The 54673-nt window shown below is 74.4% G+C and carries 65 protein-coding genes (1 of these 65 cut by a window edge); 42 read left to right on the forward strand and 23 right to left on the reverse strand.

Going from position 1 to position 54673, the window contains the following annotated elements; genetic code table 11:
* From ACYVKY_RS21255 to ACYVKY_RS21270, 4 genes are all read right to left on the reverse strand, one after another.
* Positions 1 to 118: CoA-transferase (locus ACYVKY_RS21255; RefSeq protein WP_460437038.1), on the reverse strand; the 118-nt coding region annotated here is incomplete at its 3' end.
* 21 nt (positions 119 to 139) lie between these two features.
* Positions 140 to 664, reverse strand: coding sequence for a ribonuclease E activity regulator RraA (gene rraA / locus ACYVKY_RS21260; protein ID WP_460437039.1), 525 nt, complete (start codon positions 662 to 664; stop codon positions 140 to 142).
* Positions 661 to 1209: a VOC family protein gene (locus ACYVKY_RS21265; RefSeq protein ID WP_460437040.1), complete on the reverse strand. Its 549-nt coding sequence runs from the start codon at positions 1207 to 1209 to the stop codon at positions 661 to 663. Before ACYVKY_RS21265 ends, rraA begins: the two co-directional genes overlap by 4 nt.
* 60 nt (positions 1210 to 1269) lie before the next feature.
* Positions 1270 to 2475, reverse strand: a complete 1206-nt coding sequence (locus tag ACYVKY_RS21270) for an alpha/beta hydrolase family protein (RefSeq protein WP_460436980.1) — start codon at positions 2473 to 2475, stop codon at positions 1270 to 1272.
* Between the two features lie 83 nt (positions 2476 to 2558).
* Here ACYVKY_RS21270 and ACYVKY_RS21275 point away from each other — a divergent pair, with 83 nt between their 5' ends.
* The 4 genes from ACYVKY_RS21275 to ACYVKY_RS21290 all read left to right on the forward strand — a co-directional run bounded on the left by ACYVKY_RS21275 (position 2559) and on the right by ACYVKY_RS21290 (position 6499).
* Complete coding sequence (locus ACYVKY_RS21275) at positions 2559 to 3344, forward strand: aspartate/glutamate racemase family protein (RefSeq protein ID WP_460436981.1); 786 nt, start codon at positions 2559 to 2561, stop codon at positions 3342 to 3344.
* Positions 3345 to 3457: 113 nt separating this feature from the next.
* Entirely contained in the window at positions 3458 to 4159 is a 702-nt protein-coding gene (locus ACYVKY_RS21280) for a GntR family transcriptional regulator (protein WP_460436982.1), read from the forward strand.
* Between the two features lie 88 nt (positions 4160 to 4247).
* Positions 4248 to 5021, forward strand: a complete 774-nt coding sequence (locus ACYVKY_RS21285; protein WP_460436983.1) for an SDR family NAD(P)-dependent oxidoreductase — start codon at positions 4248 to 4250, stop codon at positions 5019 to 5021.
* A complete protein-coding gene (locus tag ACYVKY_RS21290) occupies positions 5018 to 6499 on the forward strand; it encodes an FAD-dependent oxidoreductase (RefSeq protein WP_460436984.1) in 1482 nt (493 codons plus the stop codon). The genes ACYVKY_RS21285 and ACYVKY_RS21290 overlap by 4 nt, the downstream gene beginning before the upstream one ends.
* On the opposite strand, the gene ACYVKY_RS21295 is transcribed toward ACYVKY_RS21290, so the two are convergent.
* Positions 6441 to 7022: an NADPH-dependent FMN reductase gene (locus tag ACYVKY_RS21295; RefSeq protein WP_460436985.1), complete on the reverse strand. Its 582-nt coding sequence runs from the start codon at positions 7020 to 7022 to the stop codon at positions 6441 to 6443. The genes ACYVKY_RS21290 and ACYVKY_RS21295 overlap by 59 nt on opposite strands.
* 80 nt (positions 7023 to 7102) lie before the next feature.
* Here ACYVKY_RS21295 and ACYVKY_RS21300 point away from each other — a divergent pair, with 80 nt between their 5' ends.
* Positions 7103 to 7399 (forward strand): muconolactone Delta-isomerase, encoded by a 297-nt coding sequence (locus ACYVKY_RS21300; protein WP_460436986.1) that lies wholly within the window; start codon positions 7103 to 7105, stop codon positions 7397 to 7399.
* Between the two features lie 44 nt (positions 7400 to 7443).
* Here ACYVKY_RS21300 and ACYVKY_RS21305 read toward each other — a convergent pair whose 3' ends face one another.
* The gene (locus tag ACYVKY_RS21305) at positions 7444 to 8658 is read right to left on the reverse strand and encodes a CaiB/BaiF CoA transferase family protein (protein ID WP_460436987.1); all 1215 of its coding nucleotides are present in this window, start codon (positions 8656 to 8658) and stop codon (positions 7444 to 7446) included.
* Between the two features lie 153 nt (positions 8659 to 8811).
* Between ACYVKY_RS21305 and ACYVKY_RS21310 the strand changes: the two genes are divergently transcribed.
* Positions 8812 to 9828, forward strand: a complete 1017-nt coding sequence (locus ACYVKY_RS21310) for a hydroxymethylglutaryl-CoA lyase (RefSeq protein ID WP_460436988.1) — start codon at positions 8812 to 8814, stop codon at positions 9826 to 9828.
* Here the strand turns inward: ACYVKY_RS21310 and ACYVKY_RS21315 are convergent.
* Together ACYVKY_RS21315 and ACYVKY_RS21320 are read right to left on the reverse strand one after the other, a co-directional pair.
* Positions 9768 to 10247: a DUF3237 domain-containing protein gene (locus ACYVKY_RS21315; RefSeq protein ID WP_460436989.1), complete on the reverse strand. Its 480-nt coding sequence runs from the start codon at positions 10245 to 10247 to the stop codon at positions 9768 to 9770. The two genes, ACYVKY_RS21310 and ACYVKY_RS21315, sit on opposite strands and share 61 nt — an antisense overlap.
* Positions 10244 to 10567, reverse strand: a complete 324-nt coding sequence (locus tag ACYVKY_RS21320) for an NIPSNAP family protein (RefSeq protein WP_460436990.1) — start codon at positions 10565 to 10567, stop codon at positions 10244 to 10246. The genes ACYVKY_RS21315 and ACYVKY_RS21320 overlap by 4 nt, the downstream gene beginning before the upstream one ends.
* A gap of 401 nt (positions 10568 to 10968) precedes the next feature.
* Here ACYVKY_RS21320 and ACYVKY_RS21325 point away from each other — a divergent pair, with 401 nt between their 5' ends.
* The 20 genes from ACYVKY_RS21325 to pcaC are packed head-to-tail and all read left to right on the forward strand — an operon-like array spanning position 10969 to position 26557.
* A complete protein-coding gene (locus ACYVKY_RS21325; RefSeq protein WP_460436991.1) occupies positions 10969 to 12168 on the forward strand; it encodes a type 1 periplasmic-binding domain-containing protein in 1200 nt (399 codons plus the stop codon).
* 32 nt (positions 12169 to 12200) lie between these two features.
* Positions 12201 to 13259, forward strand: a complete 1059-nt coding sequence (locus tag ACYVKY_RS21330; protein ID WP_460436992.1) for a hypothetical protein — start codon at positions 12201 to 12203, stop codon at positions 13257 to 13259.
* The gene (locus ACYVKY_RS21335) at positions 13256 to 13807 is read left to right on the forward strand and encodes a UGSC family (seleno)protein (protein WP_460436993.1); all 552 of its coding nucleotides are present in this window, start codon (positions 13256 to 13258) and stop codon (positions 13805 to 13807) included. Before ACYVKY_RS21330 ends, ACYVKY_RS21335 begins: the two co-directional genes overlap by 4 nt.
* Positions 13804 to 14586 carry an SDR family NAD(P)-dependent oxidoreductase gene (locus ACYVKY_RS21340; protein WP_460436994.1) on the forward strand — a complete coding sequence of 261 codons (783 nt, stop codon included), beginning with the start codon at positions 13804 to 13806 and terminating at the stop codon, positions 14584 to 14586. The genes ACYVKY_RS21335 and ACYVKY_RS21340 overlap by 4 nt, the downstream gene beginning before the upstream one ends.
* 58 nt (positions 14587 to 14644) lie before the next feature.
* On the forward strand, positions 14645 to 15517 hold the full coding sequence (locus tag ACYVKY_RS21345; RefSeq protein WP_460437041.1) for a branched-chain amino acid ABC transporter permease: 873 nt from the start codon (positions 14645 to 14647) through the stop codon (positions 15515 to 15517).
* On the forward strand, positions 15514 to 16386 hold the full coding sequence (locus ACYVKY_RS21350; protein ID WP_460436995.1) for a branched-chain amino acid ABC transporter permease: 873 nt from the start codon (positions 15514 to 15516) through the stop codon (positions 16384 to 16386). Before ACYVKY_RS21345 ends, ACYVKY_RS21350 begins: the two co-directional genes overlap by 4 nt.
* Positions 16379 to 17131, forward strand: coding sequence for an ABC transporter ATP-binding protein (locus ACYVKY_RS21355; protein WP_460436996.1), 753 nt, complete (start codon positions 16379 to 16381; stop codon positions 17129 to 17131). The genes ACYVKY_RS21350 and ACYVKY_RS21355 overlap by 8 nt, the downstream gene beginning before the upstream one ends.
* A gap of 34 nt (positions 17132 to 17165) precedes the next feature.
* Positions 17166 to 17906 carry an ABC transporter ATP-binding protein gene (locus ACYVKY_RS21360; RefSeq protein WP_460436997.1) on the forward strand — a complete coding sequence of 247 codons (741 nt, stop codon included), beginning with the start codon at positions 17166 to 17168 and terminating at the stop codon, positions 17904 to 17906.
* A complete protein-coding gene (locus tag ACYVKY_RS21365) occupies positions 17903 to 18709 on the forward strand; it encodes an SDR family NAD(P)-dependent oxidoreductase (RefSeq protein ID WP_460436998.1) in 807 nt (268 codons plus the stop codon). Before ACYVKY_RS21360 ends, ACYVKY_RS21365 begins: the two co-directional genes overlap by 4 nt.
* The gene (locus ACYVKY_RS21370) at positions 18706 to 19461 is read left to right on the forward strand and encodes a hypothetical protein (RefSeq protein WP_460436999.1); all 756 of its coding nucleotides are present in this window, start codon (positions 18706 to 18708) and stop codon (positions 19459 to 19461) included. The genes ACYVKY_RS21365 and ACYVKY_RS21370 overlap by 4 nt, the downstream gene beginning before the upstream one ends.
* 44 nt (positions 19462 to 19505) lie before the next feature.
* Positions 19506 to 20825, forward strand: coding sequence for a Rieske 2Fe-2S domain-containing protein (locus ACYVKY_RS21375; protein ID WP_460437042.1), 1320 nt, complete (start codon positions 19506 to 19508; stop codon positions 20823 to 20825).
* Positions 20822 to 21397, forward strand: a complete 576-nt coding sequence (locus ACYVKY_RS21380) for a 3-phenylpropionate/cinnamic acid dioxygenase subunit beta (RefSeq protein ID WP_460437000.1) — start codon at positions 20822 to 20824, stop codon at positions 21395 to 21397. The genes ACYVKY_RS21375 and ACYVKY_RS21380 overlap by 4 nt, the downstream gene beginning before the upstream one ends.
* Positions 21394 to 21666 carry a dihydrodiol dehydrogenase gene (locus tag ACYVKY_RS21385; protein WP_460437001.1) on the forward strand — a complete coding sequence of 91 codons (273 nt, stop codon included), beginning with the start codon at positions 21394 to 21396 and terminating at the stop codon, positions 21664 to 21666. The genes ACYVKY_RS21380 and ACYVKY_RS21385 overlap by 4 nt, the downstream gene beginning before the upstream one ends.
* A complete protein-coding gene (locus tag ACYVKY_RS21390; protein ID WP_460437002.1) occupies positions 21663 to 22466 on the forward strand; it encodes an SDR family NAD(P)-dependent oxidoreductase in 804 nt (267 codons plus the stop codon). Before ACYVKY_RS21385 ends, ACYVKY_RS21390 begins: the two co-directional genes overlap by 4 nt.
* Positions 22463 to 23209 carry a class II aldolase/adducin family protein gene (locus ACYVKY_RS21395; RefSeq protein ID WP_460437003.1) on the forward strand — a complete coding sequence of 249 codons (747 nt, stop codon included), beginning with the start codon at positions 22463 to 22465 and terminating at the stop codon, positions 23207 to 23209. The genes ACYVKY_RS21390 and ACYVKY_RS21395 overlap by 4 nt, the downstream gene beginning before the upstream one ends.
* Before the next feature lie 47 nt (positions 23210 to 23256).
* Positions 23257 to 23955: a protocatechuate 3,4-dioxygenase subunit beta gene (gene pcaH / locus ACYVKY_RS21400; protein ID WP_460437043.1), complete on the forward strand. Its 699-nt coding sequence runs from the start codon at positions 23257 to 23259 to the stop codon at positions 23953 to 23955.
* A complete protein-coding gene (pcaG, locus tag ACYVKY_RS21405; RefSeq protein ID WP_460437004.1) occupies positions 23952 to 24491 on the forward strand; it encodes a peptidase associated/transthyretin-like domain-containing protein in 540 nt (179 codons plus the stop codon). Before pcaH ends, pcaG begins: the two co-directional genes overlap by 4 nt.
* A 4-nt stretch (positions 24492 to 24495) precedes the next feature.
* Positions 24496 to 25461, forward strand: coding sequence for a lyase family protein (locus ACYVKY_RS21410; protein WP_460437005.1), 966 nt, complete (start codon positions 24496 to 24498; stop codon positions 25459 to 25461).
* Positions 25458 to 26180 (forward strand): alpha/beta hydrolase, encoded by a 723-nt coding sequence (locus tag ACYVKY_RS21415; protein ID WP_460437006.1) that lies wholly within the window; start codon positions 25458 to 25460, stop codon positions 26178 to 26180. The genes ACYVKY_RS21410 and ACYVKY_RS21415 overlap by 4 nt, the downstream gene beginning before the upstream one ends.
* Entirely contained in the window at positions 26177 to 26557 is a 381-nt protein-coding gene (pcaC, locus tag ACYVKY_RS21420) for a carboxymuconolactone decarboxylase family protein (RefSeq protein WP_460437007.1), read from the forward strand. The genes ACYVKY_RS21415 and pcaC overlap by 4 nt, the downstream gene beginning before the upstream one ends.
* Positions 26558 to 26576: 19 nt before the next feature.
* On the opposite strand, the gene ACYVKY_RS21425 is transcribed toward pcaC, so the two are convergent.
* On the reverse strand, positions 26577 to 27176 hold the full coding sequence (locus tag ACYVKY_RS21425) for a nuclear transport factor 2 family protein (protein ID WP_460437008.1): 600 nt from the start codon (positions 27174 to 27176) through the stop codon (positions 26577 to 26579).
* The gene (locus ACYVKY_RS21430; protein WP_460437009.1) at positions 27173 to 27535 is read right to left on the reverse strand and encodes a hypothetical protein; all 363 of its coding nucleotides are present in this window, start codon (positions 27533 to 27535) and stop codon (positions 27173 to 27175) included. The genes ACYVKY_RS21425 and ACYVKY_RS21430 overlap by 4 nt, the downstream gene beginning before the upstream one ends.
* Before the next feature lie 139 nt (positions 27536 to 27674).
* Between ACYVKY_RS21430 and ACYVKY_RS21435 the strand changes: the two genes are divergently transcribed.
* The 6 genes from ACYVKY_RS21435 (at position 27675) to ACYVKY_RS21460 (ending at position 32320) form a co-directional block, all read left to right on the forward strand.
* A complete protein-coding gene (locus tag ACYVKY_RS21435) occupies positions 27675 to 28235 on the forward strand; it encodes a carboxymuconolactone decarboxylase family protein (protein ID WP_460437010.1) in 561 nt (186 codons plus the stop codon).
* Positions 28236 to 28351: 116 nt separating this feature from the next.
* Entirely contained in the window at positions 28352 to 29329 is a 978-nt protein-coding gene (locus ACYVKY_RS21440) for a GGDEF domain-containing protein (RefSeq protein WP_460437011.1), read from the forward strand.
* A 111-nt stretch (positions 29330 to 29440) separates the two neighbouring features.
* Positions 29441 to 30238 carry a DUF4397 domain-containing protein gene (locus ACYVKY_RS21445; RefSeq protein ID WP_460437012.1) on the forward strand — a complete coding sequence of 266 codons (798 nt, stop codon included), beginning with the start codon at positions 29441 to 29443 and terminating at the stop codon, positions 30236 to 30238.
* A gap of 33 nt (positions 30239 to 30271) precedes the next feature.
* Positions 30272 to 31006, forward strand: coding sequence for a class F sortase (locus ACYVKY_RS21450; RefSeq protein WP_460437013.1), 735 nt, complete (start codon positions 30272 to 30274; stop codon positions 31004 to 31006).
* A complete protein-coding gene (locus ACYVKY_RS21455; protein WP_460437014.1) occupies positions 31003 to 31632 on the forward strand; it encodes an RNA polymerase sigma factor in 630 nt (209 codons plus the stop codon). The genes ACYVKY_RS21450 and ACYVKY_RS21455 overlap by 4 nt, the downstream gene beginning before the upstream one ends.
* Entirely contained in the window at positions 31619 to 32320 is a 702-nt protein-coding gene (locus ACYVKY_RS21460) for an anti-sigma factor domain-containing protein (RefSeq protein ID WP_460437015.1), read from the forward strand. Before ACYVKY_RS21455 ends, ACYVKY_RS21460 begins: the two co-directional genes overlap by 14 nt.
* 16 nt (positions 32321 to 32336) lie before the next feature.
* Here ACYVKY_RS21460 and ACYVKY_RS21465 read toward each other — a convergent pair whose 3' ends face one another.
* Positions 32337 to 33980: an ABC-F family ATP-binding cassette domain-containing protein gene (locus tag ACYVKY_RS21465; RefSeq protein WP_460437016.1), complete on the reverse strand. Its 1644-nt coding sequence runs from the start codon at positions 33978 to 33980 to the stop codon at positions 32337 to 32339.
* A gap of 110 nt (positions 33981 to 34090) precedes the next feature.
* Here ACYVKY_RS21465 and ACYVKY_RS21470 point away from each other — a divergent pair, with 110 nt between their 5' ends.
* The 3 genes from ACYVKY_RS21470 to ACYVKY_RS21480 all read left to right on the forward strand — a co-directional run bounded on the left by ACYVKY_RS21470 (position 34091) and on the right by ACYVKY_RS21480 (position 35980).
* On the forward strand, positions 34091 to 34267 hold the full coding sequence (locus tag ACYVKY_RS21470; RefSeq protein ID WP_460437017.1) for a hypothetical protein: 177 nt from the start codon (positions 34091 to 34093) through the stop codon (positions 34265 to 34267).
* A 97-nt stretch (positions 34268 to 34364) separates the two neighbouring features.
* On the forward strand, positions 34365 to 34682 hold the full coding sequence (locus tag ACYVKY_RS21475; protein WP_460437018.1) for a TraR/DksA family transcriptional regulator: 318 nt from the start codon (positions 34365 to 34367) through the stop codon (positions 34680 to 34682).
* Between the two features lie 26 nt (positions 34683 to 34708).
* The gene (locus ACYVKY_RS21480) at positions 34709 to 35980 is read left to right on the forward strand and encodes an NAD(P)/FAD-dependent oxidoreductase (protein WP_460437019.1); all 1272 of its coding nucleotides are present in this window, start codon (positions 34709 to 34711) and stop codon (positions 35978 to 35980) included.
* A gap of 107 nt (positions 35981 to 36087) precedes the next feature.
* On the opposite strand, the gene ACYVKY_RS21485 is transcribed toward ACYVKY_RS21480, so the two are convergent.
* The 3 genes from ACYVKY_RS21485 to ACYVKY_RS21495 are packed head-to-tail and all read right to left on the reverse strand — an operon-like array spanning position 36088 to position 39450.
* On the reverse strand, positions 36088 to 36420 hold the full coding sequence (locus ACYVKY_RS21485) for a hypothetical protein (RefSeq protein WP_460437020.1): 333 nt from the start codon (positions 36418 to 36420) through the stop codon (positions 36088 to 36090).
* Complete coding sequence (locus ACYVKY_RS21490; protein ID WP_460437021.1) at positions 36417 to 37949, reverse strand: FAD-binding oxidoreductase; 1533 nt, start codon at positions 37947 to 37949, stop codon at positions 36417 to 36419. The genes ACYVKY_RS21485 and ACYVKY_RS21490 overlap by 4 nt, the downstream gene beginning before the upstream one ends.
* Before the next feature lies 1 nt (position 37950).
* Complete coding sequence (locus ACYVKY_RS21495) at positions 37951 to 39450, reverse strand: (Fe-S)-binding protein (protein WP_460437022.1); 1500 nt, start codon at positions 39448 to 39450, stop codon at positions 37951 to 37953.
* A gap of 139 nt (positions 39451 to 39589) precedes the next feature.
* On the opposite strand from ACYVKY_RS21495, the gene ACYVKY_RS21500 reads away from it, so the two are divergent.
* From ACYVKY_RS21500 to ACYVKY_RS21515, 4 genes are all read left to right on the forward strand, one after another.
* On the forward strand, positions 39590 to 40360 hold the full coding sequence (locus tag ACYVKY_RS21500; RefSeq protein WP_460437023.1) for a FadR/GntR family transcriptional regulator: 771 nt from the start codon (positions 39590 to 39592) through the stop codon (positions 40358 to 40360).
* A complete protein-coding gene (locus ACYVKY_RS21505) occupies positions 40357 to 41055 on the forward strand; it encodes a cache domain-containing protein (RefSeq protein ID WP_460437024.1) in 699 nt (232 codons plus the stop codon). Before ACYVKY_RS21500 ends, ACYVKY_RS21505 begins: the two co-directional genes overlap by 4 nt.
* Positions 41056 to 41179: 124 nt before the next feature.
* Positions 41180 to 42709, forward strand: a complete 1530-nt coding sequence (locus ACYVKY_RS21510) for an APC family permease (protein ID WP_460437025.1) — start codon at positions 41180 to 41182, stop codon at positions 42707 to 42709.
* Positions 42706 to 43752, forward strand: a complete 1047-nt coding sequence (locus ACYVKY_RS21515; protein ID WP_460437026.1) for an LLM class oxidoreductase — start codon at positions 42706 to 42708, stop codon at positions 43750 to 43752. Before ACYVKY_RS21510 ends, ACYVKY_RS21515 begins: the two co-directional genes overlap by 4 nt.
* A 7-nt stretch (positions 43753 to 43759) precedes the next feature.
* On the opposite strand, the gene ACYVKY_RS21520 is transcribed toward ACYVKY_RS21515, so the two are convergent.
* Positions 43760 to 44611, reverse strand: coding sequence for a helix-turn-helix transcriptional regulator (locus tag ACYVKY_RS21520; protein ID WP_460437027.1), 852 nt, complete (start codon positions 44609 to 44611; stop codon positions 43760 to 43762).
* A 140-nt stretch (positions 44612 to 44751) separates the two neighbouring features.
* On the opposite strand from ACYVKY_RS21520, the gene ACYVKY_RS21525 reads away from it, so the two are divergent.
* Positions 44752 to 45696: an SDR family oxidoreductase gene (locus tag ACYVKY_RS21525; protein ID WP_460437028.1), complete on the forward strand. Its 945-nt coding sequence runs from the start codon at positions 44752 to 44754 to the stop codon at positions 45694 to 45696.
* Here the strand turns inward: ACYVKY_RS21525 and ACYVKY_RS21530 are convergent.
* The 6 genes from ACYVKY_RS21530 to ACYVKY_RS21555 all read right to left on the reverse strand — a co-directional run bounded on the left by ACYVKY_RS21530 (position 45683) and on the right by ACYVKY_RS21555 (position 52060).
* Positions 45683 to 46075 carry an ester cyclase gene (locus ACYVKY_RS21530; protein WP_460437029.1) on the reverse strand — a complete coding sequence of 131 codons (393 nt, stop codon included), beginning with the start codon at positions 46073 to 46075 and terminating at the stop codon, positions 45683 to 45685. The genes ACYVKY_RS21525 and ACYVKY_RS21530 overlap by 14 nt on opposite strands.
* 7 nt (positions 46076 to 46082) lie before the next feature.
* A complete protein-coding gene (locus ACYVKY_RS21535; RefSeq protein ID WP_460437044.1) occupies positions 46083 to 47558 on the reverse strand; it encodes an MDR family MFS transporter in 1476 nt (491 codons plus the stop codon).
* 124 nt (positions 47559 to 47682) lie between these two features.
* On the reverse strand, positions 47683 to 48162 hold the full coding sequence (locus ACYVKY_RS21540; protein WP_460437030.1) for a pyridoxamine 5'-phosphate oxidase family protein: 480 nt from the start codon (positions 48160 to 48162) through the stop codon (positions 47683 to 47685).
* A gap of 59 nt (positions 48163 to 48221) precedes the next feature.
* On the reverse strand, positions 48222 to 49472 hold the full coding sequence (locus tag ACYVKY_RS21545) for an acetyl-CoA hydrolase/transferase family protein (protein ID WP_460437031.1): 1251 nt from the start codon (positions 49470 to 49472) through the stop codon (positions 48222 to 48224).
* Positions 49469 to 51079: a GAF domain-containing sensor histidine kinase gene (locus tag ACYVKY_RS21550; RefSeq protein WP_460437045.1), complete on the reverse strand. Its 1611-nt coding sequence runs from the start codon at positions 51077 to 51079 to the stop codon at positions 49469 to 49471. Before ACYVKY_RS21550 ends, ACYVKY_RS21545 begins: the two co-directional genes overlap by 4 nt.
* 84 nt (positions 51080 to 51163) lie before the next feature.
* On the reverse strand, positions 51164 to 52060 hold the full coding sequence (locus tag ACYVKY_RS21555) for a universal stress protein (RefSeq protein ID WP_460437032.1): 897 nt from the start codon (positions 52058 to 52060) through the stop codon (positions 51164 to 51166).
* Positions 52061 to 52208: 148 nt separating this feature from the next.
* On the opposite strand from ACYVKY_RS21555, the gene ACYVKY_RS21560 reads away from it, so the two are divergent.
* On the forward strand, positions 52209 to 52859 hold the full coding sequence (locus ACYVKY_RS21560) for a transcriptional regulator (RefSeq protein WP_460437033.1): 651 nt from the start codon (positions 52209 to 52211) through the stop codon (positions 52857 to 52859).
* Between the two features lie 43 nt (positions 52860 to 52902).
* On the opposite strand, the gene ACYVKY_RS21565 is transcribed toward ACYVKY_RS21560, so the two are convergent.
* Positions 52903 to 53733, reverse strand: coding sequence for an alpha/beta fold hydrolase (locus tag ACYVKY_RS21565; protein WP_460437034.1), 831 nt, complete (start codon positions 53731 to 53733; stop codon positions 52903 to 52905).
* 57 nt (positions 53734 to 53790) lie between these two features.
* On the opposite strand from ACYVKY_RS21565, the gene ACYVKY_RS21570 reads away from it, so the two are divergent.
* Positions 53791 to 54279, forward strand: a complete 489-nt coding sequence (locus ACYVKY_RS21570; RefSeq protein WP_460437035.1) for a MarR family winged helix-turn-helix transcriptional regulator — start codon at positions 53791 to 53793, stop codon at positions 54277 to 54279.
* Positions 54280 to 54305: 26 nt separating this feature from the next.
* Here the strand turns inward: ACYVKY_RS21570 and ACYVKY_RS21575 are convergent, their stop codons facing one another.
* Positions 54306 to 54673, reverse strand: partial view of a hypothetical protein gene (locus tag ACYVKY_RS21575; RefSeq protein WP_460437036.1) — the 3' portion only. Its footprint extends 106 nt past the window's final position; only the last 368 of its 474 coding nucleotides appear in the window; its start codon lies beyond the right edge, outside the window — the gene reads right to left on this strand; it ends in the stop codon at positions 54306 to 54308.

Consider the following 54673-nt stretch of genomic DNA (forward strand, 5'->3'; position numbering starts at 1 on the left):
GCAGGGCGCCGATCAGGGTGCTCGGGATGCCGCACAGGCCGAACCCGCCCACCGCCAGCGACGCACCGTCCGGCACGTCCGCGACCGCCTCGGCCGCGCTCGCGATCACCTTGTCCACGTCCACCTCCAGGTCGTGCTGTCAGGACGGGCTGGCCGCCGCGGCCACCGCCGGCAGGACCACCAGCCCGTCGGGGTCGGCCACGACCACGTCGCCCGGTGCGCACCGCAGGCCACCGAACGACACCGGCACGTCGCGCTCGCCCCGACCGGTCCGCGTGCAGCGGCGCGGGCAGGCCCCGAGCGCCAGCACGCCGAGATCGAGGAGCGCCAGCGCGGCCACGTCGCGGACGCAGCCGTGCACCACCACGCCCTCCCACCCGGACGCCACGGCGATCGCGGCCATCCGGTCGCCGAGCACGGCGCACCTGCGGGTGCCGCCGGCGTCGACCACCAGGACCTGGCCGGCGCCCGGCGCCTCGAGCGCCTGCTCGAGCAGCGCGTTGTCCTCGAAGGCCGACACGGTCACCGCAGTCCCCGCGAACCACGAGCGGCCGCCGAAGCCGGTGAGGGCGCTGTGGCAGACCTGCACCACCGGTCCCAACGCGTCGCAGAGGTCGGCGGTGCCGAACCTGCGCTGCGGCGTCCCGGGCCGGGCGTCGCTCAGTCGGACGACTCCTCGGTCCGCGGCGCGTCGTCGCCGTCGCTGTCGACCGTCGTGCCGACCGGCGCCTGCTCGAACTCCTCGATCCACTGCTTCACGAGCGTCTCGCCGTGCTCGCGGTCGTCGTCCTCGAGATCACGCTTCTGCCAGGTGAACTCGAGTCGGATGCCGTTCGGGTCGAAGAAGTAGAGCGACTGCCAGATGCCCTCGTGGTCGACGATGCCGATCGTCTCGATGCCGTTGTCCTCGAGCCGCTTCTTCCAGGCGAGCAGCTCGTCGTAGGACTCGACGTTGAAGGCGAAGTGGCGGATCCAGCTCGGCACGCCGTCCTTGTAGCCGGAGTAGTCCTCGCCGGCGATGTCGAAGAACGCGATGCAGGAGCCGTCCTGCAGCGCGAAGAACGTGTGCAGGAAGGGGGTCTCGTCGCCGGTGGACGGCACCCGCTCCTCGCGGACGGCCGACAGCAGCTGCATGCCGAGCACCTCGGTGTAGAACCGGTAGGTCTCCGCCGTGTTGCTCGTCGGCATCGCGATGTGGTTGAGGGACATGGCTGCTCGGAGCATCGGTCGGGCCTCTCGTGGTGGTGGGTGTGCGCGGTCGGGGGACGTTCAGACCAGGTCGTTGCGGCGGAGCCAGTCGACGAGCCGGTCCTCGGCGTCGGACTGCAGGTCGGGGCGCCCGTTGAAGTAGTGGTCGGCCCCGACCAGCTCGACGAGCTCGCGGTGCTCGGGACGGGCCGCCTCGTGCATGGCCAGCGCGTGCGCGGGGAACGCGGCGCCGTCCGCCGTCCCGTACATGATCAGCACCGGTACCGAGACCCGCGGCAGGTGCACCACGGCGTCGCAGTTCGAGTCCTGCAGGCTCCACTGGCTCAGCCAGGACCGCAGGCTCGTGGCGTGCCCGAGGCTCGCGGGGATCAGGTTCGCCTTCTGCGGGTCTCCCCAGAGCGAGCCCTCCGGCCGGTCGCTCGGCTCGATCGTCAGGTCGAGGAACCGGGGGTCGGCGCAGGTGCCGTGCACCAGGAACGGCATGTCGTCCGGCAGTGCGTCGTCGGCCTCGAGCAGCGCGAGCCGCTCGCGCACCCACGCCGTGATCCGCGCGTTGCGGTCGACCTGCGCCGCGCGGTACCGCTCGAGGAACTCGGGGGAGTACGGCGGCCCGTTGCGCGGGTCGAACATGTCGAGCTCGGGGTCCCGGGTGAACGGGTCGGCCTCGTCGACGATCGCCGGGTCGAGCCACTCGGTGTAGACGCCGGCCCGCCCCGGGTGGGCCATCATCGCGACCAGGCCGTCGACCGGCGGCAGCTCGGCCTGCGTCAGGTCGGGGCCGTCGCCCGCGGGCGTGGCCGTGATCGTGGGGGCCTCGGCCTGGCTCTGGTAGAGGGCCGACAGGCCCCCGCCGCCGGAGTTGCCGCCGAGCACGACCTTCTCGAAACCGAGGCCGCGCAGGTGCTTCACGGTGGCGGCGACGTCGAGCACGCAGTTCTCCATGATGAGCGCGGAGTCGTTGCCCACGTAGCGCGTCGCCAGCCCCGCCGCCGCGACGCCGCGGGCCGCGAGACCGGGCAGCGCGTAGTGGCCGAGGAAGTTCGACGTCGGGTGCACGAACAGCACGACGGTCGTGGTCGGCTCCGCGGGCCGGTGCAGCGTGCACCAGATCTTGCCGCTCTTGCGGGCGACGCCGGAGTAGATGTCCAGCCGGCCCCCCGCGTAGATCGGCACCCCGAGCAGCTCGGGGGCGGGCAGAGCGCCCGCGTCGTCGCCGCGGGAGGTCCGCGCGGACCCGTCCGTGGTCTCCAGGACCGCCTCGCCCATCGTCCCTCGCCTTCGCAGCGTCGGTGCTGAGATCGTGCCGTCGAAGCAAAGCACGGACCGCGGATAGTATGCAATCCTGCGCCATGCGGATCTGGCACCAGTCCATGAACGAGATCGACGGGTACCCCGTCTACCGCGACGCGCTGCAGGCCCACGTCGACCGGGTCGCCGGCCCCGGCGTCGAGGTCGTGCTGCACGGCGTCGCCCCCGGCACCTACGGCTCGGCGGCGCCGGCCCAGGTGCTCGTGCACCCCTCCCTGTTCCACCGGATCGCCTCGCAGCTGCTCGACCTGGTCGAGCAGGCGCAGGAGGAGGGATTCGACGCGGTCGCGATCGGCTCGTTCTCCGAGCCGTTCCTGCGCGCCCTGCGCTCGGCGGTCGACATCCCGGTCGCGTCGATGGCCGAGAGCTGCCTGCTCACCTCGTGCACCGTCGGCCGGCTCAGCGGCCTGGTGACGATCTCGAACGACGTCGCCTGGATGGTGCGCCAGATCGTCCGCGAGAACGAGCTCGGGCCCCGCGTCGCGGGGGTCTGGACGGTGCAGCCGGACGTCACCGAGGCCGACCTCGCGGCGGCGTTCGACGACCCCGACGCCGTGCTGGCCTCGTTCACCGCCTCCGCCCGTGAGGCGCTGGCGGCCGGGGCCGACGTGGTCGTGCCGGCAGAGGGCGTCATCAACGAGCTGCTCGTGGCGCACGGCGTCACCGAGATCGACGGCGCCCCCGTGCTGGACGCCGTGGGCACGGTGGTCCTGCACGCCCGCATGCTGGCCGAGCTGCACCAGCGCACGGGCCTGCACGCCGGTCGCCGGTGGCACCACCGCCGGCCGACCGCCACCCTGCTCGAGCAGCTCGCCACGCCCCGGTGAGCCGTGCGCGCCGCGGACCGCGTGGCGCGCCTACCCTGGACCGCGCTCGCCGGGTCCCGGCGGGCACCCGCGCCGGTCGGGCACCGGCCGCACCGACCCCTCCTGGAGGCACCGTGGGCCTCGCGTCCGACCTCGCCTACGAGGCCCTGGTCAGCGACATCCTGTCCGGCGTCTACCCGATCGGGCACCGCATCCGCGAGGAGGAGGTCGCCGCCCGGGTGGGCACCAGCCGCACGCCCGTGCGCGAGGCGCTGCGCCGACTCAACGCCGAGGGACTGGTCGACCTGCCCCCGCACCGCGGCGCGGTGGTGCAGGCCTCGATGTACCAGATCGAGGAGCTCTACGACCTGCGCGCGCTGCTCGAGGGGTACGGCGCCGAGCGCGCCGCCGCCCACCGCGGCGAGGACGACCTGGCCGAGCTGGTGCGCCTGTGCGAGCAGATGGAGGCCGTGGTCGCGGGCGGCACCGAGTTCGGCGAGCTCACCACGCTCAACCTCGCCTTCCACCGCCAGGTGCAGGTCGCCGCGGGGATCGAGCGGCTGCTCGGCTCGTTGCCGGGCCTGACCGTCGGCCCGCTGGTGAAGGAGACCTTCCGGCACTACAGCGAGGTCGAGCTGTCGCGGTCGATGCGTCAGCACCGCGAGGTCGTCGACGCCCTGGAGTCGCGCGACGCGGCGTGGGCGCGCTCGGTCATGACGGCCCACATCCACGCCGGCCGCGCGGTGCTGCTGCGGCTGCAGCGGGAGGGGATGGCCTCCACCCTCGCGGCCGGTCCGAGCGGCGACGGGGGCGACGCCGAGGCCGCCCAGGCGTAGACACCGCCCTCCACCGGGTTGTATACAAGACCCGGCAGCTCGGGACGTTCCGTGCCGCCTCCTCCACCGTCGTCGGAAGGAGCCGGACGTGTCCGTGCGCGACCCGTTCGCGACCCTGCGGGGCACCACCGGCGTCGTCACCGGGTCCGCTCGAGGCATCGGGCTCGAGATCGCCCGCGCGCTGCGCGAGGCCGGACTGGTGGTGGTGCTCGCCGACCTCGACGCCGCCGAGCTCGAGGTGGCGGCGGCCGACCTCGGCACCGGCGGCGAGCGGGTCGTCCCGGTCGCCTGCGACCTCACCACCGAGGACGGTCACGCGGCCCTCGACGCCGCGCTCGACGGCCTGCCGCCGCTGTCGTCCTGGGTGAACAACGCCGGGGTCGTCAGCCACCAGCTCACCCAGGACGTCGACCAGGACACCTTCGAGCGGGTGCTGCGCACCAACGCCTGGGCCCCCCTGCGCGGCAGCCGCACCGCGTTCGCGCACATGCAGCACGACGGCCCCCGCGCGGTCGTCAACGTCACCTCGCTCGTGCTCGACAAGACCGTGCCCGAGCGCACCACGTACGCGGCGTCCAAGGCGGCCCTCGCGAGCCTGACCCGGTACGCGGCGGCCGACTGGGGGTCGCACGGCATCCGGGTCAACGCCGTCGCGCCGGGGTACATCGACACCCGGCTCACCGCGTGGGCCGAGGACGACCCGAGGTACGCGGCCAAGCAGCGCAGCCTCGCCCAGATCCCGCTCGGCCGGTTCGGGCAGCCGCAGGACGTCGCGCACGCCGTGCTGCTCCTGCTCTCGCCGCTCGCCGCGTACGTCACCGGCGAGACCCTGTTCGTCGACGGCGGCTGGGCGCTGACGTGAGCGGCGGGGCGTCCGAGCCCGACGTCGACGTCCTCGTCGTGGGCGGCGGCGGCGCGGGTCTGGCCGCCGCGGCCACCGCCGCGGAGGCGGGCGCCCGCGTGCTGGTGCTCGAGGCGACCGACCGGGTCGGCGGGTCGATGCTGCAGTCGGCGGGCATGTTCACCGCCGCCGGCACCAGCGTGCAGGCCGCGCTCGGGATCGAGGACTCGCCCGAGCGCTTCTTCCAGCACTACATGGACCTCAACCAGTGGCGGCTCGAACCGGGTCTCGTCCGGGCCTTCTGCCGGGCCACGGCACCGACCTTCGAGTGGCTCCTCGGTCTGGGGCTCGACGTCCCGGCCGCGGTGTCCGGCAACGCCCACCAGCCCGGTCTGTGCCGTGCCGGGGTCGAGGACGTCTGGCGCGGCCACGTACCCCGCGACCAGGGCCAGGGCGTGGTCGACGTGCTCGACCGCGCTCGCCGCCGGCTCGGCGTCGACGTCGCGCTCGGTGCCCGTGTCCGCGAGCTGGTCGTGGAGGACGGGGCCGTCGTCGGCGTGCAGGTCGACGGCGAGCAGGTGCGCGCCGCCCGCACCGTCGTCACGACCGGCGGGCTGGCGCACGACCGCGCGATGGTGGCGCGCTGGTACCCGGCGGCGCTCGCAGCCGGTGACGACCTGTTCGTGGTCGCGGGCGAGGGCTCGCGCGGCGACCACCTGCGGCTCGGTGCGCAGGTCGGTGCCGCGGTGGCGGGCGAGGGCTGGGGCCTGCTCGTCGTCACCGCCTACTTCCAGTCCTGCCACCACTGGGACGCCGGGTTCCCGCCCGCGTCGCGGATCGTCGTCGACGGCACCGGCCGCCGGTTCATGGACGAGGACGCCAGCTACGCCGTCGCCGCGGGCATCGTCGACGACCACGGCGGTCACGGCTGGATGGTGTTCGACGAAGCGGCTCGGCGTGCGCTGCCCACCGGCTACCGCGACTGGACGCCGGACAACGTCCTCGCCGAGGTGGCGGCTGGACGCACGCACCGGGCCGACGACGTCGAGGGGCTGGCCCGGGCGGCCGGGCTGCCCCCGGAAGCACTGTGCCTCACCGTGTCCCGCTGGAACGAGCAGCTGCCGCACGGGGTCGACCCCGACTACCTGCGCCACGAGACGCTGAGGGCCAAGGGGGCCGACCCGCACCTGGCGCCCGTGGCGGAGCCGCCGTTCTACGCGGTGCGGGCTCTGCCGGCCCAGCTCGTCGTCACCCACGCCGGGATGCGCATCGACCCGGGCGGCCGCGTCGTCGACGAGGTCGGCCGGGTCGTGCCCGGGCTGCTCGCCGCGGGCGAGGCCGGGGGAGGGGTGCTCGGTGCCCGCTACGTCGGGGGCGGCAACGCCATCGCGAACGCGCTGACGATGGGCCGGGTGGCGGCCACCACCGCCGTGCGGGGGCTCAGCCCGGCGGCCGACGCAGCGGACGCAGCGCCCCGGCCAGCCGGTGCAGCTCGCTGAGCATCGCGTCGGCGGCCGCCTCGGCGGTCGGCGGCGCGTCGAACGTCCCGTCCGCACGCACGTGCTCGTGGACGAACGGCAGCGCGACCGTGTCGGCCACGCGCACCATGCGGAGCGGCACCACCACGCCGCCGAGCACCTGCACCGCGCGGGCGCCGGCAGCCACGCCGCCGTAGCTGACGAAACCGACCGGGGCGTAACGCCACTCGGGGCCCAGCGCGTCCAGCGCGCCCAGCAGCACCGGGCTCGGCGCGTGGTTGTACTCCGGCGTCACCAGCACCACCGCGTCGGCGGCGGCGACCCGCCCGGCCCACGCCCGGGTGTGCGGCTGCTCGTACCGGCCGAAGCGCGGGAGCTCCGGCTCGTCCAGGTGCGGCAGGTCGACGTCGGCGAGGTCGACCGGGTCGACCTCGACGTCCGGGTGCCGAGCGGCCCTCTCGCAGAACCAGGTCCAGACCGGCAGGCCCGTCCGTCCGGGACGGGTGCTGCCCAGCACCACGAGCAGGCGCGTGGGACCGCTCACGCCGGCCACCCCCCGACCCCGGTGCGTGCCGTGCGGCGCGGACCGGCTGCACCAGCACCCGACGCGACAGGAGGCAGGACGTGGAGTTCCTCGTGCACACCGAGGTGAGGATCCCGGTCGGCATGTTCACCGACGAGGAGGTCGCCGAGATCTACGCCAAGGAGGCCGAGCGGGGACGCGTGCTCGGCGAGGCCGGCGTGATCAAGCGGCTGTGGCGCATCCCCGGCCGGCGCGCCAACTACGGCCTCTGGGAGGCGGCCGACGCCACCGAGCTGCACAAGCACCTCGCGGCGCTGCCCATCTTCCCGTTCATCGACGTCGAGGTGATCCCGGTGGCGGCGCACCCGAGCGACCCCGTGACCCGTCACCTGGCCTGAGCGGTGGTGGCCGCGGCGGACCGCCGCGGCCACCTCGGGGCCGTTCACAGGACCCCGGCCTCGCGCAGCGCGGACAGCTCCCGGTCGTCCATGCCGACGAGCTCGCGCCAGACCTCGGTGCTGTGCTGGCCGAGGGCGGGCCCCAGCGTGCGCACCCGCCCCGGCGTGCTCGAGAGCCGAGGTGCCACACCGTGCATCGGGAGCTCGCCGAAGTCCGGGTGGGCCATCCGCACGATCGCCTGACGCGCCGCGAAGTGCGGATCCTCGAGCATGTCGCGGGCCCGGAAGATCCGGCCGGCCGGCACCCCGGACTCGTGCAGCAGGTCGAGCATCTCGTCGGCCTTGCGGGTGGAGGTCCACTCGGCGATCAGGCCGTCGAGCTCCTCCATCGCGGCGCCGCGCGCGCCGTGCGTCGCGAACCGCTCGTCCTCGGCCAGCTCCGGGCTGCCCATCGCACCGGCCAGCCGGGCGAACACCGAGTCCTGGTTGGCGGCGATGAGCACCAGTTCGCCGTCGGCGGTCGGGTAGACGTTGCTGGGCGACACGTTGGGGAGCGTGGCGCCGGTGCGCTCGCGCTGGTACCCCGCGACGGCCCACTCGGGGACGAGCGACTCCATCATCGCCAGCACGGCCTCGTAGATGGCCGAGTCGACGACCTGGCCGCGGCCCGAGCGCTCGCGCTGGTGCAGGGCGACCAGGGTGCCAAGGCAGGCGAACGTCGCGGCGAGCGCGTCGCCGAGCGAGATGCCCGCGCGCACCGGTGGCGTGCTCGGATCGCCCATGACGTAACGGATCCCGCCCATCGCCTCGCCGATGGACCCGAAACCGGCGCGCGAGGAGTAGGGCCCGGTCTGGCCGTAACCCGAGACCCGCGTCACGATCAGCCGCGGGTTGATCTCCCACAGCTGCTCGGGGCCGAGCCCCCACCGCTCGAGCGTCCCCGGCCGGAAGTTCTCGACCACGACGTCCGCGCGCTCGAGCAGGCGGCGCACCGCCGCCTGACCGCGCGGGTCGCGCAGGTCGGCCGTCACCGAGCGCTTGTTGCGGGCGATCACCGGCCACCACAGCGACTGCCCGTGCGGCTTCTCCCGGCCCCACTGCCGCATCGGGTCGCCCTTGCGGGGGTCCTCCACCTTCACCACATCGGCGCCGAAGTCGCCGAGCAGCTGACCGCAGAACGGTCCCGCGATGAGCTGACCCAGCTCGACGACCAGGAGGTCGCCGAGTGGGAGGTCTGCGGGGTCGAGCGCGTCCGTCATCTCGGCTCTCCTCTGGATGGTTGTATGCAATCTAGACAACGGGTGGCGTCCTGATCAAGCGAGACGCACTGTCTGTCAGTCGGTAGAAGGGCGGTAGTCCACTGATCGGCCCAGGGTTGCGTGCAATCCGTACGCGCGGCCATGCTCTCGGCCATGACCGCGATCCCGCCGACCGGCACTGCCCCGGACACCCCGTCCCTGGTCGAGGTCGTGGAGGTCAGTCCGCGCGACGGGCTGCAGAACGAGGCCACGCCGGTGTCGACCGAGGACAAGCTCGCGCTGCTCGACCGGCTGGTGGCGACCGGTGTCCGGCGGGTGGAGGCGGTGAGCTTCGCCCACCCGCGCGCGGTGCCCCAGATGGCCGACGCCGAGGCGGTGGCGGCGTCCTTCCCCACCCGCGAGGTCTCGTGGATCGGCCTGGTGCTCAACGAGCGCGGTCTCGACCGCGCCGTGGCGGCCGGCGTCGACGAGGTCAACGTCGTGGTGCTGGCGAGCGAGACCTTCTCGCGCCGCAACCAGAACGCCTCGGTCGACGAGGCGGTCGAGGCGTGGCTGCGGATCGCACCGCGTGCCCGCGAGGCCGGTCTGCGCACCACCGTGACGGTCGGCGCCGCGTTCGGGTGCCCGTTCGAGGGCGAGGTCCCCGTCCGTCGGGTGCGCGAGGTCCTGCGCCGCTGCGTCGAGGGCGACCCGGACGAGGTGGCGCTCGCCGACACCGTGGGCGTCGGCGTCCCCGTGCAGGTCGAGGAGCTGGCGGCGGTCGCGCTGGAGCAGGCGCCGGACGCGCGGCTGCGCTGGCACTTCCACGACACCCGGAGCACCGGCTACGCGAACGCGTGGGAGGCGGTGCGGATCGCGCTGGCCACCGGCCGGCCGACGGCGCTGGACGCCTCGGCCGGCGGGATCGGCGGCTGCCCGTTCGCCCCGGCCGCCACCGGCAACATCGCCACCGAGGACCTGGCGTACCTGCTGGAGCGCAGCGGGGTGCGCACCGGTCTGCGACCGGACGCCCTGCTGCCGCTGGGGGAGTGGCTGTCGGACCTGCTGGGGCACCGGGTGCCGGGCCAGCTCGGACGGGCCGGCTGGTTCCCGGCCGCGGTCGGCGCGGCTCACGACGGCGCGACCTCGACCGCGGAGGAGGGCGCCCCCGGCGCCGAGGTCAGGGCGTAGAGGTCGTAGACCAGCACCTGGCCTGTGCGGACGCCGCGCGCGACGCCCTGCACCCGGTTGAGCCAGGCGTACCGCTCGTCGCCGGTCTCGAAGGTGGGTGCGGTGAAGATGATCCCGCCCAGGCGCGGCTGGCGGTCGGCGCGGCCGCGGTAGGCGACGGCGACGTGGGCGCCGTCGTCGGTCACCATCAGCAGGCGCGCGTCGATGCCGACCGAGCCGTCGGGGTGCTCCACCAGCCAGTCGTGCGACATCAGGCCGTGCGCCGAGGCGTTGACGCGCTCGGACTCCCAGCGGCAGGTGTCGACCTCGCCCACGATCCGCAGGCCGCCCGGCGTCCACCCCACCTCGGTGTGCTGCCGGATGCCGATGGTCATCCGTCCGAGCGGCTCGAGCGCGATGACCGGGAGGGTCGTGGTCACTGCGGCTCGGCGACCGGACGGAGGAACTGCACGTGCGCCCGTAGGGCCAGCTCGCCGTCCGCCATGATCTCGCCGCGGACGCGCTGGTACTCCGCGTCGGCGTAGAACGCCGCCCAGGCGCGCTCACGGGCGTCGAGGTCGTCCCACTCGAGCACGTACGTGAGGGTGTTCGTGGTGCCCGCGATCACCTCCCAGGGCCCACCGACGAGCCGGAAGCCGTTGCGGGCGAACGCAGGTCGGCTGCAGTCGCGGACGTACAGCCGGGTGAGCTCCATCTTCCCCGGCGCGATCTCGTAGCGGCGGTGCTCGTACACGGGCATGGCGACCTCCTCGTCGTGGCGTCCGTCGTGTCCTGCCGGTGCAAGTTAGTGCACAATCACAGCCGGTTGACAAGAGGCGGCTGCGACCCGCACCTCGTCGCCGACGTGCTCCGGCGGGCGGCGCGGGTGGTGGTGCGGGCACGGTGGCGGGCGCCCGTCCCCGGCGCGAGAGTCGCGCTCGCGCAGCACGAATGGACGAGCGTTCCGCGGTCGTGACGACATCGTGACCCCCGATCGGGCCAGTGCGTCCAGGTTCGGCCGCGCTGGGTCTTGACCCAGGTGCGACCCACCCGTAGGTTCCGGGTTGCCTGTATACAATCAGGCGCCGACGCCGAGGCGTCATCCCGACACAGTCGTCGGTCCGTCCCCCGAGGACGGGCACGAGGAGAGGACCACCCGCCGTGCGCACCACGACCCTCCTGAGGACGGCGGCCCTGCTCGCCGTCCCGCTCCTGGCCCTGACGGCGTGCGGCGGGGACTCCACCGCCGGCGGCGACGGCGGGGACGGGGACACCTCCCCGATCAAGCTCGGCCTCATCTACAGCTCCGAGGGCCCGTTCGCGAACAACAGCGCCACCGCTCGTGCCGGCGCCCAGTACGCCGTCGAGCTGATCAACGCCGACGGCGGCGTCGAGGGCCGTGACCTCGAGCTGGTCGAGGTCGACGCCCGCAACGACCCGCAGAGCCTGACGACCACCGTGCCCCAGATGGTGAGCCGCGACGGCGTGTTCGCCATCCTCGCGCCGCCGGACAGCGCGGGGTGCGAGATCGCCTGCGCCGTCGCGGCCGAGCTCGAGACCCCGGCGATGAGCCCGGGCGCCGGACGCCCTGGCGTGCTCGAGCCGAGCCGGCCGTGGTCGTTCACCCTCGCCGCCCCCGACATCGCCGTCAGCACCCCGGTGCTCGAGGCGGTCATCGAGGAGCAGGGATTCGAGAAGGTCGCGATCATCTTCGACGAGGCCAACGCCACCACCAAGGCCCAGGTCGAGCTGTTCAACGGCGTGTTCGAGGCGACGGGCGTCGAGGTCGTCTCGGAGACGACCTACACCTCCGGCGACCCGAGCTTCACCTCGCAGGTGACCTCGATGGCCGCGGCGCAGCCCGACGCCATCGCGCTCGCCGCCGGTCCCGCCGACGCCGCTCGCATCGCCGTCGAGGTGCGGGCCCAGGGCCTGGACGCCGTGCTCATGGGCACCAGCTCGCTCCAGTCGGGCGGCACGGAGTACATCAGCGCCGCCGGGCCGGCCGCCGACGGCACGCTGTCGGCCGCGCAGTTCGACCCGACCAACCCGGAGGAGCCGGCGGCCACGCTGCTCGCCCAGGCGCGGGAGGACAACGACCTCGAGGTCGTGCCGCTCAACTTCGCCTACGCCTTCGACCTGGTGCACATGGTCGCCGAGTACATCACCGAGTCGGGCGCCACCCTCTCGGAGGAGACGCTCGCCGAGGACCGCCAGGGCCTGCTCGAGTACCTCGAGGGCGCGGCGTACGAGGGCATGTCGGGCACCGCCGAGTTCAACGACGACGGCACCGGCGCCCGGCCCGAGCTCAAGGCGGTCGTCGAGGACGGCCACTTCGTCATCACCCCGCTCGACGGCTGACCCACCACCCACGCCTCCCCGGAGGGACCTCGATGCTCCTGGACTCGACCACCACGCAGGTGGCCGCCGCGGACGTGCAGGACGTGTTCGTCCAGCGCGGCTGGAGCGACGGCCTGCCCGTGGTGCCGCCGACCCCGGAGCTGGTCTCGAGGTTCGTGGAGGCCGTGGGCCGGCAGCCGCGCGACGTGCTCGCGCGGCTGCCGGAGCAGGGGACGGACGTCACCGTCGAGAAGGTGGCCGTCAACGCCGTCATGGCGGGCTGCCGGGTCGAGTACGCCGACGTCGTGGTCGCGGCCGTGGTCGCGCTCGGCGACCCCGCCTACAACCTGCACAGCACGACGCTCAGCGGTGCCACGGCACCGCTCCTGGTCGCGAGCGGGCCGGTGGTGCAGCGGATCTCGCTCAACTCCCGGTTCAGCGTCTTCGGACCCGGCCACCACGCGAACGCCACGATCGGCCGCGCGGTCCGGCTCGTCCTGCAGAACGTGTGCGGCGGACGACCCGGCGTCGTCGACCAGGCGACGATGGGCCACCCCGGCAAGTACGGCTACTGCATCGCCGAGGACGCCGAGGCCAGCCCGTGGGAACCGGTGCACGTCGCGCGCGGCGTCGCAGCCGGGGAGAGCGCGGTGACGGTGTACGCCGGCGAGGCACCGATCATGGCGCGCAACGACTGGTCGTCCGACTGGGGACCCGTGCTCGACACCGTCGCCGACGCGATGAAGCCGTCGCACTTCACCGGGGGCGGGGTCTGCGTGGTCATGGGTCCGCTGCACGCGGCGGCGATGGCGAGCGGCGGGCTCAGCCGCGAGGACGTCGCGGTCGAGCTGCACGCCCGCGCCCGTCGGACGTCGGCCGAGCTGCGCCGGGCCGGCCGCCTGCACGGGCCGGTCGGTCCCGACGAGGAGACCACCGAGCACACCGTCGTCCCCGGTCCCGAGCACGTCCTGGTCGTCGTCGCCGGCGGCCACCTGTACGGCTACTCCGCCGTGGTGCCGTCGTGGATCGGCGGGCACGAGTCCCGCCCGGTCACGGTCGACCTGCGCCGCGCGACCGACCTGTACGCCCCGCCGCCCGAGGAGGAGCAGTGACCGCCACCGACCTGGAGCACGCGACGCTGACCGTGCTCGACCCGACCGCCGAGCGGGCCGGAACCGCGTCCGACCCGACGGGCCTGCCGCTGCCGTCCCTGCCCGGTACGCGGATCGCGTTCCTGGACAACGGCAAGTCCAACAGCGACGAGTTCCTGCGTCGCCTGGCCGCCCGGCTGGAGGCGCTCGGCGCCGTGCCGGTGCGGACGCTGCGCAAGCCCGGCGTGGGCAGCCTGGCGACGGGTGCGCAGCTCGACGAGCTGCTCAGCGACGTCGACGTCGTCGTCACCGGGGTGGGCGACTGCGCGGGCTGCTGCTCGTGCTCGGTGCAGGACGCCGTGCGGATCGAGCGACGGGGCACGCCCGCCGTGCTGGTGTGCACCCACGAGCTCGTCACGACCGGACGCATCTCGGCGCAGGCTGCCGGCGCTCCCGACTTCCCGTTCGCCGTGGTGCAGCACCCGGTGGCGTCGTGCACCTCCGAGGAGCTCGACGGCCGGGTCGCGGTGGCGCTCGAGCAGCTGCTCGCCCGGGTGGGCACCGCGTGAGCGGCGCCCTGGACGGCCGGGTCGCGGTCGTCACCGGCGGCGCGCAGGGACTCGGGCTCGGCTACGCCCGGCTGCTGCTCGACCAGGGCGCCGCGGTCGCGGTGGTCGACCGCGCCGAGGACGCGACCCGCGCCGCCGTCGAGCGGCTGGGCGCCGGCGCGCCGGGGCGCGTGCACGGCGTGGTCTGCGACGTCACCGACGCCGACGCGGTGGGCGACATGGCCGCCGAGGTCACCTCGGCGCTGGGTGCCCCCGGCGTCCTGGTGACCAACGCGGGCGGGGCGATCCTGCCGTCGGCGCCCACCGAGACGTTCGCGCTCGAGGGCCGCTGGGAGCGCGTCCTCGACGTCAACCTCACGGCCCAGTGGCGGTGCGCCACCGCGCTCGTGCCCGCGATGCGGCAGGCCGGCTACGGCAAGGTCGTCATGGTCTCCTCGACGATGGTCGGCAAGGGCTGGCCGCTCGGCCTGTCGGCCTACACGGCCGCCAAGGCGGGCGTCATCGGGTTGGTGCGCGCCCTCGCCCGCGAGTGGGGGCCGGACGGCGTCCGCGTCAACGGCGTCGCGCCGGGCTACGTCCCGGTCGACACGCCCAAGGAGGTGCATCGCTCGGACGCCGAGCCCGCCCTGCGGGCGAGGATCGCGGCCGACCAGTGCGTCCCGGTGACCCTCACCCCCGACGACCTCGCGGGCCCCGTCGCCTTCCTCGCCGGCCCCGCCTCCGACGGCGTCACCGGCCAGGTGCTGGCCGTCGACAACGGCTGGACGTACGGGACATGAGACCGTCCACGACCCCCCACCCGCCCCGACCCCGCGAGGAGGCTCCGCAGCCGTGCTGATGCAACAGCTCGTCAACGGATTGCTGCTCGGTACGACCTTCGCCCTGATCGCCCTCAGCTTCAACCTCATCGTGGGGGCGCTCGACCGCCTCAACTTCGCGCTCGGCGAGACCGCCATGGTGAGCGCGATGGTCGCGACGCTGCTCGTGACGACCGCCGCGATGCCGTTCCCCGTCGCGTTCCTGGTCGCGCTGCTGCTCGGCGCGGCGATCTCCGTCGTCACCTACGTCGTGTCGTTCCGCTACGTGAGCGACAAGTACCCGACGGCGCCGATCCTGTCGAGCCTCGGCGTGGGGCTGGTGATCACGTCGGTCGTGACGAGGTTGTTCGGCAGCGACCAGCGACGGGTGCCCACCGTGCTCGAGGGTGTCAACGTCCAGCTCGGGCCGGTGCGCGTCGTCGGCGACCAGCTGATCATCCTCGGCGTCGCGGTCGCGCTGACCGCGCTGCTCTACCTGTTCCTGAACCGCACCACCTGGGGCACGGCGATCCGCGGCGTCTCCGACGACGCGTCGACCTCCGGCCTGCTCGGCGTGCCGGTGCAGCGGGTGGTGCTCATGACCTTCCTGCTGGCCGGCGCGCTGGCCGGGGCGTCCGGGCTCCTCACCGGCCTGGCGTTCCACACGGTGAGCCCGTTCTCGGGCTTCGAGACCACGCTGACGGCGCTGATCGTGGTGGTGCTCGGTGGTCTCGGCAACATCAACGGCGGCGTCGTCGCGGCGCTGGCGATCGGCGTGATCGAGACGCTCACCGTGGCGTACGTGTCCGCCACCGCCCGCGACCTGCTGGTGTTCGTCCTCGTCGGCATCGTGCTCGTCGTGCGGCCGCAGGGCATCTTCAGCCGCTCCGCACCCGTGGCGGCGCGGGTATGAGCGCCTACACCGAGGCCGTCACCGTCGAGGTCGGCATCGCGATCCTCCTGGCTCTGGGCTTCTGGATCACCGCGGCCACCGGCAAGATCTCCTTCGGGCACGCCGCCTTCATGGGCATCGGCGCGTACACCGCCTCGATCATGACGGTGAAGCTCGACCTGCCGCTCCCGCTGGCGATGCTGGGGGCCGGACTCGTGGCGGCGGTCTTCGGGGCGTTCATCGGCTGGATCGCGCTGCGGCTCAGCATGCTCTACCTGGCGATCATCACGTTCGCGTTCGCCGAGGTCGTGCGCATCCTGTTCGACAGCTGGAGCTACGTCGGCGGGGCGAGCGGGTTGTTCGGCATGAAGGGCACCACGGTGCCCCTGGTGGCGGTCTGCATCGTGCTGGTGCTGGGCTACCTGCTGCTGCTGACCCGCTCGCGCAAGGGCCTGGCGTACGAGGCGATCCGCGAGGACGAGCAGGCCGCCAAGGCCTGCGGCCTGGGCGTCACGATCATCTCGGTCGAGGCGTTCGCGGTGTCCGCGTTCATCACCGGTGTGGCTGGCGCGCTCTCGGCGCACGAGACGCTCATCATCACGCCCGCGCTGTTCGGCGCCGCGCAGTCGCTGCTGATCATCCTGTTCGTGGTGCTCGGGGGGGTGCAGTACTTCTGGGGCGCGATCGCCGGCGCGGTGCTGCTCACGATGCTGCCGATCTGGTTCCAGTTCCTCGAGCAGTACTACCAGATCACCTACGGCCTGCTCTTCGTCGTGCTGATGATCGTGCGGCCGCAGGGGATCATCGGCCGCGGCACCGACAGACGATGGCGGCTCGACGTCCTCACCAGGGCGTTGCAGGGTCGACGGACGGAGGCCGGAGGTGCCTGACATCCAGCTGCGCGCCACGGGCGTGGGCAAGAACTTCCAGGGCGTCGTCGCCCTCGACGACGTGAGCGTCGCGGTCGAGCGCGGCACGGTGCACGGCGTCGTCGGGCCGAACGGCGCTGGCAAGTCGACGCTCCTCAACATCATGTCGGGGTTCGTCGCCCCGACCGAGGGCACCGTCGAGGTCGACGGTCGCGACGTGACCCGGCTCGCCGCGCACCGGCGGGTGCCGCTCGGGCTCACCCGCACGTTCCAGAACCTGCGCCTGTTCGGCGGCCTCACCGTGCGCGAGAACGTGCTGCTCGGTCAGCACGCCCACGCGCGAACGGGTTTCTCGTCCCTCTGGCCGGTGCGGACAGCCGGAGAGCGCGAGCTGCGGGCCGAGGCCGACCACGTCCTCGAGCTGCTCGGCCTCGCCGACCTCGCCAAGCGGCGTGCCGCGACGCTGCCCTACGGGCTGCAGAAGCAGCTCGAGATCGCCCGCGCGGTGGCGGCCAAGCCCAAGCTCCTCCTCATGGACGAGCCCGCGGCCGGCATGACGGCCGCCGAGCGGCGCGAGCTCGTCCCCCGCATCCGCGCGCTGCAGGCGGAGGGCGTGACGATGGTGGTGGTGGAGCACGACATGGAGGTGATCTCCCGGGTGTGCGACACGGTCACGGTGCTCAACTTCGGTCGGGTCCTCGTCGAGGGGACGCCCGAGGAGGCGCTCAGCAGCGACGACGTGAGGACGGCCTACCTTGGCAGCTGACCCGACCGCGACCTCCCCGGGCCTCCGCAAGGAGGTGGGCGACCGACGCCCCCCCGCCCTGGAGGTGCGCGGGCTCACGGCCGGTTACGGCCGCATCACCGGCATCGACGGCGTCGACCTCGTCGTGCAGCAGGGCGAGATGGTGGCCCTCCTCGGTGCGAACGGCGCTGGGAAGAGCACCTTCCTGCGCGCCGTCTCGGGGATGATCAAGCCCTGGCAGGGCTCGGTGCTGCTCGAGGACCAGGACGTCACCGGGCGCTCGTCGGACCGGCTGGTCAAGGCCGGCCTGGCGCACGTGCCCGAGGGCCGCCGCATCCTCGCCTCGCTGACGGTCGAGGAGAACCTGCGGCTCGGCGCGTTCAGCCGGCGTCGCGCAGGCACCGTCGAGGAGGACCTCGAGGGCGTGCTGACCCGGTTCGAGCGGTTGCGCGACAGGCGGGCCCAGAAGGCGGGGACGCTGTCGGGCGGCGAGCAGCAGATGCTGGCCATCGGGCGCGCCCTGATGTCGCGGCCGCGCGTCCTGCTGCTCGACGAGCCGTCGCTCGGTCTGTCGCCCCGCCTGGTGGGCGAGGTGTTCGAGCTGGTGCGGGGTCTCGCGGCCGAGGGCCTCACCGTGTGCCTGGTGGAGCAGAACGTCAAGCAGGCGCTGTCGTCGGCCGACCGCGCGTACGTGCTGACGGCCGGGACGATCACGGCGCAGGGCAGCGCGGCCGAGCTGCTCGCCTCGCCCGAGGTCGTCGAGAGCTACCTCGGCGGCCGGAAGGGGACGACGTGACCGGCGCCTGGGACAGGACCTCGAGCCGCGTGTCGGCGACGACGACCGGCAGCCGCTTCGTGGGCAAGGTGGCCGTGGTCACCGGTGCCGGCTCGGGCATCGGGCGCGAGACCGCGCTGGCGTTCGCCCGCGAGGGCGCCTCGGTGGTCGCGGCCGACATCGACCTCGACGGCGCGCAGGTCACCGCCGCGCAGGCCGACGGGCTCGCCGGCACCGTGCACGCGCTGCGCACCGACGTCGCCGACCCCGGGTCGGTCGAGGCGATGGTGGCGTACGCCGTCGACACGTTCGGGCGGCTCGACGTCCTGCACAACAACGCCTACTGGTCGCCGATCGGCGTCGACGTCGTCGACACCACGATCGAGCAGTGGGACCGCGCGATCGCCGTCACCCTCACCGGCCCGTTCCTCGGTTGCAAGTACGCCATCCCGGCGATGCTCGCCTCGGGCGGGGGGTCGATCGTCAACACCGCCTCCGTCGCGGGCATCCTGTCGTCGCCGGCCTTCGCGGCCTACGTCGCCGCGAAGGGCGGGGTGCTGGCGCTCACCCGCTCGGTGGCGCTCGACTACGGCACCCGCGGGATCCGCTGCAACTCGATCGCGCCCGGCCTGGTCGACACACCCACGCTCGACCCGGTCAAGGCCGACCCCGACCGGCTCGCGCTCGTCGAGAGCAAGCTCGTCATGGGCCGGGTCGGCCAGCCGGTCGACATCGCGAACGCCGTGCTGTTCCTCGCCAGCGACGAGTCGGCGTTCGTGACCGGGTCGTGCCTGGTGGTCGACGGCGGACGGCTCCTCGCATGAGCGTCCCGCTGCACGAGCACTTCTCGGACGTCGAGTGCGTACCGGGCACGTCGCACGTGACCGGGCCGGTCGAGCGGTTCGCCCTCGTCAACGTGATGGCGCTCGGCGGTGACCCCGACCGCCCGACCCACGTCCCGGTCGAGCTGGCCCGGCTCGGACCCGTCGTGGTGTGGGAGTCCACCGGCTCGTCGGCGGCGCTGCCGTTCTGGAACACCAACTCCGAGGCGGACGCCTGGTTGCTGCTGGTGCACGGCGCCGTGCGGATCGAGTTCAAGGAGCCCGAGACCGACGTCTCGTACGGCTACCAGGACTGCCGCACCGGGGACCTGTTCCGGCTGCCGAAGGGCATCGCCCACCGGACGCTCTCCGGCGACGGCAGGCGACGGGTCAGCCTGGAGCTCCTCCTGCAGGAGTCCGAGCCGCACCCGAGCCGCGGTCCGGTCCCGCCGGACCCGTCCGGCCGGGTGGGCGGGTTCTCCTTCGAGGTGCCGGACGGCGAGGGCGACGTCGTCGTGCGGACCCCGCTCGGCGAGCACCTCGAGGACCGGCACTTCTTCACCCGGGCGGTGCGGGCGCTGGTGGCCCACGAGCTGCACCTGTTCCACAACGAGCTGTTGGGAGGCCTGGTGGTCGACGACCACGGTGACACGGTGACGCTGAAGGCGCACGGGTACGCCGAGGAGCTCGACGGCCGCGCGGTGCAGGCCGTCCTGGCCGGGCTGCTCGATCGGCTCGGGGAGCCGCAGCCGTGAGCGCCGAGGTCGCACCCGAGGTGCTGGACGCGATCCGCGACGGCATGGTGCCCGCGCACGTCTACAACGACCGTGCGGTCTTCGAGGCCGAGCGCGACCGGCTGTTCTCGCGCGCGTGGGTCTTCGTCGCGCACGTGTCGGAGATCGCCCAGCCGGGCGACTACGTGGTCCGGCGGGTGCTCGACGACTCGTTCATCGTCGCGCGCGACGAGCAGGGCGAGGTGGCAGCCCACTTCAACATGTGCCTGCACCGCGGCATGCAGGTGTGCCGGGCCGAGGTGGGCAACGCCTCGCACTTCCGGTGCCCCTACCACGGCTGGTCGTACCGCAACGACGGGCGGCTCGTCGGGCTGCCGTTCCACCGTGACGCCTACGGCGGCGAGGAGGGGTTCGCGCGCAAGGAGCAGCGGCTGCTGCCGGCGCCGCGGCTCGAGACGTACAACGGGCTGGTCTTCCTCAGCCTCGACCACGACGCCCCGCCGCTGCGGGAGTGGTTGGGCGACTTCGCGTTCTACCTCGACTACTACACGAACCAGTCGCCGTCGGGCATCGAGCTGCGCGGTCCGCAGCGGTGGCGGATCAAGGCCAACTGGAAGATCGGGGCCGAGAACTTCGCCGGCGACATGTACCACACGCCGCACACCCACACCTCGGTCGTCGAGATCGGGCTGTTCCGCGAGCCCAAGGCCGAGAAGCGCAAGGACGGCGCCACCTACTGGGCCGGCAACGGTGGCGGCACCACCTACAAGCTGCCGCCCGGCGATCTGCGTTCGCGCCTGGCCTACGTCGGCTACCCGGCGGAGATGGTCGACCGGATGGTCGAGCGGTGGAGCGAGCAGCAGCTGCGGGTCATCGGCGACGACGGCTTCATGATCAGCGCCGCGACGCTCTACCCGAACCTGTCGTTCGTGCACAACTGGCCGAAGGTGGCCGACGGCGACGACGTGCTGCCGTTCATCTCGCTGCGCCAGTGGCAACCGGTGAGCGAGGACGAGACCGAGGTGCTCTCGTGGTTCGCGGTCGACGCGGAGGCGCCGGAGGAGTTCAAGGCGCTGTCGTACAAGGCGTACCTGATGTGTTTCGGGTCGAGCGGCATGTTCGAGCAGGACGACGTCGAGAACTGGGTGTCGCTCACCGCGACCGCGAAGGGCTCGATGGCGCGGCGGCTGCAGCTGAACAGCCGGATGGGGCTGCTGCCCGACGGCAGCGACCTGCACGCGGCGCTGCCGCCCGACCAGTTCGCGGGTCCCGGTGCCGCGCGGGTGGGGTACGACGAGCACAACCAGCGCGAGCTGCTGCGGCGCTGGGCCGACGACCTCGCCCGCCCACCGCTGCGCACGCTCCCGGGTGGTGGTCCGGCGTGAGCACGCACTCGGAGCGGTCGGTGCTGGGCGGCAGCGCCTCGCGTGCCGCTCGGACCGGGAGCACGCTGGCCTTCGACGACCCGCGGCACCTGGCGGCGCACCGGTGGCTGGTCGACGAGGTGTGGCTGCTCGACGCGCAGCGCTACGAGGAGTGGCTCGACCTGCTGGCCGACGACATCCACTACCTGGCTCCGGTGCGCGTGACCACGGCCCTGGGAGCGGGTTTCGACACGGCACCGGGGATGGCGCACTTCGACGAGGACAAGTACTCGCTGTCGCGGCGGGTCGCGCGGTTCGCGACCGAGCACGCCTGGACCGAGGACCCCCCGAGCCGGCTGCGCCACCACCTCTCGGGCGTGCGCACGTTCGAGACCGACCAGCCCGACCACCTGGTGGTCGACTCGGCGGTGCTGATGTTCCGCAGCCGGGGCGACGTGCGCGAGCCCGACCTGGTGTCGGTGGGACGGGAGGACCTGCTGCGCAGGGAGGGCGACGGCTGGCTGCTCGCCCGGCGCACCATCTCGTTCGACGAGTCGGTGCTGCGGATGCAGAACCTCGCGGTGTTCCTGTGACCGCGGCCCGTCCGGACGAGGGTGCCGAGATCGTCGTGGCGAACGAGTTCAGCGAGGTGCGGGTGCGGCGCGTCGACACCCGCAACGGGGCACGGCTCCTCGTCGAGTCCCCCCGCACCGGGCAGTGGGTGGCGCTGTGCCCGTTGGAGCTCGAGGCGCTGACCTGGCAGGGCCCCGCGACCTTCTCGGCGATGATCGGCAACCCGAACGCCCCGCTCGTCCCGGAACCACCTGCGCGGCAGGACGACGCGGAGGAGCCGACGTCGTGACCGGCTGGCTCGAGGGTCGCCGGGCGCTGGTCGTCGGCGCCGGTTCGGGCATCGGGCGCGCGGTGGTCGACGCCTACCTCGCCGAGGGCGCGCAGGTCGCGGCGCTCGAGGTCGACCCCGGCAAGGCGCGCGACCTCGCCGCCGCGCTCCCGCACGTCGTGGTGACCACCGGCGACGCGAGGGACAGCGAGGTCGACGACCGCGCGGTGGCCGCCGCGGTCGGCGCGATGGGCGGTCTCGACGTCCTCGTCGTCTGCGTCGGCGTCTTCGACTGGTACCGCAGCCTGGAGGAGATCGAGCCCGACGTGCTGCCCGCGGCCTTCGACGACGTCATGGGCGTGAACGTGCTGGCGCCGCTGCAGGTGGTGCGCTCGGCGCTGCCGGCCCTGCGAGCCTCGGAGCACCCGGTCGTGCTGCTCACCGAGTCGACGTCCGCGTACCACCCCGGTCGCGGTGGCGTGCTCTACGTGGCGTCGAAGTTCGCGGTGCGCGGGATCGCCACCGCCCTGGCGCACGACCTCGCCCCGCAGGTGCGGGTCAACTCGGTGGCGCCCGGGGGCACCACCGGCACCGACCTGCGCGGCGTCCCGAGCCTGAGGACCCAGGACCGCAGCCTCGGCGCCGAGCCCCGGCGCGCAGACGACCTCGCGGCCCGCACGCACCTGCAGGTCGCGCTCTCGCCGCAGGACCACGCCTGGGCGTACGTGTGGCTCGGCAGCGAGCGGTCCCGCGGGGTGACGGCGGGCGTGGTGCACAGCGACGGTGGCGTCGCGGTCGCTGCACCGAGGAAACGCTCGTGACAGGCGGTCTCGTCGCGGAGCGCAGCCTGGTGAGCGACGCCTGCCGGGTGCTCGCCGCACGGGGTCTCGCCGACGGGTTCCTCGGGCACGTGTCGCTCCGGGTCGACGAGCGCACGCTGCTGGTGCGCTGCCGGGGCCCGCACGAGCGGGGTCTCGCGTGGACCACGGCGCGCGACGTGCGCCACGTCGACCTCGACGGCGCCCCCGCCGGACCGGGCGAGCTCGACGGCTGGGCCGTCCCGAACGAGCTGCCGCTGCACACCGAGGTGCTCCGGGCGCGGCCCGACGTGCACGCGGTGGTGCACGCGCACCCGCCGCAGGTGGTCGCCGCCGACCTCGCGGGCATCGCGCTGCGTCCCGTCGTCGGCGCCTACGACATCCCCGCCGCGCACCTGGCGGCCGGCGGCGTCCCGGTGCACCCACGTGGCGTGCTGGTGAGCACCCCGGCGCTCGGACGGGAGGTCGTCGGGTCGCTCGACGGGCGTCCCGTGGGGGTGCTGCGCGCGCACGGCCTGGTCGCGACCGGCGCGAGCGTGCAGGAGGCGGTGCTGCGCGCGGTCGCGGTCGACCGGCTGGCCGCGCTGTCCCTCGCGGTGGTCACCGCCGGCGGGACCCTGTCCGACCTGCCGGCCCACAACCTCGCCCTCCTGCCCGACCTCGGGCCCGGCTTCACGGAGGGCGTGGCGTGGCGGCACGAGCTCGCACGGCTCGGGTCGCACCCCGACGAGGAGGGGTCGCGGTGACGGGGGAGAGCCTCCGACCGTCGTCCCAGGCCGAGGTGTCGGCCGAGATGGACGCGATCGCAGTCGATCTCGACGCCCGGACGCACCCGCGGCTCGACTACCCGCCGTACCGCTCGACGGCGCTCCGGCACCCCACGACGGACCCGCAGCAGGCCGATCCCGAGGGCGTCGAGCTCTGGGCGCCGTGCTTCGGCCACAGCGAGGTCGATCCCGTCGAGGCCGACCTCACGGCGCAGCGCGCCGGGGAGCCGGTGGGGGAGCGGATGGTGGTGACCGGACGCGTCGTCGACGGTGCCGGTCGTCCTGTCCGCGGGCAGCTCGTCGAGGTCTGGCAGGCGAACGCCGCCGGGCGCTACGTGCACCAGCACGACCAGCACGCCGCCCCGCTCGACCCGTGGTTCACCGGCACCGGACGCTGCCTCACCGACGACGACGGGTGGTACCGGTTCACCACCGTCAGGCCGGGGCCGTACCCCTGGCGCAACCACCGGGACGCGTGGCGTCCGGCGCACATCCACTTCAGCCTGTTCGGGACCGACTTCACCCAGCGGCTCGTCACGCAGATGTACTTCCCCGGTGACCCGCTGCTGGCGCTCGACCCGGTCGCGAGGTCCGTGCCCGACGCGGCGCGCGCGAGGCTGGTGGCGACGTACGACCCCCGCGTCGGTGTGCCCGAGCTGGCCACCGGGTACCGGTGGGACGTCGTGCTGGACGGAGCGACCCGCACGCCGGTGGAGCCGTCGTGACCGCGCCCACGCCCGGCCAGACCGTCGGGCCGTTCTTCCACGGGGCGCTGGTGCTCCCCGAGGGCCACCTGCTGGTGCCTGCCGGCGCACCGGGCGCGGTGCTGCTGCACGGTCGCGTGCTCGACGGCATCGGGGATCCCGTGCCCGACGCGCTGCTCGAGCTGTGGCAGGCCGACCGCGCCGGCGCCGTCCCCCGCGCGAGCGGGTCGCTGCGCCGCGACGGCCGCACCTTCACCGGCTTCGGCCGGTGCGCCACCGACGGCGACGGGCGCTACGCGTTCACCACGGTCGTCCCCGGCGCCGTCGACGACGCCCTGCCGTTCTTCGCCCTCACCCTGTTCGCGCGGGGTCTGCTGCACCGGCTGCGCACCCGCGCCTACCCACCGCTCGCCGCGGGTGCCACCGACGGCGTCCTGACGGCGGCCGGTGCCCGGGCGCGCACGCTGGTGTGCGTCGCGGACGACCAGGGTCTGCGGTTCGACGTGCACCTGCAGGGACCGGACGAGACCGTCTTCCTCGGGCACGGAGGAGACTGAGGTCGTGGCCTCCCCGTACTGGCCCGGCGACGAGCGCGCCGGGGACCTGTTCACCGCCGCCGCCCTCGTGGGGGCGATGGTGGCCGTCGAGTCCGCCTGGGCCGGCGTCGACCTGGTGCTCCCCGACGTCGCGCTGGACGCCGAGGACGGGGGGAACCCGGTCGTGCCGCTCGTCGACGCGCTGCGCGCCGCCAACCCGGGGGTGGTCGGGCTGCACCACGGGCTGACGAGCCAGGACGTGCTGGACACCGCCCTGGTGCTGCTGCTGCGCGAGGCCGTGCGCTCGGTGCGCACGCACCTGGTCGGCGCCGTCGCGGCGGTGGACCGGCTGGTGGAGGCGCACGGTGGCACGGCCATGACGGGACGGACGCTGACGCAGTGGGCGCTCCCGATCACGTTCGGGCACAAGGCCGGTGCGTGGCGTGCGGCCCTCGAGGCCGCGGACGGGGGCCTGGCCGGCCTGCGGTTCCCGGCGCAGTCCGGCGGTCCGGTCGGCACGGGCCGCGCCGGCGACCTGGCGGCGAGGCTCGGGCTCGACGACGCGCCGTCGTGGCACACCGTGCGGTTCCCGGTCACCCGCGCGGGGGACGCGCTGGTCGAGGTCACCGACGCCTGCGGACGGGTGGCGCGCGACGTGCTCGAGCTGTCGCGCCCCGAGGTCGGCGAGCTCTCCGAGGCGGTCGGGGGACGCTCGTCGTCCATGCCGCACAAGGCGAACCCGGTGCTGTCGGTGCTGGTGCGGCGCGCGGCGCTGACGACGCCGCAGCTCGCGGCGACCCTGCACCTGGCCGCGGCGGAGCAGGTCGACGAGCGCGCCGACGGCGCGTGGCACGCCGAGTGGGACACCCTGCGGCTGCTGGCACGTCGCACCGCCGTCGCGGCGTCGCAGACCGCGGAGCTGCTCGCCGGCCTGCGGGTGCACCCCGACCGGATGGCGGAGCACCTCGCCGCGGCGGAGCGGACCCGGTGACCACGCTCGTGCTCGGGCCGTCGCTGGGCACCTCGGCGGCGACGTGCTGGGGACCCGTCCTGCCGCTGCTGCCGGAGGACGTCGACGTCGTGGCGTACGACCTGCCCGGCCACGGCACCGACGCGGGCACGGTGGTGACCGACCTGTCGGCGAGCGAGCTCGCCCGCCGGGTGCTCGACGGCGTCGACGGACCGTTCGTCTACGCCGGCGTCTCCGTCGGCGGTGCCGTCGGGCTGCAGCTGCTGCTGGACGCACCCGACCGCGTGCGGGGGGCCGTGCTCTGCTGCACCGGTGCGCGTATCGGCGACGCCCGGACGTGGGACGAGCGCGTCGCGCAGGTGCGGGCGGGTGGCACGGGGTCGCTGGTGGCCGCGACGGCTGGACGGTGGTTCGCACCCGGTGCGCTCCAGCGCGACCCCGTCGGCACGGCGGCCCTGCTGGACGCGTTGCGCGCCACCGACGACGACGGCTACGTCGCCGTCTGCGGCCTGCTGCGCTCGTTCGACGTCCGGGAGCGGCTGGGGGAGATCACCGCACCGGTCGTCGCGGTCGCGGGTGCGCACGACCGCGTCTGCCCGCCCGAGTCGCTGGAGGAGATCGCGCTCGGTGTGCGCGACGGCCGGCTCGTGGTGCTCGACGACGTCGCGCACCAGGCCCCGGTGGAGGCACCGCAGGCGGTGGCGGGGCTGCTGCGGCAGCTGCTGGAGGAGGCAGCGTGAGCAGGTACGACGACGGCATGCGGGTGCGCCGGCAGGTGCTCGGTGACGAGCACGTCGACCGCGCCACGGCGGCGGCGACGGGACCGGACGTCGACTTCCAGCGCTTTGTCACCGAGACCGCCTGGGGGAGCGTGTGGACCCGGCCGGGACTGGACCACCGCACCCGGTCGCTCGTCACGATCACGGCACTGGTCGCGGGCGGGCACCACGACGAGCTCGTGCTGCACCTGCGCGCCGCCCGCCGGCTCGGGGTCCCGGACGCCGAGGTGGCCGAGGTGCTGCTGCAGACCGCGGTCTACTGCGGCGTGCCGGCGGCGAACACGGCGTTCCGGCTGGCCCGCGAGGTGTGGGCCGAGCCGGCGCCCGAGACCCCCTGAGCCCTGGGGGTGCGGGTGCTCACCGCGGGCGTCCGCCGAGACCGAGGGCGGACCGCCGTGCCAGCACCGGGTCGGCGGCGTCGCGGGTGCCGACCACCCAGCCCTCGCCCGGCTGCGGCGCGTCCGCCGGCACGTCCTGCATCCCCACCTTGTCGTGGACGACCGCCCGGCGGGCGATGAGCCACGCCCCGTCGCGGCGCTCGAACTCGTCGAGGTAGCGCGCGAACGCGAGCATGTCGGTGTCGCCGCCTGCTCCGCGGTCGCGGCCGCCGGCCATGGCGGCGACGACCTCGCGTCCCTCGGGCGTGGCGGCGGAGTAGCGCTGCGCCGCGATGCAGTACGTCTCGACGAGTGCGTGGTCGTCGTCGACGAACTCGATCGTCATGTTGGTGCACAGGTGCATCGACATCGAGATCGTGCGGTGCCGCTGCTGGATCCACGCGACCAGGCCGTCGACACCGCCCTCGTACTGGCCGTGGCTGTCGGTGGCGTCGGGGTGGAACGCGCTGCGCACCAGGTCGACGTCGCGCCGGTCGACGCCGCGGCACCACCGCAGCATCGTGTCGTTGATCGCGGCGCGGTCGGCGAGCCGCTGCGGCGAGTAGTCGCCGGTCGTCACGGGAGCTCCTCGGTCCCGACGTCGAACGACGCGAGCACCTCGTAGTGGTGCTGCTCGCGCGGGCGCGTGACACCGAGCAGCTGCTCGATCGCGACGCTGTTGGTCACGTGCTGGTCGCTCACCTCGGCGGCCAGCATCGTCTCGCGGTCCGGCCAGACCGTGAACGAGTAGAGCACCGACCGGTCCTGCGGCAGGAGGAAGGCGAGCGCCCGGATGCCGTCACGGCTGCGGGCGCGCGGGATCACCTCGGTGCGCAGGAGCTCGGTCAGCTCGGTGACCTGCTCGTCGGTGGGCGGTGTGTCGAGGTGTCGCGTGGTGGTGATGAGGTGCACGTCGCTCCCAGGGTCGTGGACGGTCACGCGCGGTCATCCGTATACAACCAGAACGGCTCGAGCAGATGGAATGATCAGGGAGAGGGGTTTTCACGCAACGCCAACTCATGTTTGTATGCCGAAGGTGCTGACATCGACGTCGGCGACACCGCTGGAGGAGGCCACCGTGCTCGTCCGACCCGTCGCTCCCGAGGACCTGACGCCGGCGCTGCGCGAGCAGTGGGAGCCGGCCTCACCCGGGGGCCGCACCTTCGTCGAGGTGATGGCCCAGGCACCCGACCACGCCGAGCGGCTGTTCGCGTACTACAACGCGATCCGGTACGGGACGGTGCTCGGGCACCGGACGTGCGAGCTGCTGCGGCTCGCGATCGCGCGGACCACGAGGTGCCCGAACTGCCTGGCCGGACGCTCTGCGGCGGCGTTCGAGGAGGGCCTGACCGAGACCGAGGCCGTCGGGGTCTCGGAGGGCAGGACGGCCGGTCTCGACGAGCGCGACCGCGCGATCGTGGAGTTCGCGTACGCGTTCGGGAGCGACCACTTCTCGATCGGGCAGCCGCACCTGGACGCGCTCCACGCCCACCTCGACGAGCGCGGCGTGGTGGAGGTGGCGATGCTCTGCGCCCAGTTCCTCGGCTTCGGCCGGGTCGCGATGGTGCTGCAGCTGGAGGACCCCGTGTGCGTCCTGCCCGGGGCGTCCCTCGCGGCCGAGGCCGACGCCGCGCGCTGACCGCGGGTCGGACGCCGGCGTCCAGCACGTGGACCGGTCGTCGCTCGGGCTTGGGTCCGGGCCCGTTCGTGCCGACACACCGAGGGACAGGAGAGTCGACCGGCAGGAGACGTCGCGTGCGGAGCGGGAAGCGGGCGGGCAGGAGCGAGGTGCTGGTGCTCGCCGCGGCCTGCGCCGGGGCGGGTCTGGTGACCCTCGGCACCGTCGTCGTCCCGTTCAGCGACACCGCCCCCACCGGGCTCGGTCTCGCGCTGGCCGCGCTCGCCCTGCTCATCGCGTCCGGCCTGGTGGTCGCCCGCCGGCGCCTGCCGGTCGCGGTGCTGCACGCCGTGGTCGGGATCGCCTCGACGGCGGTGACGGTGTGCGTCGCGACCTCGACGACGGCCGCAGGCCCCGGGGTGACGGCCTCCAGCTACTTCTGGGTCGCGCTCTACGCGGCCTTCTACTTCCGCCGCGCCGCGCTCGCGGTGCACCTGGGGCTGGTGGCGGCCGGGTTCGCCGCGGGGCTCGTGCTGAGCGACGCGCCGTCGGCGTTCCAGACCTGGTGGTTCGTCACGGTCGCGCTGGCGGCCGTCGCCGGCACGGTGCACGCGCTCGTGGAGCGCCTGCGCCGCTCGGCCACCCACGACCCGCTCACGGGCCTGCTGACCCGGGCCGCCTTCCGGCAGCGGGCCGAGGCCGAGATGAGCCGTGCGTCGCGACGGGGCGAGGCGCTGAGCCTCACCGTCATCGACCTCGACGACTTCAAGGCCGTCAACGACACCTTCGGCCACGCCCGCGGCGACGACCTGCTCACTGCGACCGCGCGGACCTGGGGCCGGGTCGTCCGGCCGTCCGACGTGCTCGGCCGCCAGGGCGGCGACGAGTTCGTCCTGCTGCTCCCGGCGACCACGGCCGTCGAGGCCGCCTCGGTCCTCGACCGGATGCGTGCGGCCGATCCGGAGGGACGCTGGAGCGCGGGCACCGCCGAGTGGGAGGGCGAGTCCTTCGACGAGTGGCTCGCCCACGCCGACCGGCGCCTGTACGTCGACAAGAGCCTGAGCCGGACGGCACGCGAGACCTCGCGGCGCGAGGAGATGCTCGGCCTGCGCTGACCGACGGTGCATCCGGACGGGCTGCATCCGGACGGCGGGATCGGGACGACATGGGGGACAGCGGTGGCCACCCCGGCCGCCGGGAACGTCCGTCCCCGAGGGAGTCCCAGCATGCAGACCACCCGCGTCCTCGCGACGCTCGCCACGACCGCGGCCGTCGGTGCGCTCGCCCTGCCCGCGTCCGCCTCCACCACGGGCAACGCCACCGTCTCGGTGCTGCACGCCGTGCCCGGCCTCACCGTCGACGTGTACGCGAACGGGGAGGAGCTGATCCCCGACTTCACCCCCGGCACGCTCACCGACCCGCTCCAGCTGCCCGCCGGCACCTACGACCTGGCGGTGTTCGAGGCCGGCGCCGACCCGGCGACGGCGACCCCCGCGATCGAGCTCGCCGACGCGACCGTGCCCGCCGGCGCGAACGTCACCGTCGTCGCCCACCTCGGCGAGACGGGTACCCCGACCCTGACGCCGTTCGTCAACGACGTGTCGGCCCTGGACGCCGGCAAGGCGCGCCTCACGGTGCGGCACACCGCCGCGGCGCCGGCGGTCGACGTCCGCGCCGGTGGCACGCCGGTCGTCGACGGGCTGACGAACCCGGACGAGGAGACCCTCGTGCTCGACGCGGGCACCGTGAGCGCCGACGTCGTCCTCGCGGGCACCAGCACGGTGGCGATCGGCCCGGCGGACCTGAACCTGGCCGAGGGCACCGCGACCTTCGTGTACGCCTGGGGGAGCGCCGAGGCCGGCAACCTGGCGCTCGCGGTGCAGACGATCGACGGGCTGCACTCGTCGCCGTCCGGCGTCCCGTCGGGTGAGGTCGCGCCGAACGCCTCGCTGCTCGCGGGTGCGGCCGCCCTCGGCCTGCTGCTCGTCGGCGGGGTCGCCGTCGCCCGTCGCCAGCGGGCCTGAGACCGAGTCGGACGCGCGCGGAGGACCAGGACGATGGAGCAGGCAGGCGCCGCAGGACGCCGCAGGGCAGCCGTGGGCGTCTGCCTGCTCCTCGCCGCGGTGGCGGCGGTGGCCGCCGTGGTCCTCTGGCCCGACGCACCAGCGCGTGACGCCGGACCGCCTGTGTCTGAGGTGCTCTCGTCGTCACCCACCTCGCCGGCGACGTCGTCCGCCGCCCCGACGATCTCGGCGTCCGCTCCGACCGGCCCGGGGCGCACCACGGCGACGGTGCCGGTCGTCCGGTCCGACCCGCCGGCGTCGCTGGCCGTCCCGTCGCTCGGGGTCGACGCCGAGGTCGTGGCGGTCGGCACCAGGGACGACGGCGCGATCGAGATCCCGCGGGACGGCGCGACGATCGGGTGGTACCGCTGGGGTCCGGAGGCCGGCGCCGCGCAGGGCAACACGGTGCTGTCCGGCCACGTCAGCACGCGAGCCGGTGGTCCCGGGGCGCTCGCGCCGCTCGCGGAGGTGCAGGTGGGCGACGCGCTGGAGGTCCGGACGGCGTCCGGTGCGCTGCTGCCGTACCGCGTGGTGAGCCTGGAGACCATCACCAAGTCGGTGCTGCCGGTCGACCGCATCTTCGCCCGGGACGGATCGCACCGCCTCGTGGTCGTCACCTGCGGTGGCCCCTTCCAGCCCGAGCTGGGCAGCTTCCGCGACAACGTCGTGGTCGTCGCCGAACCGGTCGATCCCGGGGCGAACGGCACCTCGACAGGACAGGCGCCGTGAGCGCCCCTACCGTCACCACCGTGGTGGCAGAGGAGGTGGCGGCCGTCTCCCCGGCCCCCGCGACCGACGACGGCGACCTCGTGAGGCGGTTCACCGCGGGCGACGCGGACGCCCTGCGTGAGGTCTACGACCGCTGGTCGGGTCTCGTGCACGGCGTCGCCGTGCGCCGCGTCGGACCGGACGACGCCCCGGACGTGACCCAGCAGGTGTTCGTGGCGGCCTGGCGCTCGCGCGACCGGCTGCGGTCGGACGGCTCGCTGCCGGCCTGGCTGATGGGCATCACCCGGCACAAGGTCGCCGACGCCCTCGCAGCCCGCGCGCGCCGCCGGATGGTGCTCGTCGACTCCGACCTCGACGCGGTGCCCGGCGCAGCGGCGCCACCCGCCCACGACGGCCTCGAGGACGAGGTCGCCGACCGCGTCGTGGCCCAGGGCTACCTGGCCGGGCTGCGCGACCCCCAGCTCACCGTGGTGCGCCTCGCGTTCTTCGAGGACCTCACCCACCAGCAGATCGCCGAGCGGCTCGGGATGCCGCTCGGCACCGTCAAGAGCCATCTGCGGCGCACGCTGATCCAGCTGCGCGCCGTCGTCGAGCAGGAGAGGAGCGAGCGTGGTGACGCACCCTGACCACGACGTGCTCCTCGACGCCGCGGTCGTCGCCGACCCCGAGGTCGAGCAGCACGCGCGTTCGTGCCCCGCGTGCCGGCTCGAGCTCGAGGAGCTGCGCGCCCTCGTCGCCACCGCGCGCGACACCTCGGTCGCGCCCGTCACGCCGCCGCCGCCGCAGGTCTGGGACGCGATCGCGGCCGAGCTCGACGCCGACCTCCCGGCCCGCCACCCCGAGCCTGCGGACCCGGCACCGGTCGTCGAGCTGCGTCCGGCCCGGTCACGGCGCTGGCCCGTCGCCGCAGCGGCCGCCGTCGTGCTCGCGGTGGGCACCGGAGCCCTCGGCTGGGCGCTCGGGTCGCGCCAGGACGGGGGCGCCGAGCTCGCCTCGACCGACCTGCTCGCCCTCGGGACGGACGCCGTCCACGGCTCGGCGCGGGTGAGCGAGGTCGGCGACCGGCGCGTGCTCGAGGTCACCACCGACGGCGTCGCCCAGCCCGACGAGGGCTTCCTCGAGGTCTGGCTGCTCGACGAGACCGCCTCGCGCCTGGTGCCGCTGGGCGTCCTGGACGAGAGCCGCGGGACGTTCGCGCTGCCGAGCGACCTCGACCTGGCGGAGTTCCCGGTCGTCGACATCTCCGACGAGCCGCTCGACGGCGACCCCGCGCACTCCGGCGACAGCCTGGTGCGCGGCACCCTCGGGAGCTGATCGACCCTCCGCCGGTTCACACCTCCCGGACGGTGCCGCCCTCGACGTGCCAGCGGCGGGTGAGCTCGACCGCCTCGAGCAGGCGCCGGTCGTGCGAGACGAGCAGCAGCGTCCCCGTGTAGGCGGCCAGCGCCTGCTCGAGCTGCTCGATGGCCGGCAGGTCGAGGTGATTGGTGGGCTCGTCGAGGACGAGCACGTTGACGCCGCGTCCCTGCAGCAGGGCGAGGGCCGCGCGGGTGCGCTCACCGGGGGACAGCGACCCGACCGGACGGGTCACGTGGTCGCCGCGCAGGCCGAACTTCGCCAGCAGCGTGCGCACCTCGGCGGTCGGCAGGTCGGGCACCTCGGCCTCGAAGGCGTCGGCGAGCGGACGCGCGGGGTCACCAGCCAGCACCGTGCGCGCCTGGTCGACCTCGCCGAGCGCCAGCGAGGCTCCCTGGGCGGACGCACCGGCGTCGAGCTGCTCGCGCCCGAGCAGCGTCCGCAGCAGGGTCGTCTTGCCGGCGCCGTTCGGCCCCGTGACGCCGATGCGGTCGCCGGCGTCGACCTGCAGGCTCACCGGCCCGAGGGTGAAGCCGCCTCGCCGCACGACGGCCTCGCGCAGCGTGGCGACGACCGAGCTCGAGCGCGGCGCCTCGCCGATGGTCAGCTGCAGCCGCCACTCCTTGCGCGGCTCCTCGACCTCGACGAGGCGGGCGATGCGCGACTCCATCTGCCGCACCTTGCGCGCCTGCTTCTCGCTCGACTCCGTCTGCGCGGCCCGCCGGTTCTTGTCGTTGTCGGGGCTCTTGCGCATCGCGTTGCGGACACCCTGCGACGACCACTCCCGTTGCCGCCGAGCGCGTCCGACGAGGTCGGCGCGGGTGCTCGCGAACTCCTCGTAGTCCTCGCGCGCGTGCCGGCGACGCACCTCGCGCTCGTGCAGGTAGGCCTCGTAGCCGCCGTCGACGACCACGACGGCGTCCTGAGCGAGGTCGAGCTCCACCACGGTGGTGACGCACCGGCTGAGGAACTCGCGGTCGTGCGACACCAGGACGACGCCTCCGCGCAGCCCCTGCACGAACGCCTCGAGGCGCTCGAGGCCGTCCAGGTCGAGGTCGTTGGTGGGTTCGTCGAGCAACGCGACGTCGAACCGGCTCAGCAGCAGCGCCGCCAGCGCCACCCGCGCGGCCTGCCCGCCGGACAGGCCGGTCATGGGGGCGTCGGCGTCGAGCGGCAGGCCGAGGTCGGCCAGCGTCTGCGGCAGCCGGTCGTCGAGGTCGGTGGCACCCGAGGCCATCCAGCGGTCGAAGGCGGCGGCGTAGCGGTCGTCGGCGCCGGGCTCGCCCGACCCCAGGTGCTCCGCCGCCGACTCCATCTGCGCGGTCGCCTCGGCGACGCCGGTGCGACGCGCCACGTAGGCGGCGACGGTCTCGCCCGGCACGCGCTCGTGCTCCTGGGGGAGCAGGCCGACGAACGCGTCGGGCGGGGTGGTCGACACCGTGCCCGCCAGGGGCGCCTCGGCACCGGCGAGCAGGCGCAGCAGGGTGGACTTGCCCGCGCCGTTGGCCCCGACGACGCCGACGACGGCACCCGGCGCCACGGTGAGCGAGAGGTCGTGGAAGAGCGTGCGGTGGTCGTGCCCACCCGCGAGGTCCTTGGCCACCAGCGTCGCAGTCACGCCGCCGATCCTCGCGCACCGCGCGGACCCACGACGTGCCACCCCGTCCGGGGACCGGGAACCCGTTGCGGTGAAGTGGCTTTCCTGCCGAACGTTGCTATGGTCCGGGCATGCAGGCACGTCCGGCAGCCACGCCCTCGGCCCCGACCGAGCGCTGCCACCTGCCTGCGCACGTCCCGTCCGGCGCCGCGCTGCTCGCCATCGCGCTCAGCGAGCAGGCTCGCGGCATCACCGGACTCGACGTCCTGCGTCGCAGCGTCGACCGCGCTCCGCCCGTCCGGTCCTGAATCCCCACCACCCAGGTGACGCCGTCCGGCGTCACCTCCTCTCGCGTCGCCGCGCCGCTCCGGGTCGCCCGCGACGCGGTGTCGACAGGACCTGACCATGACCAGCACGCACGACCACTCCGGCGCGCCCACCCACCCGGCGGACGCCGGGGTGGACGACCAGCTGCGCCGTATCGAAGCCCGCCGGCAGCAGCAGCTCGACGAGATGACCGCGTCGGAGCTCGACCCCGTGGCGATCAGCCACCGTGAGTCCGTCCGGCGCATCCTGCAGGAGGTCCGCGCCGCTCGCCGCCGGTTCGCCGCCGGACTCTACGGGGCATGCACCCGGTGCGAGACGGCCATCCCCGCCCAGCGCCTGCAGCTGCGTCCGTGGGTCGCGACCTGCGTCCCCTGCGCCGCTCGCGACCGCCTCTGACCCCCGCGTCGACGAAGGACCGGACCATGCCTCGGCACGTCGCCGTCGTCGGAGCCGGGGTGGTCGGACTGTCGACCGCCTGGTTCCTCCAGGAGCACGGCCTGCACGTCACCGTCCACGACCGGGACCGCGTGGCCGCCGGCAGCTCGTGGGGGAACGCCGGCTGGCTCACCCCCGGGCTGACCGCCCCGCTGCCCGAGCCCGCCGTGCTGCGGTACGGGGTGCGGGCGGTCCTCAGCCCGTCGTCGCCCGTGTACGTCCCGCCGCGCGCCGATCCGTGGCTGCTGCGGTTCCTCGTGGGCTTCGCCCGGAGCAGCACCTCGCGCCGGTGGGGTCTCGGCATGCGCGCGTACGCGCCGTTGAACCGGCTCGCCCTGGCCGCGTTCGACGAGATGACCGGTGCGGACGTGGATGCGCGGACGTACCACGCGGACCCGTTCCTCGCCTGCTTCCGCACCCGCGACGAGGCATCGGCCCTGATCGAGGAGCTCGACCACGTCCGCGCCGCCGGCCAGGACGTCGAGTACGACCTGCTCCCCGGCGACCAGGCCCGGGCGGGCGAACCGGCGCTCTCCGCACGCGTCGGGTACGCCGTGCGGCTGCACGGCCAGCGCTATCTCCATCCTCCGCACTTCCTGGCCGCGCTCGCGGCGGCGGTGCGCTCACGAGGTGGACAGGTCGCCGAGGGCTCGACCGTGACCGACGTCGTCCCGGTCGCGGGTGGGGTCCAGGTGACGTTCGCGGAGACCGGTGGTCCCGTCGTGTCGGCAGGCACCGAGCGGTACGACGCGATCGTGCTCGCTCACGGCGCCTGGCTGGGCGGCCTGGCACGGAGGTTCGGTGTGCGGCAACCGGTTCAGGCCGGGCGTGGCTACTCCTTCAGCGTGGCGACCGAGCACGTCCCCGCCGGTCCGGTCTACTTCCCGACCCAGCGGGTGGCGTGCACGCCGCTGCGGACGGCGACAGGCACCCGGCTGCGCGTCGCCGGGATGATGGAGTTCCGCCCGCCCGACGCGCCGCTGGACCGACGCCGGGTCGCCGCGATCGTCGACGCCACGCGCCCGCTGCTCCGGGGCGCGGACCTCGACCACCGCCAGGACGAGTGGGTCGGCTCGCGGCCGTGCACCGCCGACGGCCTGCCGCTGGTGGGAGCCACCAGCGCCTCTGGCGTGTTCGTCGCGGGGGGTCACGGCATGTGGGGGGTCGCCCTCGGGCCGCTCACCGGACGCCTGCTGGCGCAGCAGGTCGCGACGGGGACCGCCCCACCCGAGCTGGTACCGCTGGACCCGTTGCGATGACGCGCCGCAACCCGTCCCGGGCGGCCACCCGGCAGCCCTGCGGCTCGCGGTCGCGCCCGTGGTGCCCGTCGTCGCCGGCTGGGCGGTGACGGCGTCCGGACGGTGACTCAGCCGGCGTCCGCCGGCGCGGGACCGGGCGCGGCGGGTTCGGCCTCGACCTCCGCCAGAAGCGCCGAGCCGGTGACGACCCGCTCGGCGAAGTGCCGGTGCATCCAGTCGAGGTGGTCGTGCCGGCTGCGCATGATCCGCAGCGTGTCCCAGTTCGGGAACGTCTGCTGCAGCACGTGCGTCTGCATCAGCCGCGGGTCGACCTCGTACACGTGCTCGAAGGTCGTCTGCGCCACCTCGCTCACCCGCTGCGGCTCGGGCGGGCTGTGCTGGTCGGCGTACCGGTACGGCGCGGTCGCGGCCGGTCCGGCCGGCTGGTCCCCGGTGCTCATCGTCCCTCCTCGTACGCCCGGTCGAGCAGGTACTTGCCCGGGTTCATGATGTTGTTCGGGTCGAGCGCGCGCTTGACGTCGAGCATGACGTCGAAGCCGCGCCCGAGCTCCTGCGGCAGCAGGTCGACCTCGCCCTCGCGGCACGAGCCGTGGCAGGCGCTCATCGACCCGCCGTGGGCCAGTGCGACGGCGGCGATCTCGCGCTTGGCCTGGACCCAGGCCGCCCAGGCGTCGTCGTCGAGCCGCTGCTCCCAGATGCCGACGTCGATCTCGGTGAGGTAGTCGACGCCGGTGTCGGCCGAGGTGTAGGCGAACATCCCCCAGTCGTCGAACACGTCGGTCTTCCGGCGCAGGTCGGCGACGATCTCGTGCCACGCCCTCGAGACGGCCGGTACCGCGGTGAAGTTCACGGCGGCGTCCTCGCAGTGCCACGACATCGGGATGACCTGGCCGTCCTTGGTGCGGCCGTGCAGCGGCGTCGCGTACCGGTCGTGCCGGGCGGCCCAGTCGCCCTCGGAGATCTCGTCGCCGAGGTACCGGGCGCCGTGCTCCCTGGCGATCCGGAACAGCCGCTTCCCGCCGGCCCGCACCTCGTCCTCGTAGCCGTACATGACGGCGCACACCAGCGCCCGGACGTCGGCGGGCTGCGGGATGTACGCCTCGTCGTCGCGGCGCAGGTAGGCGACCTTGTGCTCGTCGAACAGCACGGCGCCGGCGAAGGTGGCGACGCCGGCGCGGGCGAGGGCGCCGGTGCACGCGTGGGCGGCGTCGTAGTCGTCGAAGGCCCAGAACGGCGAGAGCTCGGCCTCGGGCTTCGGGTACAGCTTGAGCGTCGCCCTCGTGGCGATCCCCAGCGTGCCCTGGTGCCCCATGAACAGGTGCTTGAGCGAGTAGCCGCTGGACGACTTGCTGATCTTGCGGCCGATGCCGTCGCCGACGTGCAGCACCTCGCCGCTCGGCAGCACGTGGTCGAAGCTCAGCACCAGGTCGCGCGAGTGCCCGTACCGCGCGCCGATGAGCGACCAGCCGCTCGTCCCGATCCGACCACCGACCAGCGAGCACGGATACGACGCCGGGTCGTCGGGGTAGAACAGCCCGTGCTGCGCCAGCCGCTCGTTCAGCTTGAGCATGTTGATGCCGGTGCCGACGGTGACCGTGCGGTTCTCGAGGTCGAGCTCGTGGATCTGGTTCATCCGCTTGACGTCGACGACGATCCCGCGGTGGTGGGGCACCGCGCCGTCGGTCAGCCCGGTGCCGCCGTCGCGGGGCACGACCGGGATGCGCAGGTCGTTGGCGATCCGCACCACGGCCGCCACCTGCTCGGTCGAGGTCGGCAGCACCACGACGTCCGGCACCCGCTCGCCCCAGCGGTGCACCGGGAACGGTGCGGGCACCCGCGCGCGGTTCCAGCGGTCGGTCTTGCCGAGCAGGATCTGCTCCTCGGCCAGGTGGGGTCGCAGCGCGGCGACCAGCGTGGCCAGCCGGTCCTCGCTCAACGGCGCGGTGGTGAAGGGCTCGGTGATCGTCACGTCAGTGGCCTCCGCAACCGCAGCCGCCGGCGCCGCTCCCGCAGCCCCCACCACCGCCGCAACCGCCTCCGCCGCAACCGGTCCCGCGCGTGCGGCGGGCACGGCCGGCCACGCCGGTGCGCTCCTGCGCCAGCCGCCGGTCACCCACGTCGCCCCGCGACCCGCCGACCTCGATGCCGAGCGACTGCGCGAACAGCTCGTGCAGGTCGACCACGTCGATGTCCTCGGCGTCGCCCGCCTCCGACAACGGCCGCTCCGACCACGGGCAGGCGCTCACCAGGGTGTCGACGTCGAGCTCGGCCGCGCGCTCGAGCCGCATCGCGCTGATCCTCGCCGTCAGCTCCGGCTTCTCCACCGGGAGCCCGCCGCCACCGCCCGAGCAGTACGACCACTGGGTCACCCGGTCGACGTCCTCGAACCGCAGGCCGGGGATCGCGCGGAGCAGCTCGCGCGGCTCCTCCCAGACGCCCTTGCGCTTGTTGAGCCGACACGGGTCGTGGTACGTGATCGCCCGGTCCACAGGCGTGCTCGGCACCAGCCGCCCCTCGCGCAGCAGCTGGGCGAAGACCTCGACGACGAGCACGACCTCGAGGTCGAACTCCTCCCCGAAGTACCTCGGGTAGTCCTCGGTGAAGCTGATGTAGTCGTGCGGGTCGAGCACGAGGACGCGCTTGGTGCCCGTCGCCCGCCAGTCGTCGAGGTTGTGCCGGGCGAACCGCTGCGCCTGCTCGGCGTAGCCCATCTCGGCGGCCGGTCCGCCGCAGCACCACTGCTCGCGCATCAGCCCGAACTCGTAGCCGGCCAGCTGCAGCACCTGCGCCACCGCGCGCGGCACCGAGGTGCGGTAGAACGCCGCCTCGCAGTCGACGAACAGCACGGTCTCACCGCCGATCGGGAGGTCGAGACCGTCGGACCAGTCGCGCACGCGCTCCTGGCTGACCGGTGTCTCGCCGAGCACCGGCTCGTGGGTGCGCAGGTCGGTGCGCTCGTTCCAGCTCCTCCACTCCGGCTGGTGGACGCCGCTCTCGACGGCCAGCGTCCGGACCGCCTTGACGACGTCGACCGTCCGCGTCCGGAACCGGTAGAAGTCGCCGGTGAACAGCGTGTTGGGGCAGCGCAGCTCGCACGCCCCGCACTGGGTGCAGTTGACGTAGTCCGCTGCGACGTCGGCGATCTCGAGCTCGCCGCGCTCCATCGCCACGACGTTGGCGTGGAACGCGGTCGGCGTCCACGACTCGTTGCGCGTGACCTGGGTGACCGGGCACACCTCGCGGCAGAACTTGTGGCCGGACGAGAAGCAGTTGTACGAGGCGTTGCGCCACTGCTCGACGAACTCGGCCGTCCTGGCGTCCTGCACGGGCGGCGGCACCGGGCCGGCCAGCGTCTCGGGGAACCCGGCCACCTCCGGCGGGTTCGACGGTGCGCCGGGGGTGAACGGCTCGGACAGGGCGTCGACCCGGGGGCTCGCCCCCGGGGCCGGTGCGGGGTCGACCTGCGTCACGGGTCCTCCTCGGTCCAGGGGCGAACGTGCGGTCACGCTAACCGGGAAAACCTCTGGACTCAATGGTTAAGCGTCGGGATCTGTCGGTGCCACACTGGGGCACCGGTTCCGAGGCGGTGCCGGTCCCGGGGAGGCTCTGGTGCAGCTGCTGAGCGGTGACGCGCGACGCGCCGTCTTCGCGCCCCTCGACGACGGCGCCCTGCGCAGCGAGGCCGTCGTGCGACGGGTCGGCAGCGCGATCGCCCTGGGCCTGCTCGGTGACGGCGAGCAGCTGCCGGCCGAGGCCGAGCTGGCCACGATGCTGAACGTCTCGACGATGACGCTGCGCGACGCGCTGGCCGAGCTGCGCGGGTTCGGCCTGGTCGAGACGCGCCGCGGTCGTGGCGGCGGCAGCTTCGTGCGGGCGCGCGACGACGTGCTGGCCGAGCTGGCCGAGGTGCGCCTGTCCGAGCTGGGCACCACCGACCTGCGCGAGCTGGGCGACACCCACGCCGCCGTGGCCGCCGCGGCCGCCCGGCTGGCGGCCGCCCGCGCCTCCCGCACCGAGATCGCCCGGCTGCGCGACATCGTCGACCGGCTCGCGCTGGCCGGCTCGGTGCCTGACCAGCGGCGGGCCGAGGGGCGGTACTACATCGAGCTGGCCGCGTGCGCGCAGTCGGTGCGGCTGACCATGCAGGAGATGGACCTGCACCTCGAGCTGGGCCAGCTGCCGTGGCCACCGGCCCACGCCCCGGGCCTGCTCGCGCAGATGGTCGCCGACCACCACGCGGTGGTCGAGGCGATCGACGCCCGCGACCCCGACCGCGCCCGCACCCTCACCGAGCAGCACATCGATCGCCGCACGCACTGGTCGATCGAGCTGCGCCTGCGGCTGCCGGCCGGCGCCGACGACCACCGGGAGGTCTCGTGACCGACGCCGCGCACGTCGGGGCCGCCGTCGCCGCGGTGGTCGAGCGGGTGTTCGCCACCGTCGCCGCGGTCCGCGCCTCGATCCTGCGGCCGGAGGTGCACGACGACCTCGCCGCCGACCGCACCGTGCTCGGTCCGGAGGTGCGCGACCTGCTGCTCGACCGCGAGCAGCTGGCGGTGGGCCTCGGCCTGGTGGTGGCACCGCGCGCCGGCCGGCCGCTGCGGCTGGAGTGGTGGCAGCTCGACCCGGACGGCAGCCGGCTGCGCGCGCTGGAGCCCGACCTGCGACCCACCAGCATGGGCTACTACGACTACACGGCGACCGCCTGGTTCGACGTCCCGCGCCGCACCGGGCAGCGGCACGTCGTCGGGCCCTACGTCGACGTGCACGGCACCGGCCGGTACCTGCTCACGCTGACCGAACCGGTCGTCGTCGACGGCGAGTTCGTCGGGGTCGCGGGCGCCGACGTCCCCGTGCGCCGGTTCGAGGCGCACCTGCTCCAGGTGCTCGGTCGTGCGCCCGGCGGCTTCGTGCTGCTGAACGACGAGGACCGGGTGGTCCTGTCGACGGCACCGCACCTGCTGGTGGGCGAGCTGGTGGCGCCGCGCGACCTGCAGGGGGCACGCGGCGAGCCCGTCGGCGGCACCCCGTGGCGGCTCGTGCCGGTGCCGGCGCGCAGCGTCCTGCCCGCCTGAGGCGGTCACCCCGACGGCTCTTGTCGTCTGACCTCTGCATCTATAGGTTTTGCGCACGCTGTGGTCCGGGTCACGTCGGCACCCCGCCGGACGCCCGTCGACCACGCACGTGAGGAGGCGCGCGGTGACGACGTCCGGGCGGCACGGCGGGGCGACCGACGACGAGGCGCAGCTCGCCGCGCTCGGGTACTCCGGTCAGTTCCACCGGGGCATGGGCCTGTGGGCCAACATGGCGCTCGGATTCACGTACCTGTCGCCCCTGGTCGGCGTGTACTCGTTGTTCGCCTACAGCCTGAGCATCGGTGGGCCACCGTCGATCTGGTGGATCGTCATCGTCGGCGCCGGCCAGCTCCTGGTCGCCCTGGTGTTCGGCGAGGTGGTGTCGCAGTACCCGCTCGCCGGCGGCATCTACCCCTGGACGCGGCGGCTGTGGAACCGCCGGTACGCGTGGCTCGTCTCGTGGATCTACATCTGGGCCGTCATCGTGACGATCACGGCGGTCGCCGAGTTCGGTGCCGGGTTCCTCGCGGCCCTGGTCGGCATCGAGGCGACCGGGCCGGTCGTGCTGCTCGCCACGGTCGTGCTGCTCGTGGTGGCGTTCGCGGCCAACTACAGCGGCACCCGCGCGCTGTCGCGCATCGCCCGGATCGGCCTGGCCGCCGAGCTGATCGGCGTCATCGCCCTCGGGCTGTACCTCCTGCTGTTCCGGCGCGAGCAGCCGTTCTCGGTCTTCTTCGACCCGCTCGGTGCGGGTGGCGCGGACGGGTACGCCGGTGCGTTCCTCGCCGCCTCGCTGTCCGGGCTGTTCCTGTTCTACGGCTTCGAGGCCTGCGGCGACGTCGCCGAGGAGGTGTCCGACCCCGCCCGCCAGATCCCCCGGGCGATGATCCTGACCGTCGTGGTGGGCGGCGTGTCCGGTCTGCTGTCGTACGCGGGCTACGTGCTCGCGGCGCCCGACCTCCCGGCGATCATGTCGGGGGAGGAGCCCGACCCGATCACCGCGATCCTCGAGAGCTCGCTCGGCACAGCCGGTTCCAAGGTGTTCCTGGTCGTGATCATCACGGCGTTCCTGTCCTGCGTGCTGTCGCTGCAGGCCGCCGGGAGCCGCCTGCTCTACGCGTTCGCGCGCGACCGGATGCTGCCGGCCAGCGACTGGCTGGCCCACGTGTCGCAGCGGCACGCGGTGCCCACCAACGCGCTGCTGGTGGTGTGCGTCGTGCCCGCCGTCATCGCGGTCCTCGTGTTCCTCGAGGAGGGCGTGCTCGCCCGGGTCACGGCCTTCGCCGTCCTCGGCATCTACGTGTCCTTCCAGGCCGTGGTGCTGGCCGCGCTGCGCCAGCGCCTGCGCGGGTGGCGCCCGGCGGGCCGGTGGAACCTGGGCCCCGCCGGTCCGGTCGTCAACGTGCTCGCGCTGGCCTACGGCCTGTTCGCGATCGTCCTGCTGCTCAAGCCCCCGCCGGGCACCGAGACCTTCCTCGACCGCTGGATCGTCGCCATCGGTCTGGCCGTGGTCGCCGGCAGCGGACTGCTCTACCTGCTGGTCGCCCGACCCGACCGGCACTCGTCGCACATCCCGGAGGGTGACGCGGTCGAGGTCGCCCAGCAGCTCCACGAGCTCCGCCGAGACGCCGTCCACGAGAAGGAGATCCGATGAGGTTCAGCTACGCGATGCTGCCCGACTACTCGCTCGAGGAGTGCCTGGCGGCGATCCGCCTGGCCGACGAGCTGGGCTACTACGCGGTGTACGCCGCCGACGAGACCTGGCACAAGGACCTGTGGCTGCTGTTCGCGGCGGCAGCGGCCCAGACGAAGCGGATCCGGATGGGGCCGAGCGTGTCGGCGGTGACGCTGCGCGAGCCGACCCTGATCGCGCAGGCGGCGGCCACGCTCGACGAGCTCACCGGTGGACGTGCCGAGGTGGTGCTGTCGAGCGGCAACTTCGGCCTGCTGTCGCAGTACAAGATCGACTGGACGAAGACCAAGCCGCTCTCACGCGTCATCGAGGGGGTCAAGGTCATCCGCACGTTCCTCGACGACGGCGCCATCACCATGGACGGCGAGTTCTTCCGGTACGAGGGGCTGTTCACCTTCGCCCGCCCGGTGCAGGAGCGGGTGCCGGTGAAGATGGGCGCGATGCGCGGGCCGCGGTCGTTCGTGGCGTCGGCGGAGCACTCCGACGGCTGCCACCACGCGCTGAGCTACACCCGCGAGGCGTACGAGTACGCCGCCGAGCACCTGCGGGCCGGTGCGGAGAAGGCCGGCAAGGACTGGACGACGCTGGACTTCGGCGCCTGGGTCGTGCTCGCCGTCGGTCGCGACTCGGCCGCCGCCAAGGACGCCGCGCGCAGCATGGTGGGCATCTACGCGTCGTCGATGCCGGCCGAGCAGCTCGAGCGCAACGGCGTGCACCCCGACGAGCTGAAGCCGATCATCGAGGCGATCGGCGCCGGCGACCTGGCCAGGGGCATCGAGCTCACCACGCCGGAGATCGCCGAGAAGCTGTCGTTCGCGGGGACGCCCGAGGAGGTCGTGGCCAAGGTGAAGGAGATCGAGCCCGCGGGCGTGAACCACCTGATCGCGGCGATCACCGACGCCTCGATCGTGAAGACCTTCACCGGGCGCGAGATCCCCGGCGTGGGTTCGGTGAACGAGCAGCTGCAGCTGATCCACGACGAGGTGATGCCGGCCTTCGCCTGACCGCGGGTCAGCCGGTGGTCGTCCCGACGACCTCGAGCAGGCGCAGCCGCTCGGCGCTCGGCGAGCCGGGGACGGCGGTGTACACGAGCAGCGAGTGCGCCTGCTCGGGATCGTGCAGCACCTGGCAGGTGAGCTCGAGCAGCCCGACCTCCGGGTGCAGGTAGCGCTTGGTCTCGCGCGGGCGCACGCCCACCTCGTGCCGCGACCAGACCTCGCGGAACTCCTCGCTGCCCGTTAGCAGCAGGTCGGCGAGCCGTGCCGCCCGCGACCCCGGGCCGCGGCGCGCCAGCACCTCGCGCAGCCCGGACGCGTAGAGGCGCGAGTAGAACTCGTGGTCCTCGGGCGGGTGCAGCCCCCGTGCGCCCGGGTCGGCGAACCAGCGGTAGCCGATGCTGCGCGACGGGCCGGTGCGCAGCGACGCGTCGCCGACCAGGGCGACGCCGAGGGGGGTCTGGCGCAGCGTCTCGCCGAGCTCGGTGACGACCTCGGCGGGGGTGTCGGCGAGCCGGTCGAGCACCCGGAGCACGCCGGGGCTGACGTGGTCGCCGCCGGCACCGCGAGCCGGTGGCGGGTGCCCCGCGAGCCGGAACAGGTGGTCGCGCTCGTCGCGCGACAGGTGCAGGCCCTGCGCGATCGAGGCCACCATCTGCTCGGACGGCTGCGGCCCCCGCTCGCGCTCGAGCCGCGCGTAGTAGTCGACGGACATGTGGCACAGCGCCGCGACCTCCTCGCGCCGCAGCCCGCCGGTGCGACGGCGCGCACCCCGGGGAAGGCCGACGTCCTCGGGCTGGAGGGCCTCGCGCCGCCCCCGCAGGAAGTGCGCCAGGGCGGGCCGGTCGACAGGTGGTCGTGGGCTCACGCCCCCATCCTCGCGGGAGGCGGTCCGCGGAACCACGGATCGTCAGGCCGTGGCTACGACCCGGGTCGGCGGGAGACGGTGGGCACGGCGCCCCGGACCGGGGACGCCGCGTCACCGATCCCAGACCCCAGGAGAACCGCATGCCGCGCCAGCAGCCCGACCTCGACGTCCCCGACCTGACCGGACGCCGTGCCGTCGTGACCGGTGGGAGCGACGGCATCGGTCTCGGCATCGCCACGCGGCTCGCCGGCGCCGGTGCCGAGGTGGTGCTGCCGGTACGCGACACCGCCAAGGGAGCGGCGGCCGCGGCCCGCATCCGCGAGCGGCACCGCGACGCGCAGGTGGTGCTGGAGGAGCTCGACCTGGCCTCGCTCGCGTCGGTCGCCGCCCTGGGCGAGCGGCTGCGCGCCGACGGCGCCCCGGTGCACCTGCTCGTCAACAACGCCGGCGTGATGACCCCGCCCCAGCGCCGCACCACCGCCGACGGGTTCGAGCTGCAGCTCGGCACGAACCACCTCGGCCACGTGGCGCTGACGGCCCACCTGCTGCCGCTGCTGCGGGCGGGGTCGGCGCGCGTGGTGAGCCAGACCAGCGTCGCCGCCCGGCGCGGGCGGGTGCAGTGGGACGACCTCGGCTGGGAGCGCCGCTACGACGCGATGGCGGCCTACCGCCAGTCCAAGCTCGCCTGCGGGCTGTTCGGCGCCGAGCTCGCCCGCCGCAGCCGCGCCGCCGGGTGGGGCGTCACCAGCACGGTGTCGCACCCCGGGGTGGCGCCGACCAACCTGCTGCGCGCCCAGCCGGGCATGGGTCGCCCACGGGACACGCTGAGCGCCCGCGTGATCCGCCGGTTCTCCCGGTGGGGCGTGCTGGTCGGCACGCTCGACAGCGCGCCGCTGCCGGCCGTGCTGGCCGCGACGGCGCCGGTCGGCGACGGGGAGGACCCGGCGTTCTTCGGACCGCAGTGGCCCGGCAACGCGGGTGGTCCGCCCGGGCGGCAGGCGCCGTGGCCGACGCTGCGCGACCGCGACGCGGCCGCGCGGCTGTGGACGGTGTCGGAGGAGCTCGCCGGCGTCAGCTTCGGCTGACCTGCCGCCGCACGGCCGCCAGGTCGACCACCGACCGCACCCTCGTGATGCGGCCGTCGGTGAAGCGGTAGAACGCGTGCTCGGCGAACTGCACCCGGCGTCCGGCCGTCGCCAGACCGCGGAAGTCGGCGACCGGCGTGCAGTCGAACCAGAGCCGGGCGGCGACATCGGTGCCCTGCACGACGAGCTCCTGCAGGTCGTACCGCAGGTCCGGGATCAGCCGCACGTCCTCCTCGAGCAGCGCCCGGTAACCGGCCCGCGTCATCGGCCGGTCGTCGTGGACGATCTCGTCCGCGACGAACCGGTCGAGGTCGTCGAGCTGGCGGGCGTCGAGCACCGCGAGGTAGTCGCGGTAGTGCTGCCCGAGGTCGGTGGTCACGGCCGGCTCACGCGTGGCCCGCGTGCTGCCCGGCCGGGGCGTCGGAGCGGCCCGGCATGACGAGGGCGAGCGCGACCACCAACACCGAGAGCACGGCGCCGACGGCGAACGCGGCGCGCATGCCGCCCAGCGTGGCGGCGACCTCGCCCACCCCGCTCTCCTCGAGACCGGCTGCGCGGGCGGTCATCACGGTGACGACCAGCGCGGTGCCCGTCGCCGCGGCGACCTGCTGCAGCGTGCCGAGCATCGAGCTGGCGTGCGAGTACAGGTGCGGCGGCACCGCACCCAGCCCGAGCGTGAACACCGGCGTGAAGATCGCGGCCAGGCTGACCATGAGCAGCACGTGCACGCCGAGCACGGCCGCGTACGGCGTGCCGGCGCCGACCTGGGTGAGCGCCGCGAGGGCCGCGGTGACGCCGACGGCGCCGGGCACCATGAGCGGTCGCCCGCCGACGCGGTCGAACACCGTGCCCACCCGCGGTCCGAGCAACCCCATCGCCAGGCCGCCCGGCATGACCAGCAGACCGGTCTGCAGGGCCGACAGGCCGCGCACGTCCTGCAGGTAGAGCGGCAGCAGGATCATCGAGCCGAGCATGGCCATGAACGCGACCGACATCAGCACCAGCGCGAGGGTGTACGTGCGGTGCCGCAGCACGCGCAGGTCGAGCAGCGGCACGCCGTTCCGCTGCAGCCACAGCTGACGGACGACGAACACGCCGACCGCGACCGCGCCGCTGACGACGAACGCGACCGGTCGCGCCGCGATGCCCTCGCCGAAACCGCTGAGGCCGTAGACGAGACCGCCGAACCCGAATGCGGCGGTGGCGACGCTGAACCAGTCGACGTAGCCCGGGCGGGTCTCGCCGACGCTGACCAGGCGGCGCAGGCCGGCGACGGTGACCGCGACGGCGATCGGCAGCACCAGGACGAAGATCAGGCGCCACGAGCCGAGCCCGAGCACCAGGCCGGAGACGGCCGGCCCGAGCGCGGGCGCGACCGACATCGTCAGCGTCACGTTGCCCATCACCCGACCGCGGTCGCCGGCCGGCACCACGGTCATCAGCGTGGTCATCAGCAACGGCATCATCACCGCGGTGCCGCCGGCCTGGACGATGCGCGCCGCGAGCAGCACCTCGAAGGTCGGCGCGGCGGCCGCCAGCGCGGTGCCGGTGACGAACACCGTCATCGCGGTGGTGAACGCGACCCGCGTCGTGACCCGCTGCAGGAACCAGCCGGTGACGGGGATGACCGCCGCCATCGTCAGCATGAACGCCGTCGACAGCCACTGCGCGGCCTGCGCGCTGACGCCGAGGTCGGCCATCAGCCGCGGGATCGCGTTGATCATGATGGTCTCGTTGAGGATCACCACGAAGGTCGCCAGCACGAGCCAGCGCACGACGGCGGGGGTGCCGGTGCGGGCCGTGTCAGGGGCGGCGTCGAGCGCCGTGGTGCCGGGCGCTGCGGCGCCGGATGCTGGGGGCACGGTGGTGGTCCCGTCCTCGGGGCAGGTGCTGGTCACGGGGTGGTGACCAGCGTGCTGCACCGGACTCATCGCCCGCACCCGCGTTTCCGCCGCCCTCGGCACGGCCGCGCGGCAGGACGGCGCGTCAGCCGGCGTCGGCCGGCCGCGGCGCGAGGGGCAGCACCCGGCCGGTGACCCGGTCGACCTCGATCCGCACCAGGTGCGGCTTGGGGCCCGGGTGGTGCGGGTACAGCGGCAGCGTCAGGGCGTCCAGCTCGTCGTGCAGCCCGCGCACCCGGCGCGCGGTGCCGTGCACCACGACGCTCCACGCCGTCCCGCCCTTGCGGTCGACGGCGTCGGCCTCGAGGGCGACCGGGTGGTCGACCGCGCCGTCGAGCTTGGTGCCGCCGGCCGAGCGGAACACGATCGACCCGTGGTCGACCGCGTACGTGATCGGGAAGATCTCCGGGTGGCCGCCGACGACCACGGCCAACCGGCCGAGGTCGGTCTCGCGCAGCAGCGACCAGCACCGGGTGGGGGACAGCACCTCCACCTCGTGGGCCGTGGGCCGGTCGGTGGTCCGCTGGTCGGCCGTCCGCTGGTCGGTCGTGTGGTCGGTGGTCATGTCCTCACGCTCCTGCGCTCGTCTGCTCCTGCGCCACCACGGTCGCAACCAGGCGGCGGTCAGGGCAGGGCCGAAGGTCCCGCGAGTCCGAGCTCGGCCGCCTCCTCCCGCAGGTCGTCGCGCACCCGGGGGTGGGCGGCGTGCTCGACCAGGCGGCGGGCCTGCTCCTGCTCGGGGACGCCGAACAGCTCGGCGACCCCGTGCTCGGTCACGACGACGCTCGGCTGGAACGAGGTGACCGGCTCGTCGACGAGCGCCACGACGGTCGACACGTCGGCCTTGGGGTGCCACGAGCGCAGCGCCATCACGGCCTGGCCGCCGGGGCTCTGCACCGCGCCGCTGACGAAGTCGCTCTGCCCGCCGAACCCGGAGTGGATGCGCGCCCCGATGCGCGAGGCGTTCACCTGGCCGAACAGGTCGACCTGCAGGCCGGTGTTGATCGACGTCATCGCCGGCTGCGCGGCGATGCGGCCCGGGGCGTTGATCGTCTCGGTGCGGTGCATGACGACGCGCGGGTTGCCGTCGACCCAGTCGTACAGCTCCTGCGAGCCGAACAGGAACGACGCGCGCACCGGGTGCTCGGGGTCGAGGGCGCCGGCGCGGTCGAGCGCCATCACGCCGTCGCTGAACATCTCGGTCCACACCCGCAGCCCGCGGTGGCCGAGCAGCCCCGCCAGGGCGGCGTCCGGCACCGCCCCGATGCCCGCCTGCACCGTCGCGCCGACCGGGACCAGCCCGGCGACGCGCTCGCCGATCGACCGCGCCGTCTCGTCGGGCTGCACCGGGTCGTGCGTGCCGAGCGGCTCGTCGACCTCGACCGCCAGGTCGACCAGCTCGGTCGCCAGCACGGCGTCGCCACCCGTCCACGGCATCCGCGGGTTCAGCTGCGCGACGACGAGGCCGCCGCGCTCGCGCACCGCCTCGATCGCGGCGGGCAGGATGTTCACCTCGGTGCCGAGCGACACCTCGCCGCCGCGCGGCAGGGTCGTGTGCAGCAGCACGACGTCGGGGACGAGCGTGGTGTGGAACAGCCTGGGCGCCAACGACAACCGCGCCGGTACGTAGTGCAGGCGCGGGTGACGCCGCATCCCCGGACCGACGAAGCACGTCTCCGGCGTGACGCCCTCGCGCAGCGGCAGGTCCGCACGGGCGTTCAGCGCGAACAGCCGGTAGGTGGGCAGGGCGCCGTCGAGCAGCGCGAGCGTGGTCATGGGCGTCGCGTGGTTGCCGGTGACGACGACGCGCGGGTCGCCCGAGCGCAGGGTCGAGGGCAGCGCCGGCGCGAGCGCGTCGGCGTCGAGGGTCCTCACAGGTGTCCTCCGGGTGGGGTGGGGGCCGGGACGGGTGCGGTCCAGCGGAGCCGGGTGCCGCCGCCGGGGGTGGACGCCGCCTCGCACGAGCCGCCCCGGCGCCCGGCGCGCGAGCGCAGGTTGGCGAGGCCGCCGCGGTGGCCGTCGTCGCGCGGCCGCAGACCGGTCCCGTCGTCGGCCACCACGACCTCGACCTCGCCGGCGACGAGGGACACCTCGACGGTCACCGAGCGGGCCGCGGCGTGCCGGGCGGCGTTCGACAGCGCCTCGCGCACGACCGCGACGACGTCGGCCGCGACGTCCGGGGGGACGGCACCCAGCGGCCCGCGGGTGTGCAGGTGCGGGGTGAACCCGAGCGGGCCGGCGGCCGCCGTGACCTCGTCGTCGAGGTCGTCGCGCAGCGTCGCCGGCCCGCGGCGCTCGCGCAGGCGGAAGATCGCGCTGCGCAGGTCCTTGATCGAGGCGTCCAGGTCGTCGACGACGGCCTCCAGGCGCTCGCCGACACCGGCCGGGAGGTCGTGCCGCGAGACCGCCTGCACCGACAGCCCCACCGCGAACAGGCGCTGGATCACCAGGTCGTGCAGGTCGCGGGCGATGCGGTCGCGGTCCTCGAGGACGGCGAGCCGCTCGCGGTCGCGCTGCGCGGCGGCCAGGTCGGCGGCGAGGGAGACCTGGTCGGCGAAGGCGCCGAGCGAGCCGAGGTCGGGCGGCTCGCCGGGACCGCCCCAGGCGAGCACGAGCACCCCGTGCGCGCGTCCGGTGGCGTGCAGGGGCAGCGCCAGCGTCCGGGCCCACGGGCCGACGGCACCCGACCGCGGCGTCCGGGTCGTCGCCGCCCTGGCCGCCAGGTCGACGAGCTCGGGCGGGGCACCGTCGCCGTCGGTGCCCGCGAGCACCACCAGGTCGGCGCCCGACGCCGCCGACGCGGCCTCGACGACGACCGCCCAGGGGTCCTGCGCCGTTCCCGCCGTCAGCACCGGGACGCAGCGCGCGGCCGCCCGCAGCCACTCCTCCCGCGCGCGTCCGCGGGCGTAGAGCCGGGCGTTCTCGATCGCGATGCCCGCGGCCGAGGCCAGGGCGACGACGACGTCCTCGTCGTCCTGGCTGAACTCGTGCGGCCCCGGGCCCTCGCCCTCCTTGCCGGTGAGGTAGAGGTTGCCGAACACGGCGTCGCGGGTGCGGATGGGCACACCGAGGAAGCCGTGCATGGGCGGGTGGTGCGGGGGGAAGCCCACGGCGCGCGGGTGGTCGGTGATCTCGCGCAGGCGCAGCGGGCGCGGGTCCTCGATGAGCAGGCCGAGCACCCCGCGCCCGCTCGGGAGGTCGCCGATCGCCGCCCGGGTGGCGTCGTCGACGCCCTGGGTGCGGAACTCCACCAGCCGGGCGTCGCCCCCGACGACGCCGAGCGCGCCGTACCGGGCGCCGACGAGCAGCCGCGCGGTCGACACGATCCGGTCGAGGACGGACGCCAGGTCGAGGTCGGAGGCGACCACCACCACGGCGTCGAGCAGGGCGGCGACGCGCTCGTGCGAGGCGCGCGCGGCCTCCGCCCGCTCGCGCAGCTCGAGCAGCAGGTCGTCGAGGTCGACCGCGCCCAGCGTCGGCAGCACCCGGACGGGAGCGGGTGCGGCCGTGGGGGTCTGCTCGTGCGGGGCGTCCACCTCCGCGATGCTAGTCAGCGCGGGGGCGGGTCAGAGCAGCGCGACGGGCAGCTGCTCGCGCGGCGCGGGGGGCAGCGGCAGGTCGGCCGGCGCCGTCCGGTGCACCACCAGGACCGGGCACGCCGCCCGCTGCGACACCTCGCGGCTGACCGAGCCGAGCAGCATCCGCCGCAGGGCGCCGTGGCCGCGACTGCCCACGACCAGCAGCGACGCCTCGTGCGAGGCGCCGAGCAGGGCGTCGACCGGGTGGGTCAGGACGACCGAGGTCGTCACGGGCACGTCCGGGTGGTCCTCGGCCAGCCCGGCCACCGACTCGGCGACGAGCGCGCGGCCGTCCTCGACCTGTGCCTGGTCGGGGACGTCGACGAGGCCGGAGGCGTCGACGACCGGCGGCAGCGCCAGCACCGCCCGCAGGCCCACCCCCCGGACCTCGGCCTCGCGGGCCGCCAGCGCGACGGCGTCGCTCGACCAGGGCGAGCCGTCGACGCCGACCACGACGGGGGCGTCGGGGGCGGCCGTGCCACGCCGCGCGACGAGCACCGGGCCGCGGGCGTGCGAGACCAGCGCCGAGCTGGTCGAACCCAGGAACACCCGGGCGACCGGACGGTGGCCGTGCGTACCGGTGACGAGCAGGTCGCCGGTGCGCACCTGGCGCAGCACGGCCGCGGACGGCGACCCGAGCGGCGTCGCGGTGGTCGCGCAGACGCCGCGCGAGGCGGCCAGCGCCGCGGCGGACGCGAGCGCGGCCTGTGCGGTGGCGGTGAGGGCCTCGGCCGAGACCGGGTCGTCGGCGTCGACCGCGCACACCAGGTGCAGCGGCAGGCCCCGGGCGGCGCCGAGGTCGCAGGCCAGGTCCAGGGCCGTACGCGCCGGCGTCGAGCCGTCGTAGGCGACCACGACGCGGGTGGGGACGGGCGACGTGCTCATGGTGGGACCTCCTCGCCGGCACGACGGTCGCGTGCCCGACCCGTCCACGGTGCGGCCGGGACGCGGGTGGCTCCCACGGCCGCACGGCCCGCGATCGCGGGACCTTGGTCCCGTCCCCGGGACCGGTCCGGGGTGCGATGCTGCGCGGGTGACCCGCGTGTTCCTGCTGGACGACCACGAGCTGGTGCGCAGCGGCCTGCGCCAGCTGATCGACGCGGAGGACGACCTCGAGGTGGTGGGGGAGGCCGCGACGGCCGGCGAGGCGCGGCGCCGCATCCCCGCGCTGCGCCCGGACGTGGCCGTCCTCGACGCGCGGCTGCCCGACGGCAGCGGCATCGAGGTGTGCCGCGACGTGCGGGCGGTCGACCCGACCATCAGGGCGCTGGTCCTCACCTCCTACGACGACGACGAGGCGCTGTTCGCGGCGATCGTCGCCGGCGCTGCGGGCTACGTCCTCAAGGACATCCGCAGCAGCGACCTCGTCCGGGGCATCCGCACGGTGGCCGCCGGTGGTTCCTTGCTCGACCCGACGACGACAGCGCACGTGCTGGAGCGGCTGCGCAACGGCCCGCAGGAGGATCAGCGGCTGGCGGGCCTGACCGGCCAGGAGCGGCGCATCCTCGAGCTGATCGCCGACGGCCTGTCGAACCGCGAGATCGGCGCGCGGCTGCACCTGGCCGAGAAGACGGTGAAGAACTACGTGTCCAGCCTGCTGGCGAAGCTCGGCATGCAGCGGCGGACCCAGGCCGCGGTGTTCGCGGCGACGCTGGACCACAGGCCGGACGAGCGGCTGCGCTGACCCCGCGGTGCCGGGGCCGCTGCCGTCCCGGGAGGGCCGCGTCTCACAGGGCGTTGCGCCGGAGGAACGCCAGCACGGCGGCGTCGAACTCGGCCGGGCGCTCGAGGTTGGGGTAGTGCCCGGTCCCGGGGACGACGACCAGGCGCCCGTCGGGCACGAGGGCGGCGAGCTGCTCGCCCATCGCGCGGTGGTCGTCGCCGTCCGCGCCGCCGACGAGCGCCAGCACGGGGACCCCGATCTGCGGGAGCCGCTCCCAGGTGCGGGTGACCGGTGTCGGTCGCACCGGCGGGACGGGCGCGCCGTCCGGGCCGACCTGCACGTGGTCGCGCAGGAGCTCGCGGGCCGTCGTCTCGACCAGGGACCAGACCGCCGGGTCGACGTCGTCGCGGGTGCGGTGCGGCCCTGGTACGAACCGCAGGAACGCCTCGACCCACGCCTCGGGGTCGGCCTCGCGCTCGGCGCGGGCCCAGTCGGCGAACACCTGCAGCGCCCAGGGTTCGGTGAAGCGCGGCTCGCTGGTCGCGGTGCCGCTGACGACGAGGCCGGCCACCCGGTGGGGGTGCTCGAGCGCCACGTCGACCGCGGTGCCCCCGCCCATCGACAGGCCGACCAGCACCGCGCGGGGCACGTCGAGCGCGTCGAGCAGCGCCACGACGTCGTCGCACAGCCGGTAGGGGCCGGTGGCGTCGGAGGTGCCGCCGTGGCCGCGGGCGTCAGGCGCGAGCAGGTGGCGGCCGTCCAGCCCGGCGAGCTGCGGGCCCCACATCCGGTGGTCGACCGCACCGCCGTGCAGGAGGACCACCGGGGTGCCGTCGCCCGGGCGCTCGACGACGGCGACCTCGTGGTCGGGGAGGGTCAGGTGCCGTGGCTGCATGACACCCAAGGTGTCATGTTGCGACCCAGATGACAACCGAGGTGTCATAGTCGGTTCGTGACCCCGCGCCCCGCACCGCTGCCGCCCGACGAGCTCGCCGACCGCCTGGCGCAGGTCTACGTCCTGCTCGGGCCCGTCTATCGCAAGGTGCTGCGGCTCGTGGAGCTCGACCAGCGCCGCACCGGCGTGTCGGTGGGGGTGCGGAACGTGCTCGACCAGCTGCGGCGCGGCGGCGAGCTCACCGTGCCGGCCCTCGCGCGCGGGCAGGACCTCAGCCGCCAGTACGTGCAGCGCGTGGTCGACGAGGCGCGCGAGGCCGGCTGGGTGGAGGTCGTCGACAACCCCGCGCACCGCCGGTCAGGGCTGGTGCGCCTCACGCGCGCCGGCGCCCGCGCCATCGACGCGGTCGTCGCCGGCGAGCTCGAGCGGCTCGCCCGGGTCGACGGCGACCTCACCGCCCGGGACGTGGACGCGACGCTGCGCGTCCTCGACCGGATGCAGGCCGCGCTCGACGACCTGCTGGCGGCCGACGACGCGCCGCGCTGACCCCCGCGGCGCGTCGTCGCGACCGCTCACCAGTCGGTGAGGGCGTCCCAGGCGTCGCTCGCCGCGTCGGACACCGCGTCGTAGGCACCCTCGGCGGCGTCGGACACCGAGTCGTACGCGTCGCCGGCCCACTCCGCGGCGGCGTCGTAGGCGTCGCCCGCCGCGTCCGAGACGGTGTCGTACGCGCCGGAGGCCATGTGCCCCAGGCCGTCGAGGATCTCGCCGTCGTCGAAGGCCTGCGCCGCCGCGTACGACTCCTCCTCGCCGACGAAGTCGAGCAGCCCGTCGCTCAGGGCGTCGCTGATGGCCCCGTCGGTGGCGTACTCGATGCCCGTGGCGATCAGCGCGCCGGCCCCGGCGGCCGCGATGACCGCGGCGCCCGCGGCACCGGCCG

It is taken from the genome of Angustibacter speluncae (genome assembly GCF_054777815.1).

Bases quoted from the DNA above. Each gene is read 5' to 3' on its own strand.
- ACYVKY_RS21265 (WP_460437040.1), bottom strand. From the start codon at position 1,209: ATGTCCCTCAACCACATCGCGATGCCGACGAGCAACACGGCGGAGACC.
- ACYVKY_RS21270 (WP_460436980.1), bottom strand. From the start codon at position 2,475: ATGGGCGAGGCGGTCCTGGAGACCACGGACGGGTCCGCGCGGACCTCC.
- ACYVKY_RS21275 (WP_460436981.1), top strand. From the start codon at position 2,559: ATGCGGATCTGGCACCAGTCCATGAACGAGATCGACGGGTACCCCGTC.
- ACYVKY_RS21305 (WP_460436987.1), bottom strand. From the start codon at position 8,658: ATGACGGACGCGCTCGACCCCGCAGACCTCCCACTCGGCGACCTCCTG.
- ACYVKY_RS21310 (WP_460436988.1), top strand. From the start codon at position 8,812: ATGACCGCGATCCCGCCGACCGGCACTGCCCCGGACACCCCGTCCCTG.
- ACYVKY_RS21320 (WP_460436990.1), bottom strand. From the start codon at position 10,567: ATGCCCGTGTACGAGCACCGCCGCTACGAGATCGCGCCGGGGAAGATG.
- ACYVKY_RS21330 (WP_460436992.1), top strand. From the start codon at position 12,201: ATGCTCCTGGACTCGACCACCACGCAGGTGGCCGCCGCGGACGTGCAG.
- ACYVKY_RS21345 (WP_460437041.1), top strand. From the start codon at position 14,645: ATGCAACAGCTCGTCAACGGATTGCTGCTCGGTACGACCTTCGCCCTG.
- ACYVKY_RS21350 (WP_460436995.1), top strand. From the start codon at position 15,514: ATGAGCGCCTACACCGAGGCCGTCACCGTCGAGGTCGGCATCGCGATC.
- ACYVKY_RS21370 (WP_460436999.1), top strand. From the start codon at position 18,706: ATGAGCGTCCCGCTGCACGAGCACTTCTCGGACGTCGAGTGCGTACCG.
- ACYVKY_RS21375 (WP_460437042.1), top strand. From the start codon at position 19,506: ATGGTGCCCGCGCACGTCTACAACGACCGTGCGGTCTTCGAGGCCGAG.
- pcaH (WP_460437043.1), top strand. From the start codon at position 23,257: ATGGACGCGATCGCAGTCGATCTCGACGCCCGGACGCACCCGCGGCTC.
- ACYVKY_RS21445 (WP_460437012.1), top strand. From the start codon at position 29,441: ATGCAGACCACCCGCGTCCTCGCGACGCTCGCCACGACCGCGGCCGTC.
- ACYVKY_RS21450 (WP_460437013.1), top strand. From the start codon at position 30,272: ATGGAGCAGGCAGGCGCCGCAGGACGCCGCAGGGCAGCCGTGGGCGTC.
- ACYVKY_RS21470 (WP_460437017.1), top strand. From the start codon at position 34,091: ATGCAGGCACGTCCGGCAGCCACGCCCTCGGCCCCGACCGAGCGCTGC.
- ACYVKY_RS21475 (WP_460437018.1), top strand. From the start codon at position 34,365: ATGACCAGCACGCACGACCACTCCGGCGCGCCCACCCACCCGGCGGAC.
- ACYVKY_RS21480 (WP_460437019.1), top strand. From the start codon at position 34,709: ATGCCTCGGCACGTCGCCGTCGTCGGAGCCGGGGTGGTCGGACTGTCG.
- ACYVKY_RS21485 (WP_460437020.1), bottom strand. From the start codon at position 36,420: ATGAGCACCGGGGACCAGCCGGCCGGACCGGCCGCGACCGCGCCGTAC.
- ACYVKY_RS21515 (WP_460437026.1), top strand. From the start codon at position 42,706: ATGAGGTTCAGCTACGCGATGCTGCCCGACTACTCGCTCGAGGAGTGC.
- ACYVKY_RS21525 (WP_460437028.1), top strand. From the start codon at position 44,752: ATGCCGCGCCAGCAGCCCGACCTCGACGTCCCCGACCTGACCGGACGC.
- ACYVKY_RS21540 (WP_460437030.1), bottom strand. From the start codon at position 48,162: ATGACCACCGACCACACGACCGACCAGCGGACGGCCGACCAGCGGACC.
- ACYVKY_RS21555 (WP_460437032.1), bottom strand. From the start codon at position 52,060: ATGAGCACGTCGCCCGTCCCCACCCGCGTCGTGGTCGCCTACGACGGC.
- ACYVKY_RS21565 (WP_460437034.1), bottom strand. From the start codon at position 53,733: ATGCAGCCACGGCACCTGACCCTCCCCGACCACGAGGTCGCCGTCGTC.